Below are 57,671 nucleotides of genomic sequence, written 5' to 3'. Positions count from 1 at the left end.
AAATACTTAAACCATACGAGGCAGTTGTTGATTATTTCTTGTTTGATACTAAAGGAAAAGAAAGAGGAGGTAATGGAGTTACATTCGATTGGTCGGTCTTAAAAAATTACAATTCAACAAAACCATTTTTTTTAAGTGGAGGTATTGGATTGGAAGAAATAAAAGAAGTACAAAACATTATTAAAACAGATTTACCAATTTATGCACTAGACGTAAATAGTAAGTTTGAAAAAGAAGCTGGTTTAAAATCGGTAAAAAAAATAAAGAAATTTAAAAATGAAATTTCAACCAACTAAAGAAGGATATTACGGACAGTTTGGAGGAGCATTTATTCCAGAATTATTACATCCAAACGTAAAAGAGTTAGAAGATAATTATTTGAAGATTCTTGGTTCAGAGGCTTTTCAAAAAGAATATAAAGATTTGTTACAACATTACGTTGGAAGACCAAGTCCATTATATTTAGCAAAACGATTGTCTGAAAAATATGGAGCTACTATTTATTTAAAACGCGAAGATTTAAACCATACGGGAGCTCATAAAGTGAATAATACTATAGGGCAAATTTTGGTAGCAAAGCACTTAGGGAAAACTAAAATTATAGCTGAAACTGGTGCAGGACAGCATGGTGTTGCAACAGCTACAGTATGTGCTTTGATGGATTTAGAATGTGTGGTTTTTATGGGAGAAACCGATATTAAACGTCAAGCTCCGAATGTAGCTCGTATGAAAATGTTAGGAGCAAAAGTAGTTCCAGCTACTAGTGGTAGTAAAACATTAAAAGATGCAACCAATGAAGCAATTCGTTATTGGATTCAAAACCCAGAAACGTATTATTTAATAGGATCTGTAGTTGGTCCGCACCCATATCCAGATATGGTAGCACGTTTGCAAGCGGTGATTTCAGAAGAAATGAAAGCCCAATTAAAAGAACAAACAGGAAAAGAAAATCCAGATACAGTAATAGCTTGTGTTGGAGGAGGGTCAAATGCAGCTGGAGCTTTTTATCATTATTTAGATGATGAAGAAGTGGAACTAATAGCAGTGGAAGCAGCAGGACTAGGAGTTAATTCAGGAGAAAGTGCAGCAACTTCACAATTAGGAGAGGTAGGAGTAATACATGGAAGTAAAACAATTTTGATGCAAGACGAGTATGGTCAAATAGTAGAGCCTTATTCTATTTCAGCAGGATTAGATTATCCTGGAGTTGGTCCTTTGCATGCATATTTACATGAAACAAGCAGGGCTAAGTTTATGAATGCAACCGATAAAGAAGCGTTAGAAGCAGCTTATGAGTTAACAAAAATTGAAGGAATTATTCCTGCATTAGAAAGTGCACATGCCTTAGCTGTTTTACCAAAAATGGATTTGAAAAAAGAACAAACCATTATTATTAACTTATCAGGTAGAGGAGATAAAGATTTAGAAACCTATATTAAGCATTTAGAGGAGTAATCATGAATTCAGTAAAAAATATATTTCAAGAGAAAAGCCAAGATCTATTATCTATTTTCTTTACAGCGGGTTTCCCAAAATTAGAAGACACTACCAAAATAATAGCCGAGTTAGGTTCAAGTGGTGTAGATTTTATAGAAGTAGGTTTGCCATATTCAGACCCATTAGCCGACGGACCAACAATACAACATAGTAGTTCAGTAGCATTGAATAATGGAATGAACTTGGATGTGATATTTGAGCAATTAATGGCTATTAAAGATACTAATAAGACACCGTTAGTTTTAATGGGGTATTTGAATCAAATTATAAAATATGGGGAACATGAATTTTGTCAAAAGGTAAAAGAATGCGGTATAGATACTGTGATTATTCCAGATTTACCAATGATTGAATATGAGAATCATTACAACGAATTATTTGATAATTATGGAATAACCAATGTGTTTTTAATAACGCCTCATACATCAGAAGAAAGAATTCGTAAGATAGATTCTCTAACAAATGCATTTATTTATGTAGTAGCATCAGCTTCAATTACTGGAGCAAAAGGAGAAATTTCTCAACAACAAATAGATTATTTTAATCGAATAAATGCCATGAATTTACAAAGTAAGTTAATTGTTGGTTTTGGAATTTCTGATAATAAAACATTTACTACAGCTTGTACGCATATGAATGGAGCAATTATAGGTTCGGCATTTATAAAAGAGTTGGGAAAAAACGGAGTTGATAATATTTCAACATTTATTTCAGGAATTAAAAATTAACTGTTAAGAAAAACTTAAAGTTCTTAAAGGCATTATTGAATGTTATAAATTAGTGGTTTATAACACAAACAATAATGTCTAAGAAACCTTTTTCCATACTAGCAGCATTTTTATGCTCCAGCTTTTTAGTAGCACAAAACACTTTTATTCGAAAACCAGAAATAAGTCCAGATGCATCTCAAATGGCATTTTCATACCAAGGAGACATTTGGACTTATAATTTTGGAAACCAACAACAAACAAGACTTACTATTCATAAGGCTTATGAAAGTAATCCTGTTTGGAATACAAGTGGAACTGAAATTGCTTTTTCTTCAAATAGAAAAGGTAATGCTAACATTTTTACAACTTCAATAAACGGAGGTTTACCTAAGCAATTAACATATTACCCAACAGCTAATATTCCAACTGATTGGACTAAAGATGGGGATGTTTTATTTAATACAAGGAGAGTTTATAGAGGTCCAGAATGGGACGGACAAATGTATTCTGTTAATCAACTGGGAGGAACTCCAAGTAGATTGTTAACAGCGTATGGTGAAGATGCTCAATTATCACCAAATGGTAAGTTTATAGCTTTTGTAAAAGGAGCTTGTCGAATTGCTCGTGAGGACTATTCAGGTTCTGCACAAAGAGATATTTGGATTTATAATGTACAAACAAAACAGTACAACCAAATAACTACAAGTAATAAAAATGATCATTCACCAGCTTGGGATGCTGCAGGAAATTTATATTATATAGGAGCTAAAAGCGGTCGCTATAATATTTATAAGCAATCAATTACTGCAAACGGAACTGTAAATGGCTCAGCTACACAATTAACATCACATAAAAAAGATGGAGTTCGTACATTTTCAGTAAGTAACAATGGAACAATTGTTTACTTAAGTGGAATGAATATTTTTAAATTAGAAAACGGAAAGGCTCAAAAAGTTAATTTAAAAATTTATTCAGATAATCGTTTTGAACAAGAAGTAACTAAAACAGTATCTAATAAAATATCTGGTTATGCTGTATCTCCTGATGGTAAAAAAGTTGCATTGGAGATTAACGGAGAAATTTTTGTTAAAGAAAATAATAAAGAAAAGAAGCGTTCTAACAATGTAAGTAAACACCCTTTTAGAGATCGTAGTCCACAATGGTTAGATGATAAAACGGTTGTTTTTATGTCAGATAGAGATGGGCATTATGAATTATATAGTGTAGTTTCGAAGGATACTTTAGTAGGGTTACAAAGAAGTTTAAAAACGGAAGTAACTAAATTAACATCAAGTAAAGAAGATGTTGATAATCCAATAGTATCACCTAATGGAAAAAAAATAGCTTATCAAGTAGGAAGAGGTACTTTAATGATTGCTGATATCAAAGATGGAAAAATTGTAAAACCACAAGTTTATTCAGATTCATGGGCACCAACTGAAGATTTTTCTTGGAGTCCAGATAGTAAGTATATTGCATATTCTCAAGAAGATTTAGATTTTGATAGTGAAATATTTATCCAATCTGTAGCAGATAAAAACAAGAAAATGAATGTTTCTATGCACCCTCGTAGTGATAGAAGTCCTGTTTGGAGTGCTGATGGAAAGAAATTAGCTTTTATTTCTAATAGAAATGGAATTAATTATGATGTATGGATGGTATGGTTGCAAAAAGAAGATTGGGAAAAATCAAAAGTAGATCATAAAGAAGGAGCATATTACCCAGAAAAGAAAGAAGATAAAAAATCTGGTAAAAAAGGAAAGAAAGGTAAAAAGAAGAAAAAAGTAAACGTAAAGATAGATTCTGATAGAATTTTTGATCGTTTAGTACAAGTAACTTCTTTACAAGATAATGAGTTCGGACCAATGTTTAGTGCCGATAGTGAGTTTATCTATTTTTCAGCAACAAACCCAGCAACTAAAAAAAGAGGTTTGTATAAGATTAAGTGGGATGGAACTAAGTCTAAAGCAATAAAAGGAGTATCAAGAGCAGGAGGTTTCACCCTAAATAACAAGAAAGCTTACTTTGTTTCAGGGGGAAGATTAAAACAAATGAATACTAAATCTGATAAAGTAACAGGTTTACCACATTCAGCTACGTATACTGTAAATAAAGAAAAAGAATATGCTCAAGTTTTTGATGAAGGAATAAGAGCTTTAACTGCAGGTTTCTATGATCCAGAGTTTCACGGATATGATTGGAAAAGTTTAGTTAAAAAGTATAGACCTTGGGTATTATCGGCATCAACTCAACAAGATTATTCATACATGTATAATTTATTGTTAGGACAGTTAAATGCAAGTCATATGGGGTATAGAGGAAGTGCTCCAAGAAATACAAGCGAGAAAATAGGATTACTAGGTTTAGAAGTAGAAAATGCTAAAGATGGAGCTCGTGTAAAGTATGTTTTAAACAATACCGTGGCTAGTAAGTCGAAAAGTAAATTAAACATTGGAGATGTAATTACTCACGTAAATGGGCAAAAAATTCAAAAGAACACAAACTTTTATAGTTTATTAAAGAATACTCAAGGAAATGAAGTCTTATTAACTTTAAAGGGAGATAAAGAAATAGTAATTCGTCCACAAAGTTCAATTAGAAGAGCACAATATGAGGCTTGGATTGAGTCTAGAAAAAAGCTAGTAGATCAATATTCAAATGGACAATTAGGATATATCCATATTCAAGGGATGAATACTCCAAGTTTTGAACGTTTTGAAAGAGAATTAAAAGCAAGTGGGTATGGTAAAAAAGGAATTGTAATTGATGTTCGCTATAACGGAGGTGGATGGACTACAGACCGATTAATGGCAGTGTTAAATGTAGATCAACATGCATATACAATACCAAGAGGAGCAGCAAAAAGCTTAAAGAATAATAAAAAGTTTACAAAAAACTATCCTTTTAACGAGCGTGCAATTTTATCAGTAAATACAAAGCCAGTTGTAGCTTTATGTAATGAGAACAGTTATTCAAATGCAGAAATCTTTTCACATGCATTTAAGAACTTAGGATTAGGAAAGTTAGTTGGGCAACCAACATTTGGAGCTGTAATTTCTACAGGAGGAAAAGGCTTACAAAACGGATTTATTCGTATGCCATTTAGAGCTTGGTTTGTGAAAAAATCAGGAAAGAATATGGAAAATGAAGCTCCAGCTGTACCAGATTATTTAGTAAAGAATGCACCAGGATGGAAGGAAAGAAATGAAGATGCACAATTAAAGAAAGCAGTTGAGGTATTACTAAAAGATTTGAAATAAACGAAGTAAGTTTAAAACAAATAAAATGAAGCGTAGAATTTAAATTCTACGCTTTTTTTATGACTATTTTTGCCTTATGATGGAGATAATGGAAAAAGATTTATTAGAAAAATTAAAGTCAAATTTTGGATATGATAGTTTTCGATTAGAACAACAAAAGATCATCGAAAACATACTAAATAAAAGAGATACGTTGGTTATTATGCCAACAGGTGGAGGAAAATCTATTTGTTATCAATTACCAGCATTATTCTTCAAAGGTATTACCTTAGTTATTTCACCATTAATAGCATTAATGAAAGATCAGGTCGATAGTTTAAAAGCTAACGGAATACCTGCAACGTATTATAACAGTAGTCAATCAGTAGAAGAGCAACAAAAAGTATTTGATGCTATTGTAAATAAAAATGTAAAATTGGTATATGTAGCTCCAGAGAGTTTACCTCTGTTGCAAAATATTTTAACCCAATCTTATATTAGCTGTGTTGCTATAGATGAAGCACATTGTATATCGGCTTGGGGGCATGACTTTAGACCTTCATATAAGCAACTATCATTTTTAAAAAAGTCACTGCCAGAAGTACCAATTGTTGCATTAACAGCAACAGCAGATAAAGCTACACAAGAAGACATTTTAGAACAATTGGCTATACCTAATGCGACTAAATATGTAAGTTCATTTAATAGAAAGAATATAAGTTTAGAAGTGCGTCCTGCAAATGATAGGATTAAACAAATTATTCAATTTATCAATCGACGGCCCAAAGAATCGGGTATTGTTTACTGTTTAAGTAGGAAAGCAACAGAACAATTAGCATCGAAACTTAAGCAGAATAATATAGATGCAAAGGCATATCATGCAGGGTTAACTTTTGAAGAAAGAGCAAAAACACAGGAAGATTTTATAAAGGATGATGTTACTATTATTTGTGCAACAATAGCATTTGGTATGGGAATAGATAAGTCCAATGTACGTTGGGTAATTCATTATAACATGCCCAAAAACATAGAAGGCTATTATCAAGAAATTGGACGTTCTGGACGTGATGGTTTACCTGCAAATGCATTGTTATTTCATAGTTATGCTGATGTAATTCAATTACGACAATTTATAGCTAATACAGGGAATAAAGAGGTACAAGAAGCTAAGTTAGATCGGATGAAGCAGTTTGCAGAAGCAACTGTGTGTAGACGAAAAATTTTACTGAGTTATTTTGGAGAGTTAATAGAAGAAAACTGTGGAAATTGTGATGTTTGTAAAAATCCACCAAAGTTTTTTGACGGCACCATCATAGCACAAAAAGCATTATCGGCTATATACCGATTACAACAAAAAGAAGCCATGGGTACAGTAATTGATGTACTTAGAGGAGCAAAAAATGCAACGGTTTTAGATAAAAAATATCAAACATTAAAAACTTATGGAGTAGGTAATGATATATCTTGGAAAGACTGGCAACATTATATAATTCAATTAATAAATCAAGGATATTGTCAAATAGCATTTCACTTAAATAATACATTACAGTTAACAGAATTTTCAAAAAAAATACTTTTTAACGGAGAGAAAATCCAGTTAACAATTCCGAAAGAAATTAGTAAAGAAGAAAAATTAGTAAGAACTAAAGCTAAACGAACAACTAAGGTGGTTCGAGATACATTATTTGAACGCTTAAGAAAATTGAGATATAAGATAGCGCAAGAGGAAGATATAGCAGCCTATTTAGTGTTTAGTGATGCTACGTTAAGAGAACTAGAAAATGAAAGACCACAAACCGATAGTGAGTTTTTAGCTATAAGTGGGGTAGGTCAGCGAAAATTAGAAGTATATGGTGGTGAGTTTATGGAAGAGATAAGAACTTTTTTACAAGAAAAAAAGCGAGGTAGAAAAGACACAACATTAGAAACATATAATTTATATAAAGAAGGCTTTTCAATTGAAGAAATTGCAGAGAAAAGAGGTTTAAAGTCACCAACAGTATTTTCCCACTTATCTAAATTATACTTAGAAGGAAAAGATGTAAGTTTAGATGAGTTTATATCAGCAGATGAATTAAAGTTAATAGCCAATGCAAAAAAAGTGCTGAGAAATGAAACAGCGTTAAAACCTTATTTTGAGTTTTTAGGAGAGAAAATTCCTTATGAACAAATAAGGGTTGGACTTACCATTTTACAAAAGAAAAGATAGTTTTAAAAGTAATGGAAGATTCTCAATTACCAATAGATTTTACAAGTAGTGAAGCTTTAAAATTAAAAGAGCAAATACTTAACTTAGAAAAGGAAATAAAAAAAGTTAGAGAAAAATTATTGCCTTTCGAGCAATTATTGCGAAATGCTATAGCTGATTTAATAGTAGAAGAAAGGGAATTGGTAGTTCTATACAAAAAACAGAAAAAAGCAAAAAAAGAAAAACGATTAGAACAAAAGCGTAGAGGAAAAAATTATAAAGAGCCCAAAGGATTAAAAGTAATACAAAAAGAAAAAGTTAGCATAGCTAAAGAAGATGTAAAGGAGAAAAAAAGATTGTATAAAGAAGCTATGTTATATGTACATCCAGATAAGTTTTCAATGAATGGAGAAGAAGAAACATTGGCAACAGATATTACAACTAAACTAATAGAAATCTACCAAACGGGAACTCTAGAAGAGTTAAAAGAGTATCATTCATATATATTTAGTGGGAATTTAGGAGTTAAAATACCAGAAGGCATTATAACTAAGTCAGAAACGAATAGCAATAACTATTTAAAAAATGAACTTGTACGTTTAGAAAAAGAGTTAGATAAATTATTAAATAGCTATACAAACAAAGTTCTAAATGAATATGACAAGCCTATGTTGTTTGTAGATGAACTAAAAGCATATTATAAAGACAGGATTTTTAAGCTAAAAAAGAGAACTCGAACAAAATAAAACTACATCCAATTATTTAAGATGCCGTTTAAATGTTTTTTATTCAGTTTTCAATTGATCCATTTCTTTAATAAGGTCATCTAATTTAGAAATTTGAGTAGCGTATAAAATTTTAGTAGAAATATTATAAACTACAAAGCCTATAACAGATACACAAACTGCGATAAGAAAACCAACACTAATCATTTTTAATAAAGAAGTATCGCTAGAAATAAATTTTGAAAGAAAACTCTTTTCTTTAAGATTATAAGCAAGAATAAATATTGATAAAACAGCTGCAGGAATCGCAAAAACAAAAAGTTTTTTAGTCGATTTCATAATAATACTAATAATGTATCTGTATTGTTTTAGATAAGATAAGTTATCAGATTTAACATCAATATCTTTAAATTTTTTCAAAAGGTTACTGTTAAAAAAGTACAAGCATAAAATTAAAAAAGCAGCATATAAACCAATGATTACTTCAGAAAGTAATGTCATTCCTATTACAATAATTATGGCCATTGGAATAAGCCCTTTGTTGTCAATTTCATAAGTGCGTTTAATTTTATTGATAATAGATTTTGATTTCTGATTGTACAAATTATTTATTTTAGGAGCAATTAACGATTGTTCATTAATAAAAGCTTCAGTCCATATTTTCTCAATTGATTTTTCCATCTAGTAATATTTTTAATTGTTTTTTAATTCTGTTAATACGTACACCAATATTGTTAGCGCTAGTTCCAATAATTGCTGCAATTTCTTTGTTAGGGTTTTCTTCTAAATAAAGCAGGATTATCGCTCTATCTAGTTCCGACAATTTTTTAATAGCATCATATAACAAATTCAAATTTTCATCTTTAAAAGCAGCGTTTTTATCAGTATCTTCATGAAAAACTTCAATCCTATTAGCTCTTCTTTTGTTTTTTTTAGAAAGCGTTAAACAAATGTTTAAAGTAATTCTATATATCCAAGTAGACCATTTTGATTTATTTTGAAAAGCATCTCTACTTTTCCAAATCTGTAAGCAAGCTTCTTGATAAAAATCCTCGAAGTCTTCTTCAGAGTCAGTATAAGCTCTACATATTTTAATAATAATACCCGCATGAGGTAAAATAGATGTTATATAAAAATCGTTACTCAAAATTGTTTTTTGTTGATTAGTAAATCGAGAATTTAAATTATTACAAGAATAAAGAAAAAAATAAAAATATTTTATTTTCAGAAATTATTGAAAGTTAAGAAAAAAGATATATATTTGCAGTATGAAGTTAGAAGACGCGAAATTAAAATACATTCATACTTGGGGTAGTTTGGCTACAAACTGGGGAATTAATAAAACCATGGCACAGGTGCATGCGTTGTTATTAGTATCTACGAAACCATTATCTGCCGATGAGATTATGGATACTTTAAAAATATCTCGCGGAAATGTAAACATGAACGTAAGAGCGTTGATTGATTGGGGAATTGTAAGTAAAGAATTAGTAGTAGGAGAACGCAAAGAGTTTTTTGTAGCAGGAAAAGATATTTGGGAGTTATTTAAGCAAGTAACAAAAGAGCGTAAGAAAAGAGAAATAGAACCTGTATTAAAGGTTTTAGAGGATTTGAAAAATGGAGTAGAAGAAAACTCAGAAGATGCAGAAGAGTTTAAAAAGCTAATGAATGATCTTTCATCGGTAACAACAACAGTAAATGGTATTTTAGATAAAGCAATTAAAGCTGATGAGCATTGGTTGTTATCTAATTTTACTAAAATGATAAAAAAGTAAAAAAATTTACAAATAAACTTTCAATAATTTCTGAAAATATGAAATATATAGGAATTTTAATACATGTTAATCGAGTAATTGTATGGTCTACTTTAATATTATATGCTACTATTTTCTTAGGATTATGTGCTCAAATAGTATTAGGGTGTTCACAAGTTTTAACAGGAATAGTTTTATTGTATTTTATAAAAAACTTCTCGAAAAAAAATCAGAAAAGGCTAAAATTTTATTGGGGTTTTGTAATAACTTATGGGATTCTTTGGTTGACAGATTTTATAAATTTTTATGATGATTTTGTAATTATTGCTAAGATTATTTTGCCTTTAAGCATTGCAGGTTATTTCACTTTCATTTTAGAATCAATAAAAAAAGAACTATGAATCAAGTAACCTACATAATTTATGTTTTGCTATCAATCCTTATTGTAATTAAGGTTGGAAATGAATGTTATAGTAATGGTAAAATTTACATCTTAAATTATTTTCCAAAGGATGTAAACTTCGGTAATGGAATCAATAAATTGCTAAGAACTACCTATTATTTATTAAACATTGGTTTGGTTATATGGAGCCTAAATTCAATGAAAGAAATCATCACTTCTACGGATGTTATAAAAGAGATTACTAATAGATTAAGTTATGTGTTCTTAATAGTAGGCTCTCTTCATTTTATCAATATTTATACGGTCTATTTAATTCATAAACATTTAAAGAAAAAGTAATATGGAAATTCAACTAAAAGAAAACTGGAAAAAAATTAAAGAACATTTTAGAAAAAGCAGACAAGAAAATATGCATGTTTCTATAGCTTCAGTTAATGCTAATAATGAGCCTACAGTAACTCCAATAGGTTCTTTGTTTTTAAACGATGATCAAACGGGGTTTTATTTTGAAAAATTTGCAACCAAGCTAAAGGAGAATAAAAAGACAAACAAAAATATATGTGTGCTTGCGGTAAATACCAATAAATGGTTTTGGTTAAAATCATTGTTTTTAGGCAAGTTTTTAGAATATCCAGGAGTAAAGTTATATGGTGAATTAGGAATTAAAAGAGATGCAAATGAATCGGAATTCCGAGCAATGCAGCGTAGGGTTAGGAAAGCAAAACTATTAAAAGGATATACATATTTATGGAAAGACATGAGTATGGTAAGAGAAATAAAATTTACAAAGGCAGAGAAAATAAATCTCGCAAGAATGACAAGAAAATTATAAATCACTAAAAATAGCAATATGAACACTTCATTAGAATTAATAGCTTACATCATTTATTTACCTATTAGTATAGGACTTACAACATTTGTGTCACAGCATTTATTTAAAAATAGTAAAATATTTATGTTGGATATTTTTCATCAAAAAGTAGAAATCGCAATGGCTACAAATAAACTTTTTAAAATAGGTTTCTATTTATTAAATATAGGTTTTGCTTTGCGAATTATAGAAATATACAGCTTAACAGGTTATAAAGATTTAGTAGAAACACTAAGTTCAAAAATTGGAGGTTTTTCTATTTACTTAGGACTTGTAATGATCTTCTTTATTTTGTTTTTCTTAAAAGGAAGAAAAGCAAGTAAAGAAGGTAATTTAAAAATTGAAAAAGAAAAGTTATAGGGAAAGTTGCTAATCGCTATATTGAAAAAGAAGAAAACCTCATAGATCTTGTATTTATGAGGTTTACGAAGTGTTTAATTAAAGACTAAAATTATGAGTTTTTTAAAAGCAGAATGGAGAAAATTATTGATGGTAAACTACCAAATAAACCCTGTAGTTTTAAAGCCATTTGTACCTAATGGAACAGAATTAGATTTCTATAAAGATAAATGCTATATAAGTCTAATTGGTTTTATGTTTAAGAATACAAAACTGTTGGGGCTTAAAATACCATTTCATATAAATTTTGAAGAAGTAAACCTACGCTTTTATGTAAAAAGAAAAGAGAATGGAGTTTATAAAAGAGGAGTGGTTTTTATTAAAGAGATAGTACCAAAACCAGCCATAACTTTTGTTGCTAACACAATTTATAATGAGAATTACGAAACCTTACCAATGAAGCATGAATGGAATGAAAAAGACGGGAATTTAAATATCTCCTATCAATGGAAAACTAAGGGAAAGTGGAATCTAATTGAAGCAGTAGTTAAAAATGAACAGCTTGAAATGAAAGATAATTCAGAAGTAGAATTTATTTCAGAACATTACTGGGGGTATGCCAAAAATAAAGCACAAACTACAGAATACGAAGTAAAGCATCCTAAATGGAAATATTACCCTTTAAAGAGTTACAATATCAATGTAGATTTCTTAGCTAGTTATGGAAGAGACTTTGAATTTTTAAATGAATTACAACCAGCTTCTGTTTTTTATTAGAAGGTTCAGAAATATCAGTAAAAAACAAAACAATACTATGAGTTATATATAATACAGAGGTTGTAAATAACCTCTATATTTTAATAGTAAATTCGTTTAGTAAACTAAAATCTTATCAGTTTTAATAACAGCTTCATCAGATAAAATTTCTATTTGGAAATTTTGAGATTTAATTAAATCAATGATGTTTTTCTCAAGTAAATTCTCAGATCCTTCAATCCGAAGTACATTATCAATATCCTCAATGTCAATAGACCATTTAAAAATATCGGGATGTTTATTAAGTATAGGTTCTAAAGATTGAACTTTTTTTTCTGAATCAATATTGGTTTGAAAAATTAGTGGTTCCATAGTTTACTCTATATCAGTTTTAGATGAGGTACCTTGTTCTGGATTCATTTTTCGTTCAAGATATTCACTGTAATATTTATCGCCTTCTTCTTTCCAAAATTTGTCATAGTGTTTCCACTTAGAAAAATCGGTTTTACCGTTCTTTTCACATTTACATTTATGATGTGATTTTTTACCGCTACCGCCACCACAGCCTCCAATTAAAATTCTTAAAAGAATAAATAACCCCACAGCTTGCCAATAAGTAAGTGTAGTAAATCCAAAAATTTCAGGCATTAACCAGTTCCATAACCACATTATAACAAAGCCAAATAAAATAGCTAAACCTGTAATGAATATACCTCCAAAGATGATGATGGCTGCAATTTCTAAGGGCGATTTTTTTCTAAATTTATGAGTGAAAAAATTTGTCATGATTCAATAATTTTATGTTTTTGTATTTCTTGTTCTATTTTTTTATATAAAATTCCAATGGCTCTGTGTCTTCTTGACATTAGTGTCCCAATAGGAATTCCAGTTTCAGTTGATATTTCTTTATATGTATAACCTTCAAAATCTACTGCGATAATAATATCCTTGTAAGCAGGTTTTAAATGTTCAATACATTGTTTTAAAATTGATATCATTTGATCAGAATTGTAATAATTTTCAGATTGATTAAATGCATCAACAAGGTTTAATAAACTTTCATCAGAATCTAGTTTGTCAGATTTTTTAGGAGTCCTCATTGTATCAATAATTTTATTTTTTATTGATCTATATACAAAACTAGCTACGTTATTTATAGGACCATATCTGTCAGCACCAGCAAATAATTTTAAAGCTACATCTTGAATAATGTCTTCGGCATTTCGATTAATTGTATCACTTATTCGGGTATTGATATACCTTTTAAGTGATAGATATTCTCTACCAAAAAAATCCTTAAGCTTTTTTGTATTCTCTGATTCCAAATTATTTAAAAACCTTTTATGAAGAGTCTTCGTTTTAAAAGACGATGTTTTTCTAATTTATTGCATTTAAGATTATAAATTTTATAAAAAAAATAGAAAACAGCTGTAAATCATTTATTGTCAGTGGTTATAGGAAGCTGTTTTAAACATAAATAAAAAAGCCTCACAAATTAATGTGAGGCTTTTATTATTGTGTATATTAGAATATTACATGTTTCTTCTATATTGTCCACCAACTTTAAATAAAGCTTGTGTAATTTGTCCTAAAGAACAATACTTAGTAGCTTCCATTAACTTATCAAATAAGTTTTGGTTTTGAATAGCAGCTTCCTGTAAAATAGCTAATTGTTCTTGAACTTTTTCTTCATTAGCCTTATTTAATAATTCTTTAGTTTGAATTTGGAATTGTTTTTCTTCCTCAGTTGCACGGATAACTTCTGCTGGTTGTACAGTAGGAGAACCTTTTGAACTTAAGAAAGTATTTACACCAATTATTGGGAATTCACCAGTATGTTTTAAAGTTTCGTAATACAAACTTTCTTCTTGAATTTTAGAACGTTGGTACATTGTCTCCATAGCTCCTAAAACTCCACCACGTTCGGTAATTCTATCAAATTCTTCTAATACAGCAGCTTCTACTAAATCTGTCAATTCTTCAATAATAAAAGAACCTTGAATTGGATTCTCATTTTTAGCTAATCCTAATTCTTTATTAATAATTAACTGAATTGCCATAGCTCTTCTTACCGATTCTTCTGTAGGTGTTGTTATAGCCTCGTCATAAGCATTTGTATGTAAAGAGTTACAGTTGTCGTAAATAGCGTATAAAGCTTGTAATGTAGTACGAATATCATTAAAATCAATTTCCTGAGCATGTAATGAACGTCCAGAAGTTTGAATATGATACTTTAACATTTGAGCTCTTGGGTTAGCATTGTATTTATATTTTAAGGCTTTTGCCCAAATTTTACGAGCTACACGACCAATTACAGAATATTCAGGGTCAATACCATTAGAGAAAAAGAATGATAAGTTTGGTCCAAACTTATTAATATCCATTCCACGAGATAAATAATATTCTACATATGTAAATCCGTTAGCTAAAGTTAAAGCTAATTGAGTTATAGGGTTTGCACCAGCTTCGGCAATATGATATCCAGAAATAGAAACTGAATAGAAATTACGAACTTGTTTTTCAATAAAATATTCTTGAACATCACCCATTAAACGTAGGGCAAATTCAGTAGAGAATATACAAGTGTTTTGAGCTTGGTCTTCTTTTAAAATATCTGCCTGAACAGTTCCTCTTACTTGTGCTAAGGTTGCAGCTTTAATTTCAGCATAAACATCAGCAGGTAAAACCATGTCTCCAGTTAAACCTAAAAGCATAAGTCCTAAACCATCGTTACCTTCTGGTAAATCACCTTGGTATTTTGGTCTCTCTAAACCTTTAGAGTCATAAACTTCTTTAAACTTAGCTTCAACTTGCTTTTCTAACTTGTTTTCTTTGATGTATTTCTCACAATTCTGATCGATTGCAGCATTCATAAAGAAACCTAATAACATAGGAGCTGGACCATTAATAGTCATCGAAACAGATGTCATTGCGTGACTTAAGTCGAAACCTGAATATAATTTTTTAGCATCATCTAAACAGCAAATAGAAACTCCTGCGTTACCAATTTTACCATAAATATCTGGTCTGTGCCCAGGATCGTTTCCATATAAAGTAACAGAATCAAAAGCGGTAGATAAACGTTTAGCAGGCATTCCTAAACTTACATAGTGGAAACGTCTATTTGTACGTTCTGGTCCACCTTCTCCAGCAAACATTCTTGTTGGGTCTTCTCCAGTTCTTTTAAAAGGATATAACCCAGAAGCATATGGGAATTCACCAGGAACATTTTCTTGTAGGTTCCAACGTAATAAATCACCCCAAGCTTGATATTTAGGCAATGCTACTTTAGGAATTTGTGAATGAGAAAGTGACTCAGTATGAGTTGCGATTTTTATTTCCTTATTACGTACTTTAAATGTATAAATAGGATCTTTATATTTCTGAACTTTTTCCTGCCAGTTTAAAATAATTTCCCAGTTATGTGGATCAAGATTTAATTTTACTTTATCGAATTGTGCAATTAAAAGTTTGATGAAGTCTTGTTCGTCACTTTGAGTTTGCTTTAAAATTTCATCTTCGTTCAATCCTGTTTTTATAATTTCAACAGAAGTATTGATGATAGATTCAATTGTTTGGTGAATACCATATAATTTTTGAGCAACTGTTACTTGACCATCAACTTTTTTATCATAAGCTCTATTATTTTCTGATATTTCAGATAAATAACGAACTCTACTAGGTGGAATTACAAATATCTTTTCAGACATTTCCTTAGTAATTTCCATGCTAGATTTTAAATCAGCACCAGTTTTTTCAACTAACTTATCCATAATACGCTTATATAAGGTATTCATACCAGGATCGTTAAATTGAGAAGCAATTGTACCAAACACAGGCATGTCGTCCATATGAACATCCCATAAGTTATTGTTACGCATATATTGCTTTTTAACATCACGTATAGCATCTAAGGCACCACGTTTGTCAAATTTATTAATGGCAACTAAATCAGCAAAATCAAGCATGTCAATTTTTTCTAACTGAGTTGCAGCTCCAAATTCAGGAGTCATTACATATAAAGAAGTATCTGAGTGCTCAATAATTTCAGTATCAGATTGACCAATACCAGAAGTTTCTAAAATGATTAAATCAAATTCAGCAGCTTTTAAAACTTCAACAGCTTCATTTACATATTTAGATAAAGCTAAATTAGATTGACGTGTAGCTAATGAACGCATATATACTCGCTCATCGTTAATAGCATTCATACGAATACGGTCTCCTAATAAAGCCCCACCTGTTTTACGTTTTGAAGGATCAACAGAAATTAATCCAATTGTTTTATTAGGAAAATCAATTAAAAAACGACGTACTAATTCGTCAACTAAAGAAGATTTTCCAGCTCCACCAGTACCAGTAATTCCTAAAACTGGTGTTTTTGAGTTTTTATTTTTTTCATGAATAGCTTCTAAAGTTTCTTTAGCTACTTCAGGAAAGTTTTCAGCTGAAGAAATAATACGCGCAATGCTTCCAATTTCTTTATTTGCTAAGTTGTTTATTTCTCCATTTAATTTATCTCCAATGGCAAAATCAGATGTTTCTACCAAATCATTAATCATTCCTTGTAAACCTAACTCACGCCCATCATCTGGAGAATATATACGAGTAATCCCATAATCCATTAATTCCTTAATCTCCTCTGGAAGAATTACACCACCACCACCACCAAAAATTTTGATATGGCCAGCACCTCTTTCTTTAAGTAAATCGTACATATATTTAAAGTACTCCGTATGACCTCCTTGATAAGATGTCATTGCAATAGCATTTGCATCTTCTTGAATTGCACAGTTTACAACTTCTTCAACACTTCTATCATGACCTAAATGAATTACCTCTACACCAGTAGATTGTATAATTCTACGCATAATATTTATGGCAGCATCGTGACCGTCAAATAATGAAGCGGCAGTTACAATTCTAACTTTATGTTTGGGTTTATATGGTGCTATTTGTTCCATTCGTAAATTAACTTAAATTTTGGGTACGCAATTTACGGAAATATTAAAAAATAAAAGGATTTACTAAGAATAATAAAAGTTAATGTTGTTAGGGAATTACACTAAATGATTGTTAAAGTTTATATAAAGTTAAAAATGAGCATACTTTTTAAAAGTATTCTTCATTGTAAAAGGTAATTTTTTGTAACAAAACCAAAGTTAGAGCAACTTACTATAAGAAAAAAGAAAGCAATTGAATGGAAATTTTAAACCAGTTATCATTATTTAGTTATCTATTAGCATCTTTTTCTGCTATTATGATAGGTTTTTTATTTTTAACCTTGAAGATAAGAAAACAAAAAGGAAATGTTTTTTTAGTATTGTTTTTGTGGGCTTTAGGATTTAATATAATAAGTGATTTTCTAAATGATGAAGAGCTAGCTAATGTTTTTAATCATATTTCAATAGAAATTAATAGCTACTTGTTTATTATTCCGTCACTATTTATTTACATTATAATTGTTACGAAAGAGAGAGGAGGTTTTTGGTGGTTACTATTATATTTACCAGGTATCCTTTTGAATTTAATCCCTTTTAAAGACCCTGAGCTAGGAGAGGTTTTACATGAACTGATGTTTCTTTTTATGAATATCCCATTGTTAGTAATTGCTTTTTACTTTTTGAAAAGATATAGATTGAAGTTAGAAAACTATTATTCATATGTAGAAAATAAAACACTTTCATGGATTAAAGTAATTATGCTCACCATAGTTGGATTACATATTTTTATGTTTTTAAGTGGAATTTTATTCATAAATGATGACAGTGAATTTGTAGAAGTACAAATTGAATTTATTATAAGTTTAGTTACCTTTTTTATAGTGTATTGGATTGGTTATAATGGATTTCAGCAAGTAGCCTATATAAATGATGTTTCTGATAAAATAGCTAAAATAGAAGTAGAAAAAGAAGAAGTAGTAGAAGAAATTGTAAAGAATAATAAAGAAGTTGATGGTGTAAAGTTTAAAGAACTTTATACTAAAATAGAAAAAGAGAAATATTACAGAAATCCTAATTTAACTGTAAAACTTTTATCAGAGCTACTAACTGTAAAAGAAAGAGAATTATCTAACATGATAAATTTATGTGCTAAAAAGAATTTTCATCATTTTATAAATCAATTGAGAGTAGTAGAGTTTAAAAGATTGATAGAATCTGATAAAGCAATGCAATATTCAATTTTAGGGCTAGCAAAAGACGCAGGCTTTTCTTCAAAATCAACTTTTTACAAAGTTTTCAAACAAATAGAAGGTATGACACCTAGTGAATATAAGAGTAAATTGAAATGTCCAAGTAAACTTACATAAGAGTCATTTAGTTGAATACTTCCCTAATTTAATAGAAATTTCTAGTTTTTTAAAAGTAAGTCTTGTATGTTGCGCAGAAGTTTTAGAGTTTATAAGTAATAAAAACTAGATAAAGCTCGTTTTTGTAACCAAAGTGTCAGTATTGGGTAGACTGATTCATAATTTAAAGCATTAATTTCATTGAAGAACTTAGAACTTATATCACTGTTATTTGATTTGTTAACAGCTTTTTCGGGTATAACTATTGGAATTCTTTTTATCACATTAAAAATTAAAAACCAAAAAGGAAATATATACTTGGCACTTTTTGTGTTGAGTTTGTCTATAGGTTTTTTAGAAGATCTTTTTGAAGACGAGAACTTAGGAATACTATCCGATAACATAAGAATAGTAATAGAAACGGATTTTTTTATCATGCCTTCTATATTCCTTTATGCTTTAACAGTGGCAAGGAAAAATATATCTTATGCTTGGTTACTACTCTATTTACCTGGGATTTTAATGAATATTATTGGTTTTTCAGATTCTGAAGGAGATGAGGTTTTACAAGGTTTATCATTTGTAGGGTTAAACTTTTCATTATTGTTTTTTTCTTTTAGAGTATTAAATAGGTTTAAAAAGAAATTGAAAAGTTATTATTCTTATATAGAAGACAAAAGTATTTCATGGGTTAAAATAATTGTAATCACAACCATCATTATACATTTCTATATACTCTTTGAAGGTGTTTTAATAATGGTATTTGATAACCATCCTTTAGAAGTATTCTTAGAATTAATTTTAAGTATGCTTACATTTTTTGTGGTGTATTGGGTAGGATATAACGGATTTCAACAGATTGGTTATATTAATGATGTTTCAGAAGCAGTTGCCTTAGTAGAAATTCCTGAGACGGAAAATGAGGACAATAATAATTTACAGCCCAAAAGTGTAGACGATGTAAATTTAGAGAAATATAAACGTTGTTGTGAACAAATATTAAAAGAGAAATATTTTACAAATCCAGATTTAACTTTAAAACTACTTTCAGGTTTTCTATTTATAAAAGAAAGAGAGTTATCTGAACTTATAAATTCATGTGCAAAAAGTAATTTTCATGGCTTTATTAATAAGTTTAGAGTAGAAGAGTTTAAGAAACTATTAAGCTCGGACAAAGTTGTACATTATTCAATATTAGGACTAGCGAAAGATGCTGGTTTTTCTTCAAAGTCAACGTTTTATAAGGTGTTTAAAGAGGTTGAAGGAGTCACTCCAAGTGAGTATAAAAATAGGTTAAGAAGTCCGAATACGTGTTCTAGGACTTGTTAAAAAGAATTTTTTTAATCGTGTAACGTTTCTTTGCTGACAGGTAATTGTAACGTTATTTATTGAAGGGATAAAGTTACTTTTCTATAAGTACATGTCTAATTTTTAAAACAAATCACGATGAAAAAAATAATAGTAACCATGATTATACTTTGGTTGGGGTATGCACCAGCACAAGGTCAAGAAATTTCTAAACAGATTTTTGGTAAATGGCAATTAAAACAAGTAGAAATCATGGGGCAGAAAGGAACTCCTATGGAAGTTTTTGGAGTTGCCGAGGCCTATCAAGAATACCAAAAGCCAAATAAATTTACAGGTTTTTTAGGGGAGAAAGTAAGCGGAAGTTTTATTGTTGATGATAAATCAAAAACAATTACTGTAAAAGCAGGAGAGGACGATGCTGCTTTTAAAATAAAAAGCTTTACTGCTCAAAAAATGGTACTTGACATAGCTACCGAAGAGGGTGTTCTGACCCTACACTATCAGAGAAAATAACTGTTGTTTAAAGTTTAATAAATCTAGTATTTAACTCTATTCATTAGAGTAGTATTATCATTAGTCTTACATCATGCTTATATTAAAAGCATGATGTAGGATAGGATAACTATAGCCGTCAACCAACCAAATTAACGTTATAGTAACTTAAAAAAATCCACTATGTCTCTATTTAATGAAAACCCTTTGGTTTTACAATTAATCGTTTATGCTTTTATTATTTTTTTCTTTTGGGGGTTAGAATTAGTACTGTTTTCTCAAAAAGTAAAAGAAAAAGCACTTCATTCATTATTAAATGCAAAGTTTATAATTTTTGTGTTACCAGTTCAAATTGGGCTTTCTACCATAGTATTTATGGTAGCAAATTGGACAGTTAAAGAAAAATGGGGTTTACTTTACCAATTGCCTTTAGAAGAGTTTTCAATATTACACTTTATTGTAGCTTTTATATGTATTGATTTTTTTGATTACTGGTACCATGTAATGATGCATAGAGTTCCATTTTTTTGGAGATTTCATCAAATACATCATAGCGATATGGATGTAGATATTTCAACAACAGTAAGAGAACATCCAGGGGAAACTACTGTAAGAGTAAGTTTTTTAATAGCTATAGTTTTCGTTTTAGGAGTTCCAGTAGAGTTCTTATTAATAAAACAGTTTATTCAAAGTTTTATCAATTTAACATCTCATTCAAAGGCAAAATTGCCAGAAAAGGTAAACAATATTGTATCGCTTTTATTCGTCACACCAAATACACATCATATACATCATCATTATGTATTACCGCAAACTGATAGTAATTATGGTGATATATTTTCTATTTGGGATCGATTGTTTTCAACATTCAGTAAAATGAAACAATCTGACATTGTACATGGAATAGATACCAATATGGATGTAGAAGAAAATAAAGATTTTAAAAATTTAATTACACGTCCGTTTGATGAAAACAGAGAGCATTCAACTAATCCTATTTATAAAAAAGTAAAGTTAAAAACAGTAAAGTAGTTTTAGGATGAAGATGAGGTTAGTAGTAGTGTTTATTTTCATATACACTACATTGAGTGCACAGACAAAAGTTAGTGGTAAAATTTTAGATGAGAATAATGAACCTTTACCATATGTAAATGTTTTTTTTAAAGGAACTACTATAGGTACAGTAAGTGATGAAAAAGGAGAGTTTTATATACAAAGTGCTAAAAAGCAATCAGTAATATCAATTGTTTTTCTAGGTTTTCAAACTCAAGAAATTGAATTGAAAGATAGAATAACAAATGGAGTAAAGGTTACGTTAAAAGAAGATAATACCACTTTAGAAGAAGTAGTAATAGTTAAGCGACCAAAAAAGAGAGTCAAGAAGGAAGAGAACCCAGCGTATAGAATATTAAAAGAAATCTGGAAAAAGAAGAAAAAAAATGGACTTTCATTGGTTAGGTCGTATCAATATGATCAGTATAATTCAAGAGAGCTTGGTTTTGGAAACATGGATAGTGCTTTTGTTCGTAAAGTTTTACGTAAAAAGTTTCAGGACTTAAAAGATAATGTGCAAAAAAACTATGACAATGATACTTATTATTTACCTGTAGAGTTTATAGAGAAAAGTGAAAAAGTTTATGGGAATAATTTATTGCATAAAGAAAGAAGAGACGTTGAAGGAGAACGAAAAATAGGAATACATCAATTAGGGAAATATGTAGATAGAGCGACTACTATTTTTCAAGAAATAGATGTGTATAACGATAATGTATTTATTTTAGATAAAACCTTTATTAGTCCAATTTCTACAACAGGGTTTGGAAGCTATGATTACGTGCTTTCAGATAGTTCAACGGTAAATAATAGAAAAGAATATACCATTCATTTTTTTCCTCGACAAAAAGGAGATTTGGTATTCAAAGGTCATATGAAAGTTGCCGATAAAAGCTTTGCTTTAACTTCTATTGATATGGAAATTTTAAAAGATGTAAATCTGAATTTTGTTAGAGACTTATCAATAGAGAAAACATTTTTATTAAAAAACGATAGTATTTATTTGCCGAAAACAAATAAATATAAAGGAGAATTTACTTTTTTGACAAAGAATAATAAGGAAAAAGGCATTTATCTAATAAAGAAAGAAAAGTTCTCAAAATATGTTTTTGATAGAGAAAAATCGGCAGCTTTTTATGATGTAAAAATAGTTCAAAATTCAGCCAATCAATTTAAAAAAGCTGATACTTACTGGAACATAAAGCAAGATGAAGCAGCAAAAAATACATTTAAACTTGTAGATAAAGTAAAATCTAGTAGTAAAGTAAAAAAGATAACGGGTACCATATATACGTTATCAGATGGTTATTTTACACCAATTACAGGAATACAGTTAGGAAATATATTTACTACAACTGCAAGAAATGATGTCGAGGGAATTAGGTTAAGATTAGGTTTTAGAACCTTTAGGACTAATAATGACCGAATGAAATTATTAGGTTATGGAGCCTATGGATTCAAAGATAAAAAGTTTAAATATGGTCTAGAAGGTAGGTATTTGGTTTCGTCAAAACCAAGAATAACTATTGGAGCAGCTTATATGGATGATGTTGAACAAATGGGGTTTACCAGATTTAATGAAAGAGATTTAATACCACAGCCAGACAAAGGTCCGAAAGCAGTTTTTGTAAGAGGAGATAATTATTTTTTAGCGAAAGTGAAAAAGAAAATGTTCCGATTTGATGTAGAGATAGCTAAAAACTTTAACATGGGAATTAAGTTGGCTCATGAAAAAATATCATCGGCAGATCCAAAACGTTTTTCTATGGCATTTTTTGATGAGAAAAAGAATCAAGCAATAAACGTAACCAAAGATGTGTATTCTGATTTTTATTTAAGCTACCAACCAGGAAGAATTACAGAAGGTTTTGGGGTTGATAGACAGTTAGGAACAAAATTGCATCCTAAATTACTAGTAAATTATAAAAAGGCATATAAAGGAATCTTTGGAGGTAATGTAGATTATGAAAAGTTATCAATTCTATATAACCATCCAATACCAGTAGGGAAATTTGGAGTATTCGACCCAACTATTATAGCTGCAAAAACATTCGGAAAAACACCTTTATCGGTGTTAACAGCAGTGCCTTCAAATCAAACTTATTTCTTAACACCTAACACATTTGCCTTGTTAGATTATTATGATTTTGTAGCAGATAGTTCAATTGAAGGTCATTTTGAACAGCATTTTAATGGTTTGATATTTAACCGTATTCCTTTAATTAAAAAGCTAGGATTGAGAAGTTTACTGGCTTTTAGAGCAGTTTATGGAAGTATTTCCGATAAAAATAAAAAGATAAATAGATCAACGATAAAATATGCAGCACCAAATAGGAAACCATATTTTGAATATGGTTTTGGAATAGAAAATATAGGTTATGGGAATTTAAGACCCTTACGTGTTGATTTTATTTGGAGAGGAGATTTTAAAAATGTAAACGGACCAGTAAGCCCAGGTTTTGGAATACGAGTTGGCTTTAAAACATCATTTTAACTTATGAAAACAAAAATTGAACTAATAATTATTGTACTGTTTTTAGCAAGTGCTACATTGTACGGACAAGAATACATTTATGATGTAAAGGTTTTTGGAAAAAAAATAGGAACAGTTACGGCAAATAGAATTCAAGAAGGAACTAAAACAGTTTATAAAACTAGTTCCTTTTCATCAATTCGCTTTTTTGGAAAAAAAGAAATTTCAACTTTTATGGAAACTGTGTATGAAAATGATATTTTACAAAGGAGTTTTTATGAAGTGAAAAAAAATAAGAAAACTAGAGAAAAAGCAGTTTTAGAATATAAGAAGGATAAATATTTTATTATAACCGATGGTAAAGAAACATATCATGATAAACCCATATTTTTGAGTACTATAATGTTAACTTATCATAGACCGAAAAATAACGAAAGAGTCTTTGAAGAGGTAGGAGGTTTTTATAAAACCATGGTGAAAATAAGTGAAAATAAGTTTGATTTAATTAACCCAAATAGCAGGCACAAAGATACTTATATATATAATGAAGAAGGGGTTTTGAAAAAGTGTATAGTTCGAAAAACCTTATTCAATTTTGAAATGATTTTAAAAACGGAAAAAAAGCAATTAGGAAAATTATAAATAATGGATAAAGCTCCAAAACTTTCTTTTTTCTAAATAATATAGATTCGTTTCGTTTAAATAAGCTTCTCGTTCAAAGCTTAAGTTTTTATAAGCTAAATGGCGGTTTTTATAAATAATCAACTTAACTAGCCATTCAATAATGTAAAACAAGAAAAAGAAAATAATAAGTAATTCCTGTTGTTGTCTTAAATGAATTTTTTCATGATTAATTAATTCGTAGTTATACCTTAAATCTTTTCTTTTCAAAAAAATAAAAGGATATAAGGTTAGCCCAATGAACCCTTTCGGGATGATATGTTTAGAGATAAAAATCATGATAAGATTATGGTGTAAAAATAACCATTTTATATTTTATAAGAATGAAAAGAGTGTTTTTAAGTAGTAATCTTTTCTATAAGAGAAGCCACAATGGGGTTTCTATTATTCTTATCCCATACAACAGAAAGTGTTGTTCGTTGAGGTATTTTATGGAGCTCAATAAACTTTACGTTCATGTTGTATCCTTTTTGAAGTGACTTAGGAACAATAGATAAACCAAAATTGTTTTCAACTAATTTATAAATAGAAGCAGCATGAATTGTATTATGAGAAACAATGGGAGTAAAGCCACTCTCATCAAAGATTTGCATTATTTTTTCATAATAAGACGGACTATAAGAAGGATCAAATAAAATAAAAGATTCATCTTTTAATTCTTGTAAACCTTTAAAATTAGAAGCATTTATTGGATGGTTTTTGGGTAATACTAAGCAAAAAGATTCTTTTAGAATAGGTTTAATATTTAAACCTCTTGGAACTCTATCTAAACGTACAAAACCAACGTCAATGTCATGAGAAAGTAAACTTTCAATTTGCTTCTGATTATCCATTTCTTTTAACCCAAACTGTACATTAGGATGTTCTTTTTTAAATTGAATTAATAAATTAGGGATAATGTCTTGCATAGCAGAGCCAACATAACCAAATTCTAACTTACCTTGTTTACCATCTTGAAGAAGCTTCGCATAGTCTAAAATGTTATCTAAGTTTTTCAGATTTCTTGTAAGCTCATTTTTAAGATATAAACCCGCAGAAGTCAATTCAACTTTTCTGTTATGTCTCACAAATAATTCGACACCTAAATCATCTTCCATTTGTTTAATTTGTCTACTTAAACCTGGCTGTGAAATAAAAAGACGTTCAGCAGCTTTTCTAAAGTGTAAGTCTTCAGCAACAGCCAAAAAATATCTAAAGTGTCTTAATTCTATTTGATAACTCATAGTTATTAATTGATGATTTAATTGATATTGTTGGTTATCAAAATTAAAAATAACTTTGTGAAAAATGAAATAATAGACATGTTTAAATACGGAATAGATCACTTAACGGTAGACAAAGTAATTGCAATTGCCGAAGGAACTTTAAAAGCAGAAATAACATCTGAAGCTAAAGATAAAGTAAATGTATGTAGAGGGAAGGTTGATAAAATGGCAAATTCTGATGCCGCTATTTATGGTATAAATACAGGTTTTGGTCCATTATGTGACGTGCAAATTACACCAGAAGAGACAAGTAAGTTACAAGAAAACTTATTAATTACACATGCGGTTGGAGTAGGGAACCCTATAGATAAAAAGTTATCTAAAATCATGATGATATGTAAAGTACATGCGTTATGTCAAGGATTTTCAGGAGTACGTTTAGAAATGATAGAACGTATAGTATATTTTATTGAAAATGATTTATTGCCAGTAGTTCCAGAACAAGGTTCAGTAGGGGCTTCAGGAGATTTAGCACCATTATCTCACCTATTTTTACCATTGTTAGGAGAAGGAGAGTTTTGGGTAGGAGATAGTATAGAATCAGCAAAAAAAGTATTAAAAGATAATGGTTTAGAACCTTTAATATTACAAGCCAAAGAAGGGTTAGGGTTGATAAACGGAACACAGTTTATATTAGCACATGCTATACTTGGTTTGAAAAAAATGGAGTATTTGTTAGATTTGGCTGATGTTGCTGGAGCTATGACTTTAGAAGGTTATTCAGGTAATGTATCACCATTTAAAGAAGAGTTACATAAAATACGTCCATTTGAAGGGAATTTAAAAGTAGCGGAACGTATGAGAATGCTTTTAAAAGATTCTCAAAATGCAGAAGATACTAGTTTCCCAAGAGTACAAGATCCATATTCTATTCGTTGTATGCCGCAAGTGCATGGAGCATCAAGAAATGCTTACAATCATTTAAATGAAATGGCTGAAATAGAAATGAATTCTGTAACAGATAACCCAATTGTATTAAGTGAAACAGAAGCAATATCAGGAGGGAACTTCCATGGACAACCTTTAGCAATGGTGTTAGATTATGCATCAATCGCAGTTGCTGAGTTAGGTAATATTTCAGATAGACGTTCATATTTGTTATTAGAAGGAAAATACGGTTTACCTAGATTATTAACTACAGCTGGCGGATTGAATTCAGGTTTTATGATTCCTCAATATACTACAGCAGCTTTAGTAACTGAAAATAAGTCATTGTGTTTTCCACCGTCGGCAGATAGTGTGCCTACTTCATTAGGTCAGGAAGATCATGTTTCTATGGGAAGTATTTCAGGAAGAAAATTCAATCAAATTTTAGGGAATTTAGATAAAATATTAGCAATAGAGTTTATGTATGCTGCACAGGCAATGGACTTTAGAAGACCAAATAAGTTTTCATCAATCATAGAAGAAAACTTTAAACTAATTAGAAATAAAGTAGCTAAATTAGAGGAAGATAGAGTATTAAAAGATGATATTAATGCTTTGGTAGCAATGGTTAAAAATCAAGAATTTAAAGTAGCATAAAAAGAAATTATTATGACATTCAAAGAACAAATACAACAAGGAATTCCAAATGAGTTACCAGAAATTCCAGTATACGATTCATCAATAAACAGAGCGCCTAAGCGTAAAGAAATTTTAACCACAGAGGAGAAAAAATTAGCACTAAGAAACGCATTACGTTATTTTGATAAAGAACACTATGAGGTATTATTACCAGAGTTTGCTGAGGAGTTAGAAAAATATGGACGTATTTATATGTATCGTTTCCGTCCTACTTACAAAATGCATGCACGTGATATTGAAGAATACCCAGGGAAATCGTTACAAGCGAAAGCTATTATGTTAATGATTCAGAATAATTTAGATTATGCGGTAGCGCAACACCCACATGAGTTAATTACTTATGGAGGAAATGGAGCAGTATTTTCTAACTGGGCTCAATATTTACTAACAATGAAGTATTTATCTGAAATGACAGATGAACAAACTTTAGTAATGTATTCAGGGCATCCAATGGGATTATTTCCATCTCATAAAGATGCACCAAGAGTTGTGGTTACAAATGGAATGATGATACCTAATTATTCAAAACCAGATGATTGGGAAAAATTCAATGCTTTAGGAGTTACTCAATATGGGCAAATGACAGCAGGAAGTTACATGTATATAGGTCCTCAAGGAATTGTACATGGAACAACAATTACAGTATTAAATGGATTTAGAAAGATAGGGAAATCGCCAAAAGGAAGTTTGTTTGTTACTGCTGGTTTAGGAGGAATGAGTGGAGCACAACCAAAAGCTGGAAATATAGCAGGATGTATTACAGTTTGTGCAGAAGTAAACCCTAAGATTACACAAATACGTTTAGATCAAGGTTGGATAGATGAAAAAATTACCGATTTAGATGAATTAGTAAAGAGAGTTAAAGAAGCTAAAGCAAATGAAGAAGTAGTTTCAATAGCTTATTTAGGAAATATAGTTGAGGTTTGGGAGAAGTTTGCAGAGGAGAATGTACATATTGATTTAGGATCTGACCAAACATCATTGCATAATCCATGGGCAGGAGGATATTATCCAGTTGATCAGTCATTTGAAGAATCAAACGATATGATGGCAAATAATCCAGAGTTATTTAAGGAAAAAGTACAAGAAACACTACGTCGTCATGCGGCAGCTATTAATAAGCACACAGTTAAAGGTACCTATTTCTTTGATTATGGAAATGCATTTTTATTAGAAGCGAGTAGAGCAGGAGCAGATGTAATGAATCCAAATCCTACATTAGGTAGAGAGTTTAAATATCCAAGTTATGTACAGGATATTATGGGACCTATGTGTTTTGATTATGGTTTTGGACCATTCCGTTGGGTATGTGCTTCAGGAAAACCAGAAGATTTAGCTAAAACAGATGAAATTGCTTGTAGCGTATTAGAAGAAATAAGAAAGAATTCGCCAGAAGAAATTCAGCAACAAATGGCTGACAATATTCAGTGGATTAAAGGAGCTCAAGAAAACAAATTAGTAGTAGGGTCTCAGGCACGAATTTTATATGCAGATGCAGAAGGAAGAATGAAAATAGCACAAGCGTTTAATGATGCTATTGAGAGAGGTGAAATAGGTCCAGTTGTATTAGGACGTGATCATCACGATGTATCAGGAACAGATTCTCCATACCGAGAAACTTCAAATATTTACGATGGTTCTCGTTATACCGCAGATATGGCTATTCACAACGTAATTGGAGATAGTTTTAGAGGAGCTACATGGGTCTCAATTCACAACGGAGGTGGAGTAGGATGGGGAGAAGTTATGAACGGAGGATTTGGCATGCTTCTTGATGGTAGTTTAGATGCATCAAGACGCTTAAAATCAATGCTTTTTTGGGATGTAAACAACGGAATTGCACGTCGTAGTTGGGCAAGAAATGAAGAAGCAGTTTTTGCTATTAAACGTGCCATGAACGTAGAGCCGAACCTAAAAGTAACTTTACCAAACTTAGTGGATGATGCATTATTAGAAAATGTATAAACCCTAAGAAAATGAGAATACAGAAACTACTTTTTTTACCAATGATTGCTTTGTTTATTGTTTCATGTAGTAGTGTGAAAGTGGCTACAGATTACGATACAAAAGTAAATTTTAATGACTATAAAACATTTGCGTTTTATAAAACAGGAATTGATAAAGCACCTATTTCCGATTTAGATAAAAGGAGAATTATGCGTGCTGTTGAAGCTGAATTAGTAGCCAAAGGTATGACCAAGTCATCTAATCCAGATGTATTAGTTAGTTTATTTACCAAATCTAGAGAACGAATCAATATTAATGATGTTAACTACGGCTGGGGCTGGGGTTATGGTTGGGGCTGGAATCCATGGATGTGGGGAGGTGCTAACCGATTAAATGTAAATCAGTATACAGAAGGAACATTATTCCTAGATATAATCGACGCAAAGGATAAAAAATTAGTTTGGCAAGGAATTGGAACTGGAGCATTAAAAATTACAAACATGGAGAAGAAAGAAGCTAGAATTAAAGAGTTTGTAAAAGAAATAATGGAAAAATATCCTCCAGAAAGTAAGAAGTAATTAAGTTATATTAAAAACTAAAAGCATCAAATAAAATATTTGATGCTTTTTTTATTAAAAAAAAGTTAAAAAAAATGTAACAAACTATTAATCAATTCTACTGATATGTAAATTATTAAACTTACAAAACCAAAAAGTATGAAGTTAGTTATAGAGAATTTGACAAAAACCTATAAGAATGGCGTAAAAGCTATTGATGGTTTAAATTTAGAAATCGGAACAGGAATGTTTGGATTATTAGGGCCAAATGGAGCGGGAAAGTCTTCATTAATGCGTACTATTTCTACATTACAAAGCCCAGACTCTGGAACTATTACTTTTGGTGATATCAATGTTTTAGAAGATAAGATGGCATTACGAAAAGTATTGGGGTATTTACCACAATCGTTTGGAGTATATCCAAAAATGTCAGCAGAAGATTTATTAGATTATTTCGCAACATTAAAAGGAATTGCATCAAAATCAGATCGAGAAAAATTGGTGAGAGAAGTATTAGAGATTACCAATTTATATGAAGTACGTAAAAAATATGTAGCAGGATATTCAGGAGGTATGAAACAACGTTTTGGAATAGCGCAATTATTATTGAATAATCCAAAACTAATTATAGTAGATGAACCAACAGCAGGATTAGATCCAGCAGAACGTCACCGATTTTTAAATGTGTTAAGAGAAGTTGGAACTAATTGTACAGTTATTTTTTCAACGCATATCGTAGAAGACGTAAAAGAATTATGTAAAGAAATGGCAATTCTAAACGGAGGACGTATTTTAAAGCATACAACTCCAGTAGAAGCTACAAAAGAAATTGAAGGACAAATTTGGACTAAAATTATTGATAGAGAAGAGCTAGAGCAAACGGAAGCTACTTACAATGTATTATCTTCAAATTACAATCAAGACAATACATTAAATGTACGTGTGTTTTCAGAAACAAAACCAGCTGAAGACTTTAAAGAGGCTACACCACAGTTAGATGATGTGTACTTTTTAGCATTAAAAGAAGATCAACCAGTAGCAGTTTAATCAAATTCTAAACTAAGAACGCATGTTTTCTACAATATTCAAACACGAATTAAAATACTGGTTAAAGAAACCAGTTACTTATATATTTACAGCTATTTTGTTTTTAGTGGCTCTTTTTTTATCGTCAAGCTCTGCAGGTATTTTTGACTTTTTTACTGTATCAACAGGATCTTCAATCATTGTAAACTCACCATCGGCAATTAATGGTAATTTTAATGCTATGGCAATAATTTTATTCTTTTTATTTCCTTCTATTATTGGGGCTTCGGTATATAGAGATTATAAAAGTGAAATGCATTCAATTTTATATTCTTATCCATTTAGCAAAGCGAATTATTTATCGGCTAAGTTTTTAAGTTCTTTTGTAGTTGTACTCTTAATTATTTTAGTTGCAGGGATTGGTTTGTTTTTAGGTTTTCGATTACCTGGAACAAATCAAGAAATAGTTGGAGCTTTTAATTTTTCAGCATATTTGCATTCTTATTTAGTATACATTATACCAAATGTATTATTATTTGGAGCTATTGTATTTGGAGTCGTTACATTCACTAGAAACATTGCTGCAGGTTTTATAACAGTAGTTTTATTAATGTTTGTTCAGGGTGTAGCGGAAAGCTTTTTGTCAAATCCTGATAATCGTTTTTGGTCTGCTTTATTTGATCCTTTCGGATCACAAGCGGCAAGTTATTATACGCGTTATTGGACCGTCGCAGAACAAAATGAATTAATGCTGCCTTTTAAAGGAGTCATCATTTATAACCGATTATTATGGTTGGGGATAGCAAGTGTTATACTAGCAGGAGTTTATAAGTTATTTTCATTTACTCAGAGTGCATTTACGTTTAGTTTTAAAAAGAGTAAAGGAGAACGTATTATAAAGCATAACTTTGGAGGGATTACTCGTATAGAATTACCTAAAGTTGCTTATGATTATTCATTTATAAATGATTTAAAAACTACTTGGAAATTATCAAATGTAGATTTTAAATATATCTTCAAGAGTTGGCCATTTATAGCCATTTTATTAGTTGGTTTGATATCATTATTAGTGTTTGCTCAAACAGCAGGAGAATTATTTGGGACTAAAACATATCCTACTACTTGGCAAATGTTATTATTACCAGGAACTGTGTTTACCTTCTTCATAAATTTATTAACTTTTTTATATGCAGGAATGTTAATACGAAGAGGAGAGATAGCAAAAACCAATCATTTAATAGATGTAACTCCAGTAAAAAACTGGACACTTTTAGTATCTAAATTTATTGCTATTTTAAAAATGCAAATTGTATTATTAGCTGTAATTGTGGTTGCTGGAGTGTTATTTCAAATATATAAAGGATATTATAATTTTGAATTAGGACACTATTTTTATGAGGTATATATACTAATGTTTATTCATTTTGTTATTTGGGCATTCTTAGCAATGTTGATTCAAACGTTAATTAAAAACCAATATTTAGGATTATTTGTACTGTTAGTTTTGTTAATAGGGTTACCATTATTATCGTTAGCGGGAATAGAGCAATCAGTATTTAAGTATAATCAAGGTTCTAATTATCAGTATTCTGATATGAATGAATATGGAGCTTCATTTAATAGATATTTTGCTTATAAGACTTATTGGTTTATAGGAGGTTTGATTCTATTGGTTTTAGCAAAGTTATTTTGGATGAGAGGAATAACATTCTCCTTTGCAGAAAGATTAAAAATCGCAAAAAAGCGTTTAAATTATAAAGTAATTGTAGTTTTATCTGTTTTGACTCTTTTGTTTTTCGGTTTAGGAGGAAGAATTTATTATGAAAACAATGTGTTGAATACACGTTTATCATCGAAAGAAAGAGAACAGCTAAGAGTTGATTGGGAGAAGAATTATAAAAAGTATGAAGGAAAAGCTCAACCTAGAATTGTGGCTGTAAATGTAGATATGAATATTTTTCCGAAGACAAGAGATTTTAAATCTTCTGGAACTTATAAAATGATAAACAAAACTAACGAAGCTATTGATAGTGTTTTCCTAAATCATAACAATTATCCAAGTACATTTAAGTTTAATAAACCAAATACGTTAGTGCTGGAAGATACAATTCAGAATTTTGATATTTATAAATTCAAAACTCCAATACAACCAGGAGATAGTTTAGAATTAAAATTTACGATTCATAATAAGCCAAATACATTTTTACGAAACCATTCACCAGTATTAGAAAATGGTACATTTATAAATAGTGGAATTTATCCGTCATTAGGCTATGCTTCAGGAGGAGAATTAAGAGATGATGAGACTAGAAAGAAGTTTGGTTTACCAAAGAATGAATTAAGACCACATCCAACAGATAGCACAGCTTTAGGAGATACTTATATTTCTAAAGATTCAGATTGGATTGATTTTGAAGCAACTGTTTCAACATCAGAAGATCAAATAGCTATTGCACCTGGATATCTACAAAAGGAATGGACAAAAGATGGACGTCGTTATTTCCATTATAAAATGGATAGTAAGATTCTAAATTTCTATGCGTTTAATTCTGCTAAATACGAGATCAAAAAAGATAAGTGGAATGATGTAAATCTTGAAATCTATTATCAAAAAGGACATGAGTATAACTTAGATAGAATGTTTAAAGGGATAAAAGCATCGTTAGATTATAATTCAAAAAACTTCAGTCCATATCAACATAGACAGGTTAGAATTATTGAATTCCCAAGAACAGAAGGAAGTTTTGCTCAATCATTCCCAAATACGATTCCATTCTCAGAAGCAGTTGGTTTTATTGCTGATGTAGATGATACAGATGAAGGAGGAGTTGATTATCCATTTGCAATTACGGTTCACGAATTAGCGCATCAATGGTGGGCACACCAAGTAATTGGAGCAGATGTTTTAGGAGCAACTATGTTATCGGAAAGTTTATCAGAATACGTGTCGTTAAAAGTATTAGAACACGAATATGGGAAAACGAAGATGCGTAAGTTCTTAAAGAAAAGCTTAGACGATTATTTACAACAACGTACTTTTGAGCGTAAACGAGAAAAAGCATTAATGTATAACGACGGACAAGGGTATATCCGTTATCAAAAAGGGTCTTTAGTATTTTATGCTTTAAGCGATTATATTGGAGAAGATAAGTTGAACAATGCTTTAAAAGAATATGTAGAAAAGGTTAAGTTTCAAGATGCGCCATATACTACATCAATTGAAATGGTTGATTACATAAAGAAAGCAACACCAGATAGTTTACAATATGTAATTAAAGATATGTTTGAAACCATTACTTTATATAAAAATAGAGTAACTAAAGTAGAATCTAAAGAGTTAGAGAACGGAAAATACCAAGTTGATATAGAGTTTGAAGTATCTAAATATCGTAATGACGAAAAAGGAAAACGTTTTTATGGTGAGCAAGCAGGAGATACTTTAACGTATAAAACTGAAAAAATGAAAAAGCCAGTATTATCTGTTAAGTTAGCTGACTATGTAGATATCGGTATTTTTGGTGAAGAAGAAGTAGATGGAAAGAAAAAAGAAGTAGAGTTATATTTGAAAAAACATAAAATAACGCAGATAAATAATAAAGTTTCGATAATTGTAGATAAAAAACCTGTAGAAGTAGGAATAGATCCATACAACAAGTTAATAGATACAAAGTCTGATGACAATAGAAGAAAGCTTTAATTTACTACTCAAACAAAAAGTAAGCGTCTTGTTATTATAACAAGGCGCTTTTTATTTAAAAGAAAGTCTAATTATTAACTGTATTTTGTAAGCTTTTTGTTATGTAAGGTTTACTAACAATAAAAACAATTACTTTTGCATCTATGTATAACAAAAGAGTAGCTCTTACAGAGGAAGATTATTACCTAAATGAACAGGGGTATAGAGTATTTACAGAAAAATATCATTTAAAAAGAGGTTATTGTTGTAAAAATGGCTGTAAGCATTGCCCTTATGGATACGATAAAAAAACAGATAGCTTTAAATAAAGTGACATTTATAAAATAACTGTTTCTAAAAAATATAAATTAAAGAGAAATGAAAAAAATTATAGCAGTAGCATTCGTTGTTTTATTAACAGGATGTGCAGAGTTACAAAAGGTAGTAAATCAATTACCACAAGGAGGAGCATTATCTCAAGAGCAAATAGGAAATGGTTTGCGTCAAGCATTAGATAATGGAATAAAAAACCAAGTCAAAAAACTAACAGCAAAAGATGGTTTTTATAGAAATGAATTAGTAAAAATTGTACTCCCAGAAGAATTGAAGGCAGTAGATAAAGGGTTGCGTAAAATAGGTTTAAGTAATTTGGCAGATGAAGGGCTGAAAGCGATTAATAGAACAGCAGAAGATGCAGTAAAAACAGCAACACCAATATTTGTAAATGCAGTAAAAGAAATAACTTTTAATGATGCGAAAAATATTTTATTAGGAGAGCAAAATGCTGCAACCACTTATTTAGAAGGAAAAACAAATAAGGCATTATATAGTGAGTTTAATCCGGTAATTAAAAACTCTTTTGCTAAAGTAGGTGCCGATAAAATTTGGACAAACTTAATTTCAAAATACAATAGTATACCGTTTGTAAAAAAAGTAAACCCAGATTTAACAGATTATGTTACGACACAAGCTCTAAATGGAGTTTTTACAATGATAGAGGTAGAAGAAAAAGGAATACGAGAAAAAGTAGGTTTACGTAATACAGCATTATTACGTCAAGTATTTGCTTTACAAGATAAAAGATAAAATAATATATATTGTTTCTTAAGAGCCTATTATGAAATTTCATAATAGGCTCCTTTTTTTGTAATAAGGTTAAATCGTATAAAAAGCATAGGGAAAACACTAAGAATTAAATACGGTTGCTTTTATGTTGTTGTAAATCAAATATTTGTGTATATTTATAGTCCTAGTTAATCAATTACAAAATGTCAAGAGTTAATCAATTACAAAGGTATAGAGAGCATCTAGAAAATAGGTACCGTAAATTGGTTGAGAGAGCTAATGATTACAAGTATGAGGATGAATGTAAAAGTGATCGCTCTGCTTTTAAGGCAATGAAAGTTTTAGAGAAGCTTAATAGAATTAAATATTTAGATAAGGACCTCTCAAGTTCTGTTGTGTAAATCTATAAAATAGTCAAAGGCTTTTAACAACCTGGTTCCATACCAAGAAAACATTTCACCATCAACAAAAATTATTTTTGCGTGGTTTGTATGTTCTCTTAATTCCTCCTTGTGCTTATTTTTAAAAGGATAAGGTTCGGATGAGAGCAATATAAATTCAGGATTACCATCAGAAATAATGTTTGTTAATTTTACTTCTGGATAACGACTTTTAGAACTATAAATATTTTTAAACTTATTTAGTTCTAAAAGGTGGTTAATAAAGGTAGTGTTTCCAGCAACCATCCAAGGATCTCTCCAAATAAAATAAGCTACTTTTTTTTCACCCTTATTTTTAATGAATTGTGTAAAGTGGTGTAATTTGCGATCTAATTCAGAATTAATTTCCAAAGCTTTTTGTTCACAAGAAAAAATTGAACCATATTGATTTATTAACTCTTTAGAATCATCAAGGGTGAAAATTTCAGAAACATGAGTTGGAGCAATACGTTCACAAGCCTCAACAATTTCTTTCGTGTTTTCTTCCTTGTTGCAAAGAATAATATCGGGATTTAAACTTTTTATTTTATCAAGCTTAATAGTTTTAGTACCGCCAACAATAGTTTTTTCTTTTCTTAAATGAGTTGGGTGTACACAAAACTTAGTAACTCCAACAATACTCTCTTCCAATCCCAAGTCAAAAAGCAATTCTGTTTGACTTGGAACTAAAGAGATAATTCGTTTTGGAGTTTTGTTTAATTCAAAAACTCTGTTTATTTGGTCTTTGAACTTCATAAACTAGTTTAAAATATCCTTCATTTGAGTTTGTAATTCTTCGGCTTTTTTAGCAGCAGCTTCAGCAAAGTCTTTTTCATTAGAAGCATAAATAATACCACGTGAAGAATTAATAAGTAACCCAACAGTGTCATTCATACCATATTTACAAACATCTTGTAAATTTCCTCCTTGTGCTCCAACACCAGGAACTAATAAAAATGAATTAGGAATAATAGTTCTGATGTCTGCTAAAAACTCTGCTTTAGTAGCGCCAACAACATACATCAGGTTTTCAGCATTATTCCAAGATTTAGAAGTTTCTAAAACTTGTTTATATAATTCAATACCATCAACGTTTTTAGTTTGAAAGTCGAAAGCTCCCTGATTAGAAGTTAAAGCTAGCATTATAGTGTGTTTATCTTCAAAAGCTAAAAAAGGCTCAACAGAGTCTTTTCCCATATAAGGAGCTACTGTAACGCTATCAAAAGCTAAATCATTAAAAAAAGCTTTCGCATACATGGTAGAAGTATTTCCAATATCACCACGTTTAGCATCGGCAATGGTAAAAATTTCAGGATGCTTATCGTTAATGTATTGTATGGTTTTTTCTAAAGCTTTCCAACCTTTAATACCATAAGCTTCATAAAAAGCAGTATTGGGTTTGTAAGCCACACATAAATGGTGTGTCGCATCAATGATTGCTTTGTTGAAGGCAAAAATAGGATCTTCTTCTTTTAATAAATGAGATGGAATTTTATCTAAATCTACATCTAATCCAATGCATAAAAACGAGTTTTTTCGTTTGATTTCAGATACAAGTTGTTGTGTTGTCATGTGTTGTTGTAAAAGTTGTACAAAAGTACACTTTTTTGCCACTTTCTGTTATCTTTGTTATAGATGTTTCAATATATTACAAACAAAATACTTTACGGCTTTTTAACGCTCTTTGGGGTGGTTACAGTAATATTTTTACTGTTTAATATTTTACCTGGAGATCCAGCTCGTATGATGTTAGATCAAAGAGAGGATACAGAGCAATTAAATAATATTAGAAAAAAATATGGTTTTGATAAGCCAGCATTTACACAGTACCTCTATTATTTAAATGATGTTTCTCCACTTTCAATTCACAGTAATAATAAAGAAGATTATACTTATTTAGCAGAAAAAAAGTATAATGCTCAAAAACTGTTTTCTGTTGGAGAATCAACAATAGTTTTAAAATATCCATATTTAAGAGAATCATTTCAGAAAAACGAAAAGGAAGTATCTGAGATTATAGCAGAAACTTTGCCTAATACAGCGATATTAGCAGTGTCGGCAATTGTAATAGCTTTGGTGTTAGGTATATTTTTAGGGATTATTTCAGCGCTTTATAAAGATTCTATTTTCGATAGAGTTATAGCTGTGATAAGTACTTTTGGAATGAGTGTGCCTTCGTTTTTTTCAGCAATTTTATTTGCTTGGTTTTTTGGATTTGTATTACATAAATACACTAATTTAGAAATGACAGGAAGTTTGTATGAAGTAGATGATTTTGGAGAAGGAAGTTATATTCAATTAAAAAATTTAATATTACCAGCAATAGTTTTAGGAATACGTCCGTTAGCAGTAGTAATACAGTTAATGAGAAATTCATTACTTGAAACATTAAGTCAAGATTATATACGAACAGCAAAAGCAAAAGGGTTAACTATGGTTCAAGTCGTAAAAAAACATGCCTTGAAAAATTCTTTGAATCCTGTAATAACGGCAATTTCAGGTTGGTTTGCTTCGATGTTAGCAGGAGCGGTTTTTGTAGAGTATATTTTTAACTGGAATGGATTAGGAAAAGAAATTGTAAATTCATTAAATACACTTGATTTACCAGTAATAATGGGAGCAGTACTCGTAGTAGCAACTTTATTTATAGTCATCAATATTTTGGTAGACGTTCTTTATAGCTGGTTAGATCCGAGGATTAGATTAAATTAAATATGAGACTTTTTTTATTAATAATAGGTTTTTCAATTTTAGGAAGTTGTGCAGTTTTTCAGCCAAAAGAGTTTAGTACGGAAGCTTTAGAAGAAAAATTAGTTACAGTAAATAGAGATAGTATAACTTTAAAAGAAATTATAAAAAAGAATACATCAGAAAAACAGTTTATACAGGTGTTTGCTACCTATTGTCCGGTAAGTCAGGATAGTTTTGAAGATGTTATAGCTTTTCAAAAAGAAAACCCATCAATTGATTATATTTTTTTGTCAGTAGACCATTCTTATCACGACTGGAAAAGAGGACTTGAGAATATAAAGGTAAAAGGAGAGCATTATTATATACCAAAAAAAGGAAAAGGAAAATTAGGACAGTTTTTAAAACTTAAAACAATACCTAGATTTATGGTGTTGGATAATGAAGGTAATATTATACTTTATAAAACATCAAGTCTATCAGAAAAACTTAAAAGTAAAATTAAATAGTATATGGTCAAAAAAGTAATGTTGTTATTGTTAGTAGGATTGGTTAGTTGCACACTGGAAAGTCCAACAACATTTTCCAAAGAAGCATTAGAGGATGTGTTTATTACTTTAAATAATGAAGAAGTTACTTTTGATACAATTCTAACTAAGAATAAAGGGAAAAAGATATTAATAGATGTTTGGGCTTCTTGGTGTATAGATTGTTTAGAGAATTTACCAAAAGTTAAAAAATTACAAGAAGAGAATCCAGATGTAGTGTATTTGTTTTTATCATTAGATAGAGATTTACAATCATGGAGAAATAGTATAGAGAGATTAGAAATAAAAGGACAACATTACTATATGAAATCTGGTTGGGAAGGAAAGTTTGGAGATTTTTTAGGTTTGAGTTGGATTCCCCGTTATGTACTGATAAATGAAACAGGGGGTATTGAAGTTTTTAACGCTACAAAAGCAACAGATAATTTAATTATAGAGGGCTTAAAAAAATAATGTATTTTAGCTGTTTAATAGCTAAGTAACTTGTTGAAAAGGTTTTTAAAATCTGTTTTTACAAGTTAGAACAATCTTCAGCTTTAAAAGAAATCATTAATATTTTTAGTATTTGAAAGTATAATATTGATACAAAGATTTCTAAAAAATAATATTTAATATAAATAAGAAGAATAGTGAGACAAAAGATAGTTGCAGGTAACTGGAAGATGAATAAAAACCTTGATGAAGCAAAACAACTAATCAAGGGTATTAAGAAAGAAGTAAAGAATTCTGAAACAGAAGCAAGAGTAATAATAGCACCTAGCTTTGTGAATTTAAATACTGCAATAAAAAGAACGAGAAAATCTAAGGTAGAAGTAGCAGCACAAAATATGCATCAAGCAAGCAGTGGCGCTTTTACAGGAGAAGTATCAGCAAATATGTTAACCAACTTAGAAGTTAATATTGTAATCTTAGGACATTCAGAGCGTAGAGAATACTTTAATGAAACAAACGATTTATTGGCAAAAAAAGTAGATGCAGCTTTAGAAAATGAATTGGAAGTTATTTTTTGCTTTGGAGAACAGTTAGAAGAAAGAAAATCAGGAAATCACTTCAAGGTTGTCGAAACACAATTAAAAGAAGGATTGTTTCATTTAGGAAAAGAAAGTTTTTCTAAAATAGTTTTAGCTTACGAGCCTGTATGGGCTATTGGAACAGGAGAAACAGCATCGCCTGAGCAAGCGCAAGAAATGCACGCTTTCATTAGAGAAATTATGGAGAAAACATATGGAGCTGAGGTAGCCAACGATATTTCTATTTTATATGGAGGGAGTGTTAAGCCAGGAAATGCAAAAGAAATATTCTCAAAACCAGATGTAGATGGAGGTTTAATAGGAGGAGCTTCATTGAAACCTGAAGATTTTGTAGCCATAGTAAATGCAATCTAATGGATAATATTTACATAGAATATACATTTGAAGTAACCCCTAAAGAACCAGCTACTGAAATTTTAATAGCAGAGTTAGGAATGGTAGGTTTCGAAAGCTTTGTTGAAAACGATAATGGAGTAGTTGCTTACGTTCAAAAGGAGGAATGGAAGGGAGATATATTATCGGAAGTGTTTATTTTAAAGTCTGAAGAGTTTACAATAAATTATAATCACAAAGAAATAGAACAAACCAATTGGAATGCAGAATGGGAAAAGAATTTTAACCCAATTCAGGTAGAAGATTTGGTAAGTATACGGGCACCTTTTCATGAAAATCCTAACTTACAATACGATATTGTAATAGAACCAAAAATGAGTTTTGGTACTGGACATCATGAAACAACACATATGATGGTGCAACATTTAATAGATTTAGATGTTGAGAATAAAAAAACATTAGATATGGGATGCGGAACTGGAATTTTAGCAATTTTTGCTGAAATGAAAGGAGCAAAACCTATTGATGCAATAGATATTGATGCTTGGTGTTATGAGAATTCTCTAGAAAATGCAGAAAGAAATGGTTGTAAACATATTTCTGTTTATGAAGGTGAAGCATCGCTTTTAGTAGGAAAAAAGTACGATTTAATAATAGCAAATATTAATCGTAATATCCTGTTAAATGACATGAAAACATACACCGATTGCTTAAATGAAAAAGGAATTTTATTATTAAGCGGGTTTTATAGTGAAGATATTCCAATTATTGATGCTGAGGTGTCTAAGTACGCTTTAACATTAAAAAAGACCATAGAAAGAAATAATTGGGTAGCTTTGCAATATCAAAAATAAAGCAAATGAGTACGATAGAAAAGATACAGGAAGAGCTGGATGTTTTAATACAAGAAACAAAAAAGCACGAAATTATTTTGCATAATGATGATGTAAATACTTTTGACCATGTTATTGACTGTTTGGTAGATGTATGTGAACATACATTAGAACAGGCAGAGCAGTGTGCTATTTTAGTACATTACAAAGGTAAATGCGCAGTAAAAACAGGAGAATACAAAGATTTAGAATCAAGATGTTCTAAATTATTACAATTAGGTTTATCTGCGGAGATCGTTTAGTATGGAAAATGTTTTTAGGTATTATGAGTTCTCAGAATTTATAACAGACAATTCAGGAGCTTTTTCAGGAAATGAAATATGTTTTTCAATATTAAATGAACAACATTTTTTAATTTTTGAAAAAAATAATGAAGCCTACAATTTGTATGTTTCTAAATACGACTCAAAAAAAGATATAGGTGTTAAACCTCCGGAAATACTGGAAAGTTTGATAAAAAACTACGATAAGTCTGTGCCAGAACATCGGGTGATTCTTAGAAAATATTTATATTAAAAAAACTCAAAAAAACTTTTTTTGAGTTTTTTTTTGTTTTTATGTGACCCCTCAAAAAAAAATGTGTCATAATAGTGTAAATAAGTAATTAACTCTTTTAGAGAGCTAACCCTTAAAGTGAATAAACCCTTAAATTAAAACCTTCTCCGAGTAAACAATTATGTTGAAAGGAGAAGATTCCTCTAAAAGAAACAATATAAATAATAGTAGTAGTTAGTTTTTATACTAAGTTTGGTTAGACAAAAGGCCTTGGATGTAAATTCAAGGTCTTTTTCATTGTAGAAAGGATTATAAAAAAAAGAAAAACTCATCTTTTAGATGAGTTTTTTTGTATTCGTTTTTTCTAAATGCTATTGTCTTTTTTCCTTTTAACTAAGGTTAAAGTAAAAATTAATCCGCTTAAAAGAAAAGTGATTAATAAATTAGTCCAAACATTATTTGAAACATTATTTTTATAAGTGAACTTAGGTAAGTTCTCGTAATCTTTTAAAGTGAATTTTTGCTCTTTAAATAACATTGGAACTAGATAGTTTCTCCATTCATTAGAGAATTCGAAAACTTGTTTCTTGTATTCGTTATAATGTTTTTCAGAAGTTCCTGCGATACTGTTTAATGATTGTTGCATTAATATTGCAGGAGAGAAAAATTTAAAAGAATTTACTAGGTTTTGCTGTTTTTGTAATTGAGAATCATATTTAGCAAGTAAAGGCTTCGTTTTTTCTTCCATAACTTTTTCGGAAGCAAAGTAATTATGCCAAAAACCAAATTTATCCTTATTAGTATCTTTTGCTAGTTCTGGATGACTTCGTAAATAATCACTCATAATTTTATCTTGCTTTTTCTCGTTCTCCTTTTTTATTTGGCGAATCTCATTAATCATTTTTAAACGAGAAGGTGTTGGGAATAATGAATTTCCTATTTGATTTATTGTAGCAGGTAGTACTAAAACAATTAATAACCAAATACCAATAAGAGTTAAAGCATTTTTAGAAGAGTTATTGATTTTTATATTCACAGTATAAGCGATTATAAACCAGAATAAGCTGTACCCAGCTATCATTAAAAGTACTTCGATTAAATTACTAAAACTATTAAGTGTACTAGTTGAGAAGATAGTAATAGTAGTAATTAAGATAATTAGAGTGATTAAAGTAAAGATAACATACCTGATAGCCATTTTTTGTAATAACCATCTAGTAATAGAAATGGGTTGTGCATTTAAAAGTTGTAATGTGCCTAACTCTTTTTCTTTAGATAAAACATTAAAAGAAAAACCAATTATTAATAGAGGAAGTATATAGATGATAACAAATGCTAAATCAAAATTCCCTAGTAATAATTGAACAGGATTTACCATATCTGAATAATCTAAGGCAAAGTTGTTTCCATAAGCCTTAGGGCTTTTAAAATGCGTATACATATCACTTTGTCCGGTAGCTAAAAAAGAAAAGGAACTAGGTTTCATTATAGCTAAACGAGGGTGACGATATCCTATGGTCATTGGTTCTGAAGGAAGTTGCCAACGAGGAAGACTTACTTTTTCTCCTTTTTCAATTTTAGATAGGTTAAGTAGCATTAAGCTATCTTTTTTGTGTAAATCTTGTTGCATTTTAGCAATGTCGCTTTCTCTTTTAGTTACATTTTTTGTTCCATTATACGTGGCAAAAGCAAATAAAAGTGAAATACTAATTAGAAGTAAAATTAACCAGTTACTTCTGTTTAATAATTTTATCTCGTAACGTAAATTATTAGTAAACATAATTTATATTTTTTTTGAATAGATAATTAATCCTATTATTGGAAGCACTAACCATAAAACTAAAAACAATATGTTTTTTGTGTTTTCTTTTAATATTAATGATAGTGTAGGTGGAGTAAAGTTGAATTTAGGAAGTTTTTTAAACGTTTCAGCTTTCATCTTATAGCTCCAATCCCCAGTTTTAGAATTGTCTTTAAAATCATAATTTAAAAACTTTTGAGTTTCTATTCTATATTTTTCAGCGGCTTTGGTGAATTTCCAGTGCAAATTATCGCTTGTATTTGTGATATCCATAGATAAAAAGCGCAAAGCAATAAATGGAGAAATGAATGATAGATTTTGATAAACACTATTTTGTCCCTTTGCAGTATTGTGTAAAATATTATAATGCTTTTCATAAATTTTAGCTTCATGCTCTTCACCTTTTTGCATTCTGTAGGCATCATAATTAAAAGGTAATTGACTTAGGCTGTCAACTCCATACTCTTTTAGAGTTTTTTGTTCTAGTTCTTTAGCAGCTTTATTCCATGGGTTGTGACCATCTAATCCATTTTTTCTGTCATTACTAATACGAGCATTAAATTCGGATTTAGAAGGGTAAGGATGGTTGGTATTGGCAAAGTTTGTAGCTATTTTAGGAGTTACAAAACTAAATAGAATCCAGATAACTAAAGAACTAACTAATGAAATCCCAGAAGATTTACTTCTTACAGAAATAAGTAAAGTAATAGAGGTGATAATTAAATAATATATCAAATAAGAAACAAAAAGAGTAAGTAGGCTAGTCCAACTAAAAAAACTTAAGCTATCTAGGTTTGATAAAACAATACCAATTATAAGAAATATACAAGAAGTTAAAATGAGAATAGGAATGTATATGGCTAACCATTTTCCTATTACAAGTTTTGTAGGGTGAATACCTTGGCTTTTTAATAAAGAAAGTGTTTGATGTTCAATTTCTTTAGTATGTGAGTTATATCCAATTAGAATAATAATAAGAGGAAATAAATATATTAAAACAAAGTTGATGGATAACGTACCAAAACGAGTTAAACTAGTTTGATCACTTGCTTCACTAAAAGAAGCTTCGTTTCTATTATGAGCTTCTAAAAAAATAGAATTCCCTGTATATTTAGTTACGCCATAATCAAATAGAGATAAAGCAAACTTAGGTTTAAAAGCATAAGTACCATAGTGTGCGGCAGAATGCGGATTTTTTTCATCTTGACTTTCCCAAATACTACGTTCTTTATTAGTAGACTCTACATATTGCTGATTACTTTTATTGTATTGATTAATACTAGTAATAGTTGCGATAATTAGTAAAACAAAAGAAATACCTAGAGTAATTTTAAAACGTCCATCCCTTAATAGTTCTTTAAGTTCTTTAAAAATTATATGTCTCATGTTAATCCATATTTTTAAAGTTCATAATGTCTAGATAAATAGTTTCTAGCTCTTTTAAAGAAAATTCAGAAGAGTTTGAATAATTTTGTAATATTCCAGAACGCATTATGCCTATATGTGTACTAACTTCTTTAGCTCTAAATAAATCATGGGTGGCCATTAAAATAGCTACATCATCATTTTTCATTTTGGTTAGGAGTTCCATAAATTCATTGCTAGATTTTGGATCTAAACCAGAAGTAGGTTCGTCTAATAAAAGAACTTTAGATTCTTTTGCTATTGCTAAAGCAATTCCAACTTTTTGACGCATTCCTTTAGAAAAAGTTTTTACATGTTTTTCATGAGCTTCTTTTTGTAGTCCGGCTTCAGATAAGTACAGTTTTAGTTCTTGAGTGTCAAAGTTTTTTCCAGAAAGTTTAGTGAAATAGTCTAAGTTTTCCACAGCGGTTAGCGTAGGATAAAGCATTAAGTTTTCAGGAATGTAAGTAAGAAAACTTTTGGTTTTAATTGAGTTTTGAGTTACGTCTAATCCATTAATTTTTGCTTCACCAGATGTTGGCTGAATAAAATTTAATAACATATTAATTGTAGTAGACTTTCCTGCTCCATTAGCTCCTAAAAGGCATAAAATTTCACCTTCTTTTACTTCAAGATTTAGATTTTGAACAGCTTTGAAGTCACCATAGCTTTTGGTTAAGTTATTTGTAAGTATCATTATATTTTGATAAGATTAATTCGATAAAAAATGTTAATGCAACTAAGTTGTAAAATTAAATAAAAGATTTGTAAGTGCAACTTAATTGCGTTAAATTTGTAGTTATGGGTATAGTTAGAAAAACAGCATCGGTAAAGTTTGTCTTAAGTATTTTTGAAGAAAGAGAGAAAGCTGTTTCTGTAGTAGCTTTGGTGAAGCTTTTAAAAGAGAAAATGAATAAGACTACAGTATACAGGATTTTAGATAGATTAGAGCAAGATGGAATTATTCATTCTTTTTTAGGAAAAGATGGTTTAAGATGGTATGCTAAATGCCAAGGGTGTTCAGCAGATCATCATTTAGACGTACATCCACATTTTCAATGTAAAGACTGTGGTGATGTTGAATGTTTACCTGTAGATGTAGTTATACCTTCTGTTGAAAATAAACAAGTAGACTCAGCAGAAATTATGTTGGTTGGTAAGTGTAGTAATTGTCTCTAAAAATTAAAAAAAATCAATAAAAAATATAAGATGTAGAAAATTTTATAATTCTTTTTAAAAAGAATTGATTTTAAATTTATTTATACTATATTGTATATGTCTTACAAGACGTTGTAAGACTTCTTTTTCATAGCAATTTCCCATTCAATTCTTTTGAATGGGTTTTTTATTTTTAGATTTCTTGATTGTCTGTTTTATGTTGTTGTTGTTGTTGTTGTTGTTGTTCGCTACGTTGTTTATATTGGTTTAGTATTTCAACGAGCTCACTTGAAGGAATTTTATAAGATGTTTGAATTCCACCTTCATTATTGGCTATTAATTTGGATAATTTTTTAACATTCTTCCATTTTTTATGTTGATCAGAGTAATCAAATAGAATCATTCGACTATTATGTAATTTTCCTAATTTAAAACTTGTAACATCTGTCCATTTGGTGAAAGTACTACGATAAAGACTTCTTACTTCAAAGCCTTCGTTGTTTAATTTTAAGTAAGAGGAGTTAGGTAGCAATTGAATAAAAAAGACAACTATTCCAAGTCCAAAAAACATAATTTGAAGCCAGGCTACTAAAGATTGTTTTTCTAACATTGAAATTCCTATGATAACAAAAGCTGTGCAAATTATAATTAGTATAATGCTTTTGAGTTTGTTTTGTTTGAAGATTCTAGTTTGATTTTCCATAATATAGTTGATAATATTTTATACAATTTGATGCTGAAAAACTTATAAGGTTTTACAGCTGTTAAATTGTATAGTTTTGCTAAGGTTTACAATTTTTGTTTAAATATAATAAATAATTGTATACCACATATGGAGTGCAAAAGGAAGATGTTGAAATATTTAGGATAAGTTTTGAGCTTGTAATAAACTGTTTTTGAGCTAAGAAAAAATTATTTATTTGATGAAAACATATAAATCCAAATTAAACGCGATAGTTTATAATTTACACCTATTAATGCTAGTGAGATTAAAATAATTAAGCCAAAACTAATAAACCAATCGATATTTAAAATTAATCTAGAAATTATAAAAATAGCTACGCTTTCTGCTACAATTAAACCATAACTAACATACATTGCTCCAAAGAAAAAACCAGGTTCTTTCTCGTAAATAAAATTACAATGAGAACAACTTTCTTCCATTTTTCCAATTTTAAATAAATTTAAAACAGAGTTTTTAAAAACCTTGCCCTTATTACACTTAGGACATTTGTTTGAAATTAAAGAAATGATTGGTTTCATTATTGTTTTTTTTTGCAAAATTATATATGTACAACTTGTTAGGTGTTATATATAAGTTGCTTAAATTTGTATAATTAAGACATTTGTTGTGATTTCTATTTTAAATATTGAGAATTTTAATTTATCAGAAGAGGTTGATAATTACTTTTATAGTAACGATTTGGGAGTGCATCTTAAAAAAAATGAACATCATTTTAGTACTCCTCATAGGCACGATTTTTATTTGTGTGTATTAATTATAGAAGGTGAAGGAAAGCATGAAATAGATTTTACTACATATGATGTAAAGCCAGGTCGTGTGTTTTTTTTAAAACCAGGACAATCTCATTTTTGGAGTTTTACTTCTTCAGTAAAGGGATATATTTTTTTTCATACTCATGAATTTTTTATGTTAAGTATGAGTGAGTTAAGTTTAAATGAGTTCCCATTTTATTCTTTAAATGAATCCTTTATAGATTTACCTAAGGGGAAAATAGATTTTTTTACTCAGGTTTTTATGAATATTAATAATGCTTATTATAGTAATCAAATTTTTAAAAGAGCATATTTGTTGAGTATGGTAAATCTAATTTATATAGATTTTTTAAGGCTTTTTGAGGAAAATAGTGAGCCAAAACTTAAACAATCTGTTAATAATTTGATTCTAGTTTCTAAATTAGAGAGTTTAATCGATTCAAATTTTAAAGAACATAAAAAAGCTACATTCTATGCTGAAAAACTTCATCTAACTGTAAGGCATTTGAACAGGGTTGCTAAGGAGGTTTTAGATAAGACAATTACAGAAATGTTGTATAGTAAAGTAGTTTTAGAAGCAAAAAGACTTTTGGTTCATTCGGACGAGCAATTGTCAGAAATAGCTTATGATTTGGGTTTTGATGACTATTCGCATTTTTCTAAGTTTTTTAAACTTAGAACAGGGGAAAGCCCATCATCATTTAGAAAAAGGTATTTTAAAATGTGATAGTAATATTGTTAGTTAATAAATTTTGTTCCTAAAACTTGAGATGCATCCATAACAATCATATTGGCAGTGCTATCATAATCTTTCACTAATTGTTTTAAAGAGTTTAGTCTGTTAACAGGTACAGTAACAACTATCATAAAATTTGATTGTGTTAAACTCAGGTTGTCCCCTTTAAAAATAGTGCCGCTAACTCCAATTTTGTCATTAATTAACTTGCCTAATTGATGTACATCTTTTTTAGATGTAATATGTACGACCCTACCATTTGGTCTACCAGTTAATACAACATCAATCATTTTTGTGGTAACATAAATGCTTATTATACTCCATAAAGCAAGTTCTATACTATTAAAAACTATGGCTGTTGCCATCACAACAAATGAATCTAAAATAAGGATAACTGTTCCTGTTTTTAGAGAAGTTTTAGTAGTAATAATACGTGCAATGATGGTACCACCACCAGCTGATCCTCCTCCTTTAAATATTAATCCAATACCTGTTCCTACTGAAATACCACCATATAAAGTTGCTAATAAAGTTTCTTGACTTAAAGCAGGTATTTTAAAAAAATGAGTGAAAATATCTATAAAAAAACTAATAATTATAATAGCTATAGTACTCTTTATCGCAAAGTATTTACCTAAATATCGAGTACTAATAATTAATAAGGGAATATTTATTATGGCAAATAATAAACCTATAGAAATATTAAAGAGTTTATTTAGAATAATAGATAATCCTCCAGTTCCACCCATAGCAACATTGTTTGGGCTTAAAAAAGCAACAACGCCGAAAGCCATTAGAGCTGAACCAAGAATAATGAAAATGTAGTTAGTGATTTCTTTTTTCATGTTACTTCAAAATAAGTTCACAAAATTAAAATAATAACTTGTTAGAAATAGAAAAAGTGTAGGAAGATTTCAATTGATGTTTCAGTTAAATAGTTATTAATATGAAAATCAAATCAACTATACTATTCTCAAAGGTAGTTTATGAAAGTGTCAGTTGAACTGATACTTTGAAAAAATAACTGACGATTAACTGACAGATTAAATCAAATTGTATAAAATTAAATAAACCTCTAAAAACGATAAAACCACATAAATCATAAGACTTATGTGGTTTTTTAAGAGTTTTAATACTCTTTTTGTGACCTCGACAGGATTCAAACCTGTAACCTCTTGAGCCGTAATCAAGTGCGCTATTCAGTTGCGCCACGAGGCCGTTTTGCGGGTGCAAATATATGAATGTTTTTTAATTCTAAAAAATAAAAAAACAGTTTTTTTTGATTTTTTATTTGACCTATGAATTTACTTCTTCGTTGAAGTCATGAATTATTTTTTGAGCATCCTCAAAATCAGATTTATAGATAAATAAATCGCTTGAAGCTCCAGTAGTTCCAAAACCAGCAAGTCTTCCAGATTCTTTATCGTCTTTTATTAAAGTTGCTATTTTAGCTTGGTCAAGTAAGTAAGCAAGTCTGTTAATTAAGATAGAAGTTCCTGTGTAAACCTTTATATGTTCTTTCATAATAATAAAAATTTTAATCCAACGAGTTTATTGTAACAAAGGCACGCCATCCAATAATTGCTAATTGAAATTTTGATGCCTTAGAAATATCCAGTTCTTTTTTAGTAAAAGAAGGTAAAAGAGCTTTGTTAAGTTTGGCTAAAAATTTAAATACTAGTTTTTTCATTGTAAGTTGATTGTATATCAAAAATACTGAAAAAAAATTAGTTTTATTTTAGGGAATGAATTGATTCATTCCCTAGGAATTGTTAGGTAATTGTTTTACTTTTTCTTTTTTGTCAATTTTTAGTAATGCACCTAATAGGTGTTAAATATTCAAATAAATTACTAATGTTCTTTTCTGGTTAGACTGGTAATCCCCACAATAGTTTTATAATCCTATTTAATCCCTGTTTTGTGGGGTAAACCAGTGCTAATTAACTTTTTCTTTTCATAACAGTTTCAATTTCTTTTTCAATAACAAATGTTCATAGCATTTAAAATTTTTTCATAGACAAGTTTTTACTTTTTCTTCATGTTTTTAGCAGTTTTATGGTTTATATAAAATATTTTAAAATCGGTCTGTAATTTTTCTTCTATAATCTATTGTTAAAGTTATAACTCCTGAGGATATAAGTATAATTCCAATAAATATTGACATATAAATAGTGTTGTGATTTTAAGCCTTGATTAAAAGAATAAATAAGTAATTAGAGTAACAATTTTTATAGCAATAATAATTAGTTTTAAAGTAATAACAATCATTAGTTTTTTTGTGTTTTTTTGGTTGTTTTAATTAGTTGAGTTCTTAATTGTTTTTCGAATATATGAGAAAGGAAACTATAGCGCCAAAGCTTTTAAAAAGAAATAATCAAATTGAATTTTAAATTAAAGTTTAAAAAGTTGTTTTAGTTTAAAAATGAAACTTTGTCTCCTTCATTATAGTTTTGATTTGTAGTTTTAATGTTTATTTATTGTTTTAAATTGTAATAAAATAAAGGGGTGTTTTTTCTTGTTTTAAAAAAGTAAAGGGAAATATAGGTTGAAAAGAGGAGGTTTTTTAAGTTTTGATTTTTTGAGGATTTAAAAAGTATAAAAAAGTAGTGTTGCTAACGAAGGTTTTCGAGCTTGTGTATTTTCGAGTCAAAGCGCTATCTTCGCAAAAAAAAATATATGAGTTTAGTTTATATAATCTTAGGATTATTGTTGTTGGTACTTGGAGGAAATTGGTTGTTAAAAGCAGCAGTAGGTCTGTCATTAAAACTAAACATACCAAAAATAGTTATTGGTATGACTGTTGTTTCTTTTGCGACTTCAGCACCAGAGTTAATAGTAAGTGTAAAATCAGCTTTGGAAGGTGCTACTGGATTGGCAGTTGGAAATGTAATAGGTTCAAATATTGCAAATATAGGTTTGGTATTGGGAATTACAGTTATTTTGTCAACAATTGAAGTTGAAAGAAGTTTCTATAAAACGGATTGGCCAGTAATGATGATTGCTTCTGTATTGTTGTATTTTTTTATAGCTTTTGATAATATAATTCAGCAATATGAAGGGATAATCTTATTTTCTATGCTAATTGTGTTTTTAATTTACTTATTGCGTTTTCAAAAGACAGCAGTGGTAGATGAAATGCCAGAAGATGATGAAGAGTTACCATTATATAAAATAGTACTATTTTTAGTAATAGGAGGTTTAGGATTATGGGGTGGATCAGAACTTTTAATAGATGGTTCGGTAAGTTTAGCAAAGAATATGGGGGTTAGTGATGCCGTTATTGGTGTAACAGTAGTTTCGGTAGGAACCAGTGTACCAGAGTTAGCGGCTTCTATAATTGCAGTTATAAAAAAGGAAAAAGCAATTTCATTAGGTAATTTAATAGGGTCTAATGTGTTTAATATTTTGGCAGTATTGGGAATTACAGCAATGATAACTCCTGTTGAAGTAAAACCAGACGCTTTAAGTTTAATAAACAATGATATCTATTGGATGTTAGCTATTTCATTTATAGTTTTACCATTGGTGTTTTTTCCAAAGAAATTACGTTTGAATTGGAAAGACGGGATCATTTTACTAGGAGCTTATATTTTCTTTGTTTATCAAACATTAGCATAAAAATAAAATCCCGCATTTGCGGGATTTTTTATGAATTCAAAAACTAAAAATCTAATTAGATTTTTGCGCTTTTTACAGTATCGATAATTCTACCAGCTACTTTGTATGGGTCAGCATTAGAAGCAGGCCTTCTATCTTCTAACCAACCTTTCCAGCCTTGCTCAACGGTAATAATTGGAATTCTAATTGAAGCTCCACGGTCAGATACACCATAACTGAAATCGTTAATCGAAGCAGTTTCGTGTAAACCAGTTAAACGTTGATCGTTATATTCTCCATAAACCTCGATATGTTCTTTAGCAACAGGTCTAAAAGCTTCACAAACTTTTTCATAAGTTTCCTTGCTTCCACAAGTTCTTAATAAAGTGTTTGAAAAGTTTGCATGCATACCAGAACCATTCCAGTCACCTTTTACAGGTTTAGGGTGATATTCAATGTAGTATCCATACTTTTCAGTTAATCTATCTAATAAATAACGAGCTACCCATATTTCATCACCAGCTTTTTTAGCTCCTTTAGCGAATAATTGAAATTCCCATTGTCCTGAAGCTACCTCTTGATTAATTCCTTCAAATACTAAACCAGCAGCAATACATAAATCAGCATGCTCTTCTACGAAATCACGTCCGTGTGTGTTTTTCCCACCAACAGAACAGTAGTACATTCCTTGAGGTCCAGGGTATCCTCCAATAGGGAATCCTAAAGGTAATTGAGTATGAGTATCCATAATAAAATACTCTTGTTCAAAACCAAACCAAAAATCATTATCGTCATCATCAATCTTGGCACGAGCATTAGATACGTGTGGAGTTCCATCAGCATTTAATACTTCAGTCATTACTAAAAATCCATTCTCACGAGCTGGGTCAGGATAAATAGCTACAGGCTTTAATAAACAATCAGAGTCTCCTCCTTCAGCTTGTCTTGTAGATGAACCGTCAAAAGACCAAATTGGACAGTCTTCTAATTTTCCACTAAAATCTTCAACAACTTTAGTTTTACTACGCATGTTTTGAGTTGGATAATATCCATCTAACCAAATGTATTCTAATTTAGATCTAGTCATGATTTTTGTTTTGTTATTGTTTTTGAATTAATTACAATGCAAATATGTATTATTTTTTTTATACCCTAAAATTTTTAGGGGTATTTTTAAAAATGTTAACCTTAATTTAAATTTAACCCTCAAAAAAACAGGGTTAAATATATTTTTAATATTTTTGAAGTGGTTTAATGGTAAAAAAAGAAAAATGTCTACTATCCGATTTAGAGCTTTAGAACAAACATTACATAGAAAACCAATTTTGGTTGAAGAAAAAGGAAGAAGATCAGAGTTATTTGCGCAGAATGTTTTTAATGAGCAAGCTATGCGTAAGCACATGACAAAAGAAGCTTATAATGCAGTTCAAAATGCAATTGAACTAGGGACTAAAATAGATAGAGGAATTGCAGATCAGATTGCGCTTAGTATGAAAGAATGGGCATTGTCAAAAGGAGCCACACATTATACACACTGGTTTCAGCCATTAACAGGAGCCACAGCAGAAAAACATGATGCTTTTTTTGAGCCAATAGACGGAGGAGGTGCTATGGAGCGTTTTGATGGTGGACAATTAGTACAACAAGAACCAGATGCCTCGAGTTTTCCACATGGAGGAATTAGAAATACATTTGAAGCACGTGGTTATACAGCTTGGGATCCAACTTCGCCAGCTTTTATTTATGGTACAGCTTTATGTATTCCAACTGTTTTTGTAGCATATACAGGAGAAGCGTTAGATTATAAAACTCCGTTATTAAGAGCGCTACATGAAATAGATAAAGCCGCTACAGCGGTTGCAAAGTATTTTGATAAAAATGTAAATAAGGTAAATGCTACTTTAGGTTGGGAGCAAGAGTATTTCTTAATAGACATGGCTTTGGCAAAGTCACGACCAGATATTAGTTTAACTGGACGAACATTGTTAGGGCATTCATCAGCAAAAGGACAGCAACTAGATGATCATTATTTTGGAACTATTCCAACACGTGTCTTGAATTTTATGCGTGATTTAGAGCAAGAGAGTTTAGTGTTAGGTATTCCAGTAAAAACACGTCATAATGAGGTAGCTCCAAACCAGTTTGAATTGGCGCCTATTTTTGAAGAAGCAAATTTAGCAGTAGATCATAACTCTTTATTAATGGATGTAATGAAAAAAGTAGCCGAAAGACATTCGTTCAAGGTACTTTTTCACGAAAAACCATTTGCAGGAGTAAACGGATCAGGGAAACATAATAATTGGTCTTTAGCAACAAATACAGGGCTAAACTTATTAAGTCCTGGAAAAACACCAATGCGTAATTTGGAGTTTTTAACCTTTTTTATCAATACAATAAAAGCAGTAAATGATTATGAAGAATTATTAAGGGCTTCTATTGCAAGTGCTAGTAATGATCATCGTTTAGGAGCAAATGAAGCACCGCCAGCAATTATATCTGTTTTTATAGGTTCTCAATTATCTTCAGTATTGGATGAGCTAGAAAATGTAACTAAAGGTAAGATATCTCCTAAAGAGATGACAGATTTAAAATTGAATGTAGTGGGGAAAATTCCAGAAATATTACTGGATAATACAGATAGAAATAGAACATCTCCTTTTGCATTTACTGGAAATAAATTTGAATTTAGAGCAGTAGGATCAACAGCAAATTGTGCTAATGCAATGACTGTATTGAATACTATTGTAGCTAAACAGTTAATTGAATTCAAAAAAGAAGTTGATGCTTATATAGATAAGTATTCAGTTAAAAAAGATGATGCAATTTTTAATGTTTTAAGAGAATACATAAAAGCATCTAAAAGAATACGTTTTGAAGGAAATGGTTATGGAAAAGAATGGGAAACGGAAGCAAAAAAGAGAAAATTAAGTAATCATAAAACTACCCCAGAAGCATTACAAGCTAAGATATCAAAGCCTACTATAGAGTTATATGAAGAGATGAATATAATGAATGAAGTTGAGTGTAAGGCTCGTTATGAAATAGAAATTGAAGAATATAGTTTGCGTTTACAAATAGAATCTAGAGTGTTAGCAGATATAGCTAGAAATCATGTAGTGCCTACAGCTATAAAGTATCAGAATGTTTTAGTTGATAACGTAAAAGGGTTAAAAGAAATTTATGGAGCTTCTTTTAAAACAATAGCAAAAGAGCAAATGACTCTTATAGAATCAATTTCTGAGCATATTGAAAAAATAAATCATGTGGTAAGTTTAATGATTGAAGAAAGAAAGAAAGGAAATGCATTGAAGAATTCAGAAAAGAAAGCATTTCATTATTGTAATAAAGTGAAGCCTTATTTTGATGAAGTACGCTATCATTGCGATAAATTAGAGTTAATGGTAGATGATAATTTATGGCCTTTAACAAAGTATAGAGAATTACTTTTTACAAGATAAATACTTATCTAATCATAGAAATATCTTATTTGAAAAGGGGGTTTTCCCCCTTTTTTAATATTGAGAATAAAATAAAAAATACTCTTTCTCACCCTTGTAATTCCTTGTTTTTTCAAATTTTCAAAAAATAAAAAATAAAGCTATGTTGTTGATAGCTATTTTAATAAAAGGTTAAAATTTGTATCTTAGCTATGTTTAAACACGCAAACTATATATAGTTTTTAGTACTACCTTTTTTATAGGTTGATGAAAATGAAAAAATGACACACCTCAGTCAAATCATTTTACCCTAGTAATTTTATTCTACCCCAATTTTAATAGCACCCCATAATCGTTATAAACTCATTTGTAGCGGATAAATATGGTGTGTTAAAAATTTAACTAACGTATTTTAAAATTATTAATTATGAAAAAATTATTAATAGTAGCTGTACTTCTGGCTACCGGAGTGGTGTTTTCTCAAACAAAAAATGTGGAAAGCTATACTAAGCTAGAAGGTAAGATTGGAAAAAAGTATGGAACACCAGATCATGCTAAGCAAAGAACTAATGCAGAGAGACCAGTATGTGCTGATTGTGTTGTAGAGCAAGTAGAGTGTCCAGAGGATTTTATTATTGAAGGAAAAAACAAAGTTGATATCCGACAAATGGGAGATAGCAATGAGGCTAAAGGTACTCAAACTGGAAGTAGCAACATGTCTTTAATTAGACAAGACAACTCTAACTTTGTACCTGGAGGAGCAGGAAATCTAGCTTCTTCGCATCAAACAGGAGATGGAAATGGAGCAGATATTAAGCAGTTTGGTAACGATAATAAATCTAGAGTTTGGCAATTTGGAGATCATAACTATGCTAAAGTAGATATAGGTGATGACGGAGCTAAGCAAGCTGAAGGGAACTTAACATATGTTTCTCAAATTGGAGATGGTAATAAATCATACCAAAGACAAAGATATGATAACAATGAGGCATCTGCTTACCAAACAGGAGACAGAAATTCAGTTGTACAAAAGCAATCAAGTGGACCAAACCAATCTAGTGGTAGTGTAGCATTTGCAAATCAAGTAGGAAATGATAATGCAGCGCAACAAGACCAAACAGGTTCTCATAACTATGCATCAGTTTATCAGTCAGGAAATGGAAATAGTTCATTAGAGACTCAAACTACAACAACTGATGATCCAAGCATCTGTAACATTTCTACAGTAAATCAAGTTGGAGATGATAACAAGTCATGTGTTACTCAAGATTCAGATATGGGGAACAACTGTAGTTTAGTAAACCAATTAGGAAACAACAACTCTTCAGTTGTTACACAAACAGCTTTCCAAGGAGGTAATAATGCATCGTGTGTAATGCAAAAAGGTAATATGAATAAAGCTCAGGTAACTCAATCGTCGCCAGGAAGCATTTAATAAATAGTTTAAAATGGAGTGAGAGAGTATAATTCTCACTCCATTTTTTTAACAAAGAATAGAGATGAGAATAATGAATAAGGTAATTGTTGTTTTAGCTTTATTGTTTTCAATAGTAGTAAAAGCTCAAGATGAAAAGCTACCAAGTTACTTTTCAAATGATTTACAACTAAATCAAATAGAGTTGTCTGAAAAGTTCAATAATAGTTTTCAAGTTAGGGCACAGGAAGAAAATAGTACAATCATTTCGTTAAGGCAAATTGGTAATGAGAATGTTGCAAATATTGAAAATAGATTAACTCAAGGAAAACACAAAGTT

Annotated in this window: 57 protein-coding genes and 1 tRNA gene (2 of these 58 cut by a window edge); 38 read left to right on the top strand and 20 right to left on the bottom strand. The window is 30.0% G+C overall.

The genetic code is table 11. The annotated features are described in order from the left end of the window. The 6 genes from ACOQN8_RS02185 to ACOQN8_RS02160 all read left to right on the top strand — a co-directional run. Positions 1 to 296, top strand: the end of a protein-coding gene (locus ACOQN8_RS02185; RefSeq protein WP_420551423.1) for a phosphoribosylanthranilate isomerase. It extends 328 nt beyond the left edge of the window; 296 of the gene's 624 nt are visible here — the last part of the coding sequence; the start codon falls outside the window, past its left edge; it ends in the stop codon at positions 294 to 296. Next, positions 277 to 1,455, top strand: a complete 1,179-nt coding sequence (trpB, locus tag ACOQN8_RS02180; RefSeq protein WP_420551422.1) for a tryptophan synthase subunit beta — start codon at positions 277 to 279, stop codon at positions 1,453 to 1,455. The genes ACOQN8_RS02185 and trpB overlap by 20 nt, the downstream gene beginning before the upstream one ends. A gap of 2 nt (positions 1,456 to 1,457) precedes the next feature. Further along, positions 1,458 to 2,225, top strand: a complete 768-nt coding sequence (trpA, locus tag ACOQN8_RS02175; protein ID WP_420551421.1) for a tryptophan synthase subunit alpha — start codon at positions 1,458 to 1,460, stop codon at positions 2,223 to 2,225. 74 nt (positions 2,226 to 2,299) lie between these two features. Next, complete coding sequence (locus tag ACOQN8_RS02170; protein WP_420551420.1) at positions 2,300 to 5,467, top strand: S41 family peptidase; 3,168 nt, start codon at positions 2,300 to 2,302, stop codon at positions 5,465 to 5,467. An 88-nt stretch (positions 5,468 to 5,555) separates the two neighbouring features. Continuing rightward, positions 5,556 to 7,655: a DNA helicase RecQ gene (recQ, locus tag ACOQN8_RS02165; protein ID WP_420551419.1), complete on the top strand. Its 2,100-nt coding sequence runs from the start codon at positions 5,556 to 5,558 to the stop codon at positions 7,653 to 7,655. Positions 7,656 to 7,666: 11 nt separating this feature from the next. Further along, positions 7,667 to 8,380: a hypothetical protein gene (locus ACOQN8_RS02160; protein ID WP_420551418.1), complete on the top strand. Its 714-nt coding sequence runs from the start codon at positions 7,667 to 7,669 to the stop codon at positions 8,378 to 8,380. Between the two features lie 39 nt (positions 8,381 to 8,419). Here the strand turns inward: ACOQN8_RS02160 and ACOQN8_RS02155 are convergent, their stop codons facing one another. Beyond that, complete coding sequence (locus tag ACOQN8_RS02155; RefSeq protein ID WP_420551417.1) at positions 8,420 to 9,040, bottom strand: hypothetical protein; 621 nt, start codon at positions 9,038 to 9,040, stop codon at positions 8,420 to 8,422. Further along, on the bottom strand, positions 9,024 to 9,506 hold the full coding sequence (locus tag ACOQN8_RS02150) for an RNA polymerase sigma factor (RefSeq protein WP_420551416.1): 483 nt from the start codon (positions 9,504 to 9,506) through the stop codon (positions 9,024 to 9,026). The genes ACOQN8_RS02155 and ACOQN8_RS02150 overlap by 17 nt, the downstream gene beginning before the upstream one ends. A gap of 121 nt (positions 9,507 to 9,627) precedes the next feature. Between ACOQN8_RS02150 and ACOQN8_RS02145 the strand changes: the two genes are divergently transcribed. The 6 genes from ACOQN8_RS02145 to ACOQN8_RS02120 all read left to right on the top strand — a co-directional run bounded on the left by ACOQN8_RS02145 (position 9,628) and on the right by ACOQN8_RS02120 (position 12,503). Beyond that, on the top strand, positions 9,628 to 10,134 hold the full coding sequence (locus ACOQN8_RS02145) for a GbsR/MarR family transcriptional regulator (protein ID WP_420551415.1): 507 nt from the start codon (positions 9,628 to 9,630) through the stop codon (positions 10,132 to 10,134). A 38-nt stretch (positions 10,135 to 10,172) separates the two neighbouring features. After that, entirely contained in the window at positions 10,173 to 10,514 is a 342-nt protein-coding gene (locus ACOQN8_RS02140) for a hypothetical protein (RefSeq protein ID WP_420551414.1), read from the top strand. After that, positions 10,511 to 10,855, top strand: a complete 345-nt coding sequence (locus ACOQN8_RS02135) for a hypothetical protein (RefSeq protein ID WP_420551413.1) — start codon at positions 10,511 to 10,513, stop codon at positions 10,853 to 10,855. Before ACOQN8_RS02140 ends, ACOQN8_RS02135 begins: the two co-directional genes overlap by 4 nt. 1 nt (position 10,856) lies before the next feature. Next, positions 10,857 to 11,348: a hypothetical protein gene (locus tag ACOQN8_RS02130; protein WP_420551412.1), complete on the top strand. Its 492-nt coding sequence runs from the start codon at positions 10,857 to 10,859 to the stop codon at positions 11,346 to 11,348. An 18-nt stretch (positions 11,349 to 11,366) separates the two neighbouring features. After that, positions 11,367 to 11,747: a hypothetical protein gene (locus tag ACOQN8_RS02125; RefSeq protein WP_150900458.1), complete on the top strand. Its 381-nt coding sequence runs from the start codon at positions 11,367 to 11,369 to the stop codon at positions 11,745 to 11,747. Between the two features lie 93 nt (positions 11,748 to 11,840). Next, a complete protein-coding gene (locus ACOQN8_RS02120; RefSeq protein ID WP_420551411.1) occupies positions 11,841 to 12,503 on the top strand; it encodes a YqjF family protein in 663 nt (220 codons plus the stop codon). Between the two features lie 96 nt (positions 12,504 to 12,599). Here the strand turns inward: ACOQN8_RS02120 and ACOQN8_RS02115 are convergent, their stop codons facing one another. The 4 genes from ACOQN8_RS02115 to ACOQN8_RS02100 form a co-directional block, all read right to left on the bottom strand. After that, entirely contained in the window at positions 12,600 to 12,854 is a 255-nt protein-coding gene (locus tag ACOQN8_RS02115; RefSeq protein ID WP_420551410.1) for a hypothetical protein, read from the bottom strand. A gap of 3 nt (positions 12,855 to 12,857) precedes the next feature. After that, positions 12,858 to 13,268: a hypothetical protein gene (locus ACOQN8_RS02110; protein WP_420551409.1), complete on the bottom strand. Its 411-nt coding sequence runs from the start codon at positions 13,266 to 13,268 to the stop codon at positions 12,858 to 12,860. After that, entirely contained in the window at positions 13,265 to 13,807 is a 543-nt protein-coding gene (locus ACOQN8_RS02105; protein WP_420551408.1) for an RNA polymerase sigma factor, read from the bottom strand. The genes ACOQN8_RS02110 and ACOQN8_RS02105 overlap by 4 nt, the downstream gene beginning before the upstream one ends. Before the next feature lie 207 nt (positions 13,808 to 14,014). Further along, positions 14,015 to 17,446, bottom strand: a complete 3,432-nt coding sequence (locus ACOQN8_RS02100) for a methylmalonyl-CoA mutase family protein (protein ID WP_420551407.1) — start codon at positions 17,444 to 17,446, stop codon at positions 14,015 to 14,017. Positions 17,447 to 17,682: 236 nt separating this feature from the next. Between ACOQN8_RS02100 and ACOQN8_RS02095 the strand changes: the two genes are divergently transcribed. The 6 genes from ACOQN8_RS02095 to ACOQN8_RS02070 all read left to right on the top strand — a co-directional run bounded on the left by ACOQN8_RS02095 (position 17,683) and on the right by ACOQN8_RS02070 (position 24,739). Beyond that, the gene (locus ACOQN8_RS02095) at positions 17,683 to 18,792 is read left to right on the top strand and encodes a helix-turn-helix domain-containing protein (RefSeq protein ID WP_420551406.1); all 1,110 of its coding nucleotides are present in this window, start codon (positions 17,683 to 17,685) and stop codon (positions 18,790 to 18,792) included. A 180-nt stretch (positions 18,793 to 18,972) separates the two neighbouring features. Next, a complete protein-coding gene (locus ACOQN8_RS02090; protein ID WP_420551405.1) occupies positions 18,973 to 20,100 on the top strand; it encodes a helix-turn-helix domain-containing protein in 1,128 nt (375 codons plus the stop codon). Positions 20,101 to 20,217: 117 nt separating this feature from the next. Beyond that, a complete protein-coding gene (locus ACOQN8_RS02085; RefSeq protein ID WP_420551404.1) occupies positions 20,218 to 20,592 on the top strand; it encodes a hypothetical protein in 375 nt (124 codons plus the stop codon). 162 nt (positions 20,593 to 20,754) lie between these two features. Then, positions 20,755 to 21,603 carry a sterol desaturase family protein gene (locus tag ACOQN8_RS02080; RefSeq protein WP_420551403.1) on the top strand — a complete coding sequence of 283 codons (849 nt, stop codon included), beginning with the start codon at positions 20,755 to 20,757 and terminating at the stop codon, positions 21,601 to 21,603. A gap of 7 nt (positions 21,604 to 21,610) precedes the next feature. Beyond that, positions 21,611 to 24,118, top strand: coding sequence for a DUF5686 and carboxypeptidase-like regulatory domain-containing protein (locus ACOQN8_RS02075; protein WP_420551402.1), 2,508 nt, complete (start codon positions 21,611 to 21,613; stop codon positions 24,116 to 24,118). Positions 24,119 to 24,121: 3 nt separating this feature from the next. Further along, positions 24,122 to 24,739, top strand: a complete 618-nt coding sequence (locus ACOQN8_RS02070) for a DUF6134 family protein (RefSeq protein ID WP_420551401.1) — start codon at positions 24,122 to 24,124, stop codon at positions 24,737 to 24,739. Here ACOQN8_RS02070 and ACOQN8_RS02065 read toward each other — a convergent pair. Next, positions 24,734 to 24,988, bottom strand: a complete 255-nt coding sequence (locus tag ACOQN8_RS02065; protein WP_317132389.1) for a hypothetical protein — start codon at positions 24,986 to 24,988, stop codon at positions 24,734 to 24,736. The genes ACOQN8_RS02070 and ACOQN8_RS02065 overlap by 6 nt on opposite strands. A 128-nt stretch (positions 24,989 to 25,116) precedes the next feature. After that, positions 25,117 to 26,001 carry a LysR family transcriptional regulator gene (locus tag ACOQN8_RS02060; RefSeq protein WP_420551400.1) on the bottom strand — a complete coding sequence of 295 codons (885 nt, stop codon included), beginning with the start codon at positions 25,999 to 26,001 and terminating at the stop codon, positions 25,117 to 25,119. A gap of 78 nt (positions 26,002 to 26,079) precedes the next feature. Between ACOQN8_RS02060 and hutH the strand changes: the two genes are divergently transcribed. The 7 genes from hutH (at position 26,080) to ACOQN8_RS02025 (ending at position 35,901) form a co-directional block, all read left to right on the top strand. Next, positions 26,080 to 27,567: a histidine ammonia-lyase gene (gene hutH / locus ACOQN8_RS02055; RefSeq protein ID WP_420552802.1), complete on the top strand. Its 1,488-nt coding sequence runs from the start codon at positions 26,080 to 26,082 to the stop codon at positions 27,565 to 27,567. A 12-nt stretch (positions 27,568 to 27,579) separates the two neighbouring features. After that, entirely contained in the window at positions 27,580 to 29,574 is a 1,995-nt protein-coding gene (locus ACOQN8_RS02050) for a urocanate hydratase (protein WP_420551399.1), read from the top strand. An 11-nt stretch (positions 29,575 to 29,585) separates the two neighbouring features. Continuing rightward, positions 29,586 to 30,134, top strand: coding sequence for a DUF4136 domain-containing protein (locus ACOQN8_RS02045; protein ID WP_420551398.1), 549 nt, complete (start codon positions 29,586 to 29,588; stop codon positions 30,132 to 30,134). A gap of 138 nt (positions 30,135 to 30,272) precedes the next feature. Further along, positions 30,273 to 31,160 (top strand): ABC transporter ATP-binding protein, encoded by an 888-nt coding sequence (locus ACOQN8_RS02040; protein ID WP_235273251.1) that lies wholly within the window; start codon positions 30,273 to 30,275, stop codon positions 31,158 to 31,160. Between the two features lie 22 nt (positions 31,161 to 31,182). Next, positions 31,183 to 34,836, top strand: coding sequence for an ABC transporter permease/M1 family aminopeptidase (locus tag ACOQN8_RS02035; protein ID WP_420551397.1), 3,654 nt, complete (start codon positions 31,183 to 31,185; stop codon positions 34,834 to 34,836). Between the two features lie 143 nt (positions 34,837 to 34,979). Next, positions 34,980 to 35,144 carry a C1orf53 family protein gene (locus ACOQN8_RS02030; RefSeq protein ID WP_272150014.1) on the top strand — a complete coding sequence of 55 codons (165 nt, stop codon included), beginning with the start codon at positions 34,980 to 34,982 and terminating at the stop codon, positions 35,142 to 35,144. Positions 35,145 to 35,193: 49 nt separating this feature from the next. Beyond that, entirely contained in the window at positions 35,194 to 35,901 is a 708-nt protein-coding gene (locus ACOQN8_RS02025; RefSeq protein ID WP_420551396.1) for a DUF4197 domain-containing protein, read from the top strand. 362 nt (positions 35,902 to 36,263) lie between these two features. Here ACOQN8_RS02025 and ACOQN8_RS02020 read toward each other — a convergent pair whose 3' ends face one another. Beyond that, entirely contained in the window at positions 36,264 to 37,055 is a 792-nt protein-coding gene (locus ACOQN8_RS02020; RefSeq protein WP_420551395.1) for an ABC transporter substrate-binding protein, read from the bottom strand. 3 nt (positions 37,056 to 37,058) lie between these two features. Further along, positions 37,059 to 37,871 (bottom strand): orotidine-5'-phosphate decarboxylase, encoded by an 813-nt coding sequence (gene pyrF / locus ACOQN8_RS02015; RefSeq protein ID WP_420552801.1) that lies wholly within the window; start codon positions 37,869 to 37,871, stop codon positions 37,059 to 37,061. A gap of 63 nt (positions 37,872 to 37,934) precedes the next feature. On the opposite strand from pyrF, the gene ACOQN8_RS02010 reads away from it, so the two are divergent. From ACOQN8_RS02010 to ACOQN8_RS01980, 7 genes are all read left to right on the top strand, one after another. After that, the gene (locus ACOQN8_RS02010; RefSeq protein WP_150900433.1) at positions 37,935 to 39,011 is read left to right on the top strand and encodes an ABC transporter permease; all 1,077 of its coding nucleotides are present in this window, start codon (positions 37,935 to 37,937) and stop codon (positions 39,009 to 39,011) included. 2 nt (positions 39,012 to 39,013) lie between these two features. Further along, positions 39,014 to 39,496: a TlpA family protein disulfide reductase gene (locus ACOQN8_RS02005; protein ID WP_420551394.1), complete on the top strand. Its 483-nt coding sequence runs from the start codon at positions 39,014 to 39,016 to the stop codon at positions 39,494 to 39,496. Between the two features lie 3 nt (positions 39,497 to 39,499). After that, positions 39,500 to 39,988 carry a TlpA family protein disulfide reductase gene (locus ACOQN8_RS02000; RefSeq protein WP_420551393.1) on the top strand — a complete coding sequence of 163 codons (489 nt, stop codon included), beginning with the start codon at positions 39,500 to 39,502 and terminating at the stop codon, positions 39,986 to 39,988. 176 nt (positions 39,989 to 40,164) lie between these two features. Further along, a complete protein-coding gene (gene tpiA / locus ACOQN8_RS01995) occupies positions 40,165 to 40,920 on the top strand; it encodes a triose-phosphate isomerase (protein ID WP_420551392.1) in 756 nt (251 codons plus the stop codon). Continuing rightward, positions 40,920 to 41,753, top strand: a complete 834-nt coding sequence (gene prmA, locus ACOQN8_RS01990; RefSeq protein ID WP_420551391.1) for a 50S ribosomal protein L11 methyltransferase — start codon at positions 40,920 to 40,922, stop codon at positions 41,751 to 41,753. The genes tpiA and prmA overlap by 1 nt, the downstream gene beginning before the upstream one ends. Before the next feature lie 5 nt (positions 41,754 to 41,758). Then, positions 41,759 to 42,034 carry an ATP-dependent Clp protease adaptor ClpS gene (locus tag ACOQN8_RS01985; RefSeq protein ID WP_299121965.1) on the top strand — a complete coding sequence of 92 codons (276 nt, stop codon included), beginning with the start codon at positions 41,759 to 41,761 and terminating at the stop codon, positions 42,032 to 42,034. A 1-nt stretch (position 42,035) separates the two neighbouring features. After that, positions 42,036 to 42,308: a hypothetical protein gene (locus tag ACOQN8_RS01980; protein ID WP_420551390.1), complete on the top strand. Its 273-nt coding sequence runs from the start codon at positions 42,036 to 42,038 to the stop codon at positions 42,306 to 42,308. Between the two features lie 343 nt (positions 42,309 to 42,651). On the opposite strand, the gene ACOQN8_RS01975 is transcribed toward ACOQN8_RS01980, so the two are convergent. From ACOQN8_RS01975 to ACOQN8_RS01965, 3 genes are read right to left on the bottom strand one after another with little or no spacing between them, the layout of a single operon-like run. Continuing rightward, entirely contained in the window at positions 42,652 to 44,067 is a 1,416-nt protein-coding gene (locus ACOQN8_RS01975; RefSeq protein WP_420551389.1) for a DUF3526 domain-containing protein, read from the bottom strand. A gap of 3 nt (positions 44,068 to 44,070) precedes the next feature. Further along, positions 44,071 to 45,474: a DUF3526 domain-containing protein gene (locus ACOQN8_RS01970; RefSeq protein ID WP_420551388.1), complete on the bottom strand. Its 1,404-nt coding sequence runs from the start codon at positions 45,472 to 45,474 to the stop codon at positions 44,071 to 44,073. Between the two features lies 1 nt (position 45,475). Further along, positions 45,476 to 46,189, bottom strand: a complete 714-nt coding sequence (locus ACOQN8_RS01965; RefSeq protein ID WP_420551387.1) for an ABC transporter ATP-binding protein — start codon at positions 46,187 to 46,189, stop codon at positions 45,476 to 45,478. Positions 46,190 to 46,293: 104 nt separating this feature from the next. Between ACOQN8_RS01965 and ACOQN8_RS01960 the strand changes: the two genes are divergently transcribed. Further along, complete coding sequence (locus ACOQN8_RS01960; RefSeq protein ID WP_150900423.1) at positions 46,294 to 46,671, top strand: Fur family transcriptional regulator; 378 nt, start codon at positions 46,294 to 46,296, stop codon at positions 46,669 to 46,671. 172 nt (positions 46,672 to 46,843) lie between these two features. Here ACOQN8_RS01960 and ACOQN8_RS01955 read toward each other — a convergent pair whose 3' ends face one another. Both ACOQN8_RS01955 and ACOQN8_RS01950 read right to left on the bottom strand, forming a co-directional pair. Continuing rightward, positions 46,844 to 47,353 carry an STM3941 family protein gene (locus ACOQN8_RS01955; RefSeq protein WP_420551386.1) on the bottom strand — a complete coding sequence of 170 codons (510 nt, stop codon included), beginning with the start codon at positions 47,351 to 47,353 and terminating at the stop codon, positions 46,844 to 46,846. A 209-nt stretch (positions 47,354 to 47,562) separates the two neighbouring features. Continuing rightward, on the bottom strand, positions 47,563 to 47,913 hold the full coding sequence (locus ACOQN8_RS01950; RefSeq protein WP_420551385.1) for a DUF983 domain-containing protein: 351 nt from the start codon (positions 47,911 to 47,913) through the stop codon (positions 47,563 to 47,565). Between the two features lie 88 nt (positions 47,914 to 48,001). On the opposite strand from ACOQN8_RS01950, the gene ACOQN8_RS01945 reads away from it, so the two are divergent. Beyond that, positions 48,002 to 48,874 (top strand): AraC family transcriptional regulator, encoded by an 873-nt coding sequence (locus ACOQN8_RS01945; RefSeq protein WP_420551384.1) that lies wholly within the window; start codon positions 48,002 to 48,004, stop codon positions 48,872 to 48,874. Positions 48,875 to 48,885: 11 nt separating this feature from the next. On the opposite strand, the gene ACOQN8_RS01940 is transcribed toward ACOQN8_RS01945, so the two are convergent. The 4 genes from ACOQN8_RS01940 to ACOQN8_RS01925 all read right to left on the bottom strand — a co-directional run bounded on the left by ACOQN8_RS01940 (position 48,886) and on the right by ACOQN8_RS01925 (position 50,573). After that, a complete protein-coding gene (locus tag ACOQN8_RS01940; protein ID WP_420551383.1) occupies positions 48,886 to 49,728 on the bottom strand; it encodes a YitT family protein in 843 nt (280 codons plus the stop codon). Between the two features lie 299 nt (positions 49,729 to 50,027). Next, a tRNA-Arg gene (locus tag ACOQN8_RS01935) sits at positions 50,028 to 50,101 on the bottom strand. 78 nt (positions 50,102 to 50,179) lie between these two features. Then, entirely contained in the window at positions 50,180 to 50,407 is a 228-nt protein-coding gene (locus ACOQN8_RS01930) for a putative signal transducing protein (RefSeq protein WP_150900405.1), read from the bottom strand. A 13-nt stretch (positions 50,408 to 50,420) separates the two neighbouring features. Next, on the bottom strand, positions 50,421 to 50,573 hold the full coding sequence (locus ACOQN8_RS01925; protein ID WP_235273229.1) for an SsrA-binding protein: 153 nt from the start codon (positions 50,571 to 50,573) through the stop codon (positions 50,421 to 50,423). A gap of 986 nt (positions 50,574 to 51,559) precedes the next feature. Between ACOQN8_RS01925 and ACOQN8_RS01920 the strand changes: the two genes are divergently transcribed. Next, positions 51,560 to 52,501, top strand: coding sequence for a calcium/sodium antiporter (locus ACOQN8_RS01920; RefSeq protein WP_150900403.1), 942 nt, complete (start codon positions 51,560 to 51,562; stop codon positions 52,499 to 52,501). A 55-nt stretch (positions 52,502 to 52,556) separates the two neighbouring features. Here the strand turns inward: ACOQN8_RS01920 and ACOQN8_RS01915 are convergent, their stop codons facing one another. Continuing rightward, positions 52,557 to 53,567 (bottom strand): glutamine synthetase beta-grasp domain-containing protein, encoded by a 1,011-nt coding sequence (locus ACOQN8_RS01915; protein ID WP_150900402.1) that lies wholly within the window; start codon positions 53,565 to 53,567, stop codon positions 52,557 to 52,559. A gap of 184 nt (positions 53,568 to 53,751) precedes the next feature. Between ACOQN8_RS01915 and ACOQN8_RS01910 the strand changes: the two genes are divergently transcribed. The 3 genes from ACOQN8_RS01910 to ACOQN8_RS01900 all read left to right on the top strand — a co-directional run. After that, a complete protein-coding gene (locus ACOQN8_RS01910; protein ID WP_420551382.1) occupies positions 53,752 to 55,938 on the top strand; it encodes a glutamine synthetase III family protein in 2,187 nt (728 codons plus the stop codon). A gap of 406 nt (positions 55,939 to 56,344) precedes the next feature. Then, positions 56,345 to 57,352 (top strand): hypothetical protein, encoded by a 1,008-nt coding sequence (locus ACOQN8_RS01905; RefSeq protein ID WP_272149996.1) that lies wholly within the window; start codon positions 56,345 to 56,347, stop codon positions 57,350 to 57,352. 73 nt (positions 57,353 to 57,425) lie between these two features. Then, positions 57,426 to 57,671, top strand: partial view of a hypothetical protein gene (locus tag ACOQN8_RS01900; protein ID WP_420551381.1) — the 5' portion only. 183 nt of this gene lie beyond the right edge of the window; the window shows 246 of its 429 coding nt (coding positions 1-246); its start codon is at positions 57,426 to 57,428; its stop codon lies off the right edge, out of view.

Origin of the sequence: Tenacibaculum aiptasiae (genome assembly GCF_965221665.1) — a bacterium.
Taxonomy (GTDB): domain Bacteria; phylum Bacteroidota; class Bacteroidia; order Flavobacteriales; family Flavobacteriaceae; genus Polaribacter; species Polaribacter aiptasiae.
The sequence above is the reverse complement of the archived record's forward strand: the minus strand, read 5'-3'. Positions and strand labels throughout refer to the sequence as shown.

What these genes read in the sequence shown, in the direction of transcription:
- trpB (WP_420551422.1), top strand. Translation starts at nt 277, where the DNA reads ATGAAATTTCAACCAACTAAAGAAGGATATTACGGACAGTTTGGAGGA.
- trpA (WP_420551421.1), top strand. Translation starts at nt 1,458, where the DNA reads ATGAATTCAGTAAAAAATATATTTCAAGAGAAAAGCCAAGATCTATTA.
- ACOQN8_RS02170 (WP_420551420.1), top strand. Translation starts at nt 2,300, where the DNA reads ATGTCTAAGAAACCTTTTTCCATACTAGCAGCATTTTTATGCTCCAGC.
- recQ (WP_420551419.1), top strand. Translation starts at nt 5,556, where the DNA reads ATGGAAAAAGATTTATTAGAAAAATTAAAGTCAAATTTTGGATATGAT.
- ACOQN8_RS02160 (WP_420551418.1), top strand. Translation starts at nt 7,667, where the DNA reads ATGGAAGATTCTCAATTACCAATAGATTTTACAAGTAGTGAAGCTTTA.
- ACOQN8_RS02155 (WP_420551417.1), bottom strand. Translation starts at nt 9,040, where the DNA reads ATGGAAAAATCAATTGAGAAAATATGGACTGAAGCTTTTATTAATGAA.
- ACOQN8_RS02145 (WP_420551415.1), top strand. Translation starts at nt 9,628, where the DNA reads ATGAAGTTAGAAGACGCGAAATTAAAATACATTCATACTTGGGGTAGT.
- ACOQN8_RS02140 (WP_420551414.1), top strand. Translation starts at nt 10,173, where the DNA reads ATGAAATATATAGGAATTTTAATACATGTTAATCGAGTAATTGTATGG.
- ACOQN8_RS02135 (WP_420551413.1), top strand. Translation starts at nt 10,511, where the DNA reads ATGAATCAAGTAACCTACATAATTTATGTTTTGCTATCAATCCTTATT.
- ACOQN8_RS02130 (WP_420551412.1), top strand. Translation starts at nt 10,857, where the DNA reads ATGGAAATTCAACTAAAAGAAAACTGGAAAAAAATTAAAGAACATTTT.
- ACOQN8_RS02125 (WP_150900458.1), top strand. Translation starts at nt 11,367, where the DNA reads ATGAACACTTCATTAGAATTAATAGCTTACATCATTTATTTACCTATT.
- ACOQN8_RS02120 (WP_420551411.1), top strand. Translation starts at nt 11,841, where the DNA reads ATGAGTTTTTTAAAAGCAGAATGGAGAAAATTATTGATGGTAAACTAC.
- ACOQN8_RS02115 (WP_420551410.1), bottom strand. Translation starts at nt 12,854, where the DNA reads ATGGAACCACTAATTTTTCAAACCAATATTGATTCAGAAAAAAAAGTT.
- ACOQN8_RS02110 (WP_420551409.1), bottom strand. Translation starts at nt 13,268, where the DNA reads ATGACAAATTTTTTCACTCATAAATTTAGAAAAAAATCGCCCTTAGAA.
- ACOQN8_RS02100 (WP_420551407.1), bottom strand. Translation starts at nt 17,446, where the DNA reads ATGGAACAAATAGCACCATATAAACCCAAACATAAAGTTAGAATTGTA.
- ACOQN8_RS02095 (WP_420551406.1), top strand. Translation starts at nt 17,683, where the DNA reads ATGGAAATTTTAAACCAGTTATCATTATTTAGTTATCTATTAGCATCT.
- ACOQN8_RS02085 (WP_420551404.1), top strand. Translation starts at nt 20,218, where the DNA reads ATGAAAAAAATAATAGTAACCATGATTATACTTTGGTTGGGGTATGCA.
- ACOQN8_RS02080 (WP_420551403.1), top strand. Translation starts at nt 20,755, where the DNA reads ATGTCTCTATTTAATGAAAACCCTTTGGTTTTACAATTAATCGTTTAT.
- ACOQN8_RS02075 (WP_420551402.1), top strand. Translation starts at nt 21,611, where the DNA reads ATGAAGATGAGGTTAGTAGTAGTGTTTATTTTCATATACACTACATTG.
- ACOQN8_RS02070 (WP_420551401.1), top strand. Translation starts at nt 24,122, where the DNA reads ATGAAAACAAAAATTGAACTAATAATTATTGTACTGTTTTTAGCAAGT.
- ACOQN8_RS02060 (WP_420551400.1), bottom strand. Translation starts at nt 26,001, where the DNA reads ATGAGTTATCAAATAGAATTAAGACACTTTAGATATTTTTTGGCTGTT.
- hutH (WP_420552802.1), top strand. Translation starts at nt 26,080, where the DNA reads ATGTTTAAATACGGAATAGATCACTTAACGGTAGACAAAGTAATTGCA.
- ACOQN8_RS02050 (WP_420551399.1), top strand. Translation starts at nt 27,580, where the DNA reads ATGACATTCAAAGAACAAATACAACAAGGAATTCCAAATGAGTTACCA.
- ACOQN8_RS02045 (WP_420551398.1), top strand. Translation starts at nt 29,586, where the DNA reads ATGAGAATACAGAAACTACTTTTTTTACCAATGATTGCTTTGTTTATT.
- ACOQN8_RS02040 (WP_235273251.1), top strand. Translation starts at nt 30,273, where the DNA reads ATGAAGTTAGTTATAGAGAATTTGACAAAAACCTATAAGAATGGCGTA.
- ACOQN8_RS02035 (WP_420551397.1), top strand. Translation starts at nt 31,183, where the DNA reads ATGTTTTCTACAATATTCAAACACGAATTAAAATACTGGTTAAAGAAA.
- ACOQN8_RS02030 (WP_272150014.1), top strand. Translation starts at nt 34,980, where the DNA reads ATGTATAACAAAAGAGTAGCTCTTACAGAGGAAGATTATTACCTAAAT.
- ACOQN8_RS02025 (WP_420551396.1), top strand. Translation starts at nt 35,194, where the DNA reads ATGAAAAAAATTATAGCAGTAGCATTCGTTGTTTTATTAACAGGATGT.
- ACOQN8_RS02020 (WP_420551395.1), bottom strand. Translation starts at nt 37,055, where the DNA reads ATGAAGTTCAAAGACCAAATAAACAGAGTTTTTGAATTAAACAAAACT.
- pyrF (WP_420552801.1), bottom strand. Translation starts at nt 37,871, where the DNA reads ATGACAACACAACAACTTGTATCTGAAATCAAACGAAAAAACTCGTTT.
- ACOQN8_RS02010 (WP_150900433.1), top strand. Translation starts at nt 37,935, where the DNA reads ATGTTTCAATATATTACAAACAAAATACTTTACGGCTTTTTAACGCTC.
- ACOQN8_RS02005 (WP_420551394.1), top strand. Translation starts at nt 39,014, where the DNA reads ATGAGACTTTTTTTATTAATAATAGGTTTTTCAATTTTAGGAAGTTGT.
- ACOQN8_RS02000 (WP_420551393.1), top strand. Translation starts at nt 39,500, where the DNA reads ATGGTCAAAAAAGTAATGTTGTTATTGTTAGTAGGATTGGTTAGTTGC.
- prmA (WP_420551391.1), top strand. Translation starts at nt 40,920, where the DNA reads ATGGATAATATTTACATAGAATATACATTTGAAGTAACCCCTAAAGAA.
- ACOQN8_RS01985 (WP_299121965.1), top strand. Translation starts at nt 41,759, where the DNA reads ATGAGTACGATAGAAAAGATACAGGAAGAGCTGGATGTTTTAATACAA.
- ACOQN8_RS01980 (WP_420551390.1), top strand. Translation starts at nt 42,036, where the DNA reads ATGGAAAATGTTTTTAGGTATTATGAGTTCTCAGAATTTATAACAGAC.
- ACOQN8_RS01975 (WP_420551389.1), bottom strand. Translation starts at nt 44,067, where the DNA reads ATGTTTACTAATAATTTACGTTACGAGATAAAATTATTAAACAGAAGT.
- ACOQN8_RS01970 (WP_420551388.1), bottom strand. Translation starts at nt 45,474, where the DNA reads ATGAGACATATAATTTTTAAAGAACTTAAAGAACTATTAAGGGATGGA.
- ACOQN8_RS01965 (WP_420551387.1), bottom strand. Translation starts at nt 46,189, where the DNA reads ATGATACTTACAAATAACTTAACCAAAAGCTATGGTGACTTCAAAGCT.
- ACOQN8_RS01960 (WP_150900423.1), top strand. Translation starts at nt 46,294, where the DNA reads ATGGGTATAGTTAGAAAAACAGCATCGGTAAAGTTTGTCTTAAGTATT.
- ACOQN8_RS01955 (WP_420551386.1), bottom strand. Translation starts at nt 47,353, where the DNA reads ATGGAAAATCAAACTAGAATCTTCAAACAAAACAAACTCAAAAGCATT.
- ACOQN8_RS01950 (WP_420551385.1), bottom strand. Translation starts at nt 47,913, where the DNA reads ATGAAACCAATCATTTCTTTAATTTCAAACAAATGTCCTAAGTGTAAT.
- ACOQN8_RS01940 (WP_420551383.1), bottom strand. Translation starts at nt 49,728, where the DNA reads ATGAAAAAAGAAATCACTAACTACATTTTCATTATTCTTGGTTCAGCT.
- ACOQN8_RS01930 (WP_150900405.1), bottom strand. Translation starts at nt 50,407, where the DNA reads ATGAAAGAACATATAAAGGTTTACACAGGAACTTCTATCTTAATTAAC.
- ACOQN8_RS01925 (WP_235273229.1), bottom strand. Translation starts at nt 50,573, where the DNA reads ATGAAAAAACTAGTATTTAAATTTTTAGCCAAACTTAACAAAGCTCTT.
- ACOQN8_RS01920 (WP_150900403.1), top strand. Translation starts at nt 51,560, where the DNA reads ATGAGTTTAGTTTATATAATCTTAGGATTATTGTTGTTGGTACTTGGA.
- ACOQN8_RS01915 (WP_150900402.1), bottom strand. Translation starts at nt 53,567, where the DNA reads ATGACTAGATCTAAATTAGAATACATTTGGTTAGATGGATATTATCCA.
- ACOQN8_RS01910 (WP_420551382.1), top strand. Translation starts at nt 53,752, where the DNA reads ATGTCTACTATCCGATTTAGAGCTTTAGAACAAACATTACATAGAAAA.
- ACOQN8_RS01905 (WP_272149996.1), top strand. Translation starts at nt 56,345, where the DNA reads ATGAAAAAATTATTAATAGTAGCTGTACTTCTGGCTACCGGAGTGGTG.